Raw genomic sequence first — 56,641 nt, 5'->3', positions numbered from 1 at the left:
TTCTCGGCCAGCTCCTCCTTAGCGAGAGCCACTTCCTGCCGCACAAGCTGGGAGAGCTGCTCCGCGGCCTGTCCGACGAGCTCACCCACGGAGTGGTGCTCGTCGCGCACGACCCGACGTTCCATGGTTCCGGTCACAGTGTTCCGCCTCCTCTCGAAGTGGGAACCCCCGAGTACCCTCACCGCCCTCACACAACCTCGAAGTAAATCTAACCAACACCTGGTAGCAGATTTAAGTGGAGCTACACAATCATGCCGCCGACACTACTGACATGACGACGACGACAGCACCGTTCGGTCGCACCCTCTGCGCCATGATCACCCCGTTCACCGAGACGGGAACCCTGGACCTCGACGGCGCCCAGCACCTCGCCGCCCGCCTCGTCGCACAGGGCTGCGACGGCCTCGTACTCTCCGGCACGACCGGCGAATCCCCCACCACCACGGACGCCGAGAAGTCCGCCCTGATCACCGCCGTCCGCGAGGCCGTGCCCGACAGCGCGTCGATCGTCGCGGGCATCGGCACCGCCGACACCAGGCACACCACCGACCTCGCCCGGGAGGCCGAAAAGGCGGGCGCGGACGGCCTGTTGGTGATCCCGCCGTACTACAGCAGGCCCCCGCAGGACGCGATCGAGGCACACTTCCGCGAGATCGCGGACGCCACCGAACTCCCGCTCGTGCTCTACGACATCCCGATCCGCACCGGCATCCGCGTCGAACCCGAGACGATCCTCCGCCTCGCCGACCACCCCAGGATCGTCGCGGTCAAGGACTGCTCGCAGGACTTCCTGGCCGCCCAGAAGGTCCTGGCCCGCACGGACCTGGCGTACTACGCGGGCTGCGACGAGCACAATCTCGCGCTGTACGCCGTGGGCGGCACGGGCTACGTCAGCACGGTCGCGAACGTGATCTCGGGCCACCTGCGAGCGGTCCTGGACACCTTCGACGCCGGCGACACCGCACGGGCGGCCCACCTCCAGCAGCAGGCCACCCCCCTCATCGAGGCGATCATGTCGGCAGGCCTCCCGGGCACCACCACCACGAAGGCACTCCTCACCGCACTGAACCTCCCCGCAGGCCCGGTCCGCGCCCCCCTACGCCCCGCCGACCGCGCCACGACCGACGCACTGCTGAGGCTCCACGGGGCCCTGACCACCGCCTGACACCCGGCTCAGTTCCAGGCGTACCCGTCGCCGAACAGCAGCGTGTGCTCCAGCACGTCCTCCGCCGGGTCGTCGACCTGCCCGGTGCTGACGTTGACCAGACCGAACCGGTGGCCGTTGTGCGAGTTCGTATTGGTCTCGTCGGCATGCGCGGCCCCCGCCGAAAGCGAGCACACCGCCAGTACCGCGACCGCCCCGGCCAGACAACGCGCCACACCCCGCTCGCGCTCGTTCCTCATGCCCCGGTCGTTGCTCATGCCCGGTCCTCGTTTCATAGGTTCGGCGTCAGATCGGACCCTGCGTCCACCCGTTCATCTGCCTGGCCCGTCACGAGGTCACGCCCGATCATCCCGGGAACACACGAGCGCCCTCCCAGCCGTCCTAGGGCGTGGGAGGGCGCTCGGCGATGACCGACGCGGATCAGTTGTGGCTGTGCAGGATCTCGTTCAGACCGCCCCACACCGCGTTGTTCGGCCGGGCCTCGACCGTGCCGGTGACCGAGTTGCGGCGGAAGAGGATGTTGGAGGCGCCGGACAGCTCGCGGGCCTTGACGATCTGCCCGTCGGGCATGGTGACGCGGGTGCCGGCGGTGACGTAGAGGCCGGCCTCGACGACGCACTCGTCGCCGAGGGCGATGCCCACGCCCGCCTCGGCGCCGATCAGGCAGCGCTCGCCGATGGAGATGATGACGTTGCCGCCGCCGGACAGGGTGCCCATGGTGGAGGCGCCGCCGCCGATGTCCGAGCCGTCGCCGATCAGGACGCCCGCGGAGATACGGCCCTCGACCATCGACGTGCCGAGCGTGCCGGCGTTGAAGTTGACGAAGCCCTCGTGCATGACGGTGGTGCCCTCGGCGAGGTGCGCACCGAGACGGACCCGGTCGGCGTCGGCGATGCGGACGCCCTTGGGGGCCACGTAGTCCGTCATACGCGGGAACTTGTCGACGCTCGTCACCTGCAGGTGCAGGCCCTCGGCGCGCGCGTTCAGGCGGACCTTCTCCAGGTCGTCGACGGCGACCGGGCCCAGTGAGGTCCAGGCGACGTTGGCGAGGTGGCCGAAGATGCCGTCGAGGCTCTGGCCGTGCGGCTTCACCAGACGGTGGGAGAGCAGGTGCAGACGCAGGTAGACGTCGTGCGCGTCGACCGGCTTCTCGTCGATCGAGGCGATGACCGTGCGGACCGCGACCACCTCGACGCCCCGGCGGGCGTCGGGGCCGACCGCGGCGGTCGCGCCGTCGCCGAGCAGCTCCGCGGCACGCTCGGCGGACAGCCGCTCGGTGCCGGAGGGGCCGGGCTCGGTGGCCAGCTCGGGGGCGGGGAACCAGGTGTCGAGGACGGTGCCGTCGGCGGCGATCGTGGCGAGGCCGGCGGCCACGGCGCCGGTGGTGCGAGGAGCAGTCGTGTCGGTCATAAGGGCAACCTAACCGGCGGACGGCACTCGATGCGAACCGGTACGGGGCCGTCTCACGTGCCGGGCGGTACGTCTCCATGCTGGTCGGCGCCCTGCGGCGCCCACCGCCACCGGCCCCGAGCCCAGAGCCCCGGAAGCCCCGGAACGACCCCACCACCGGCTACTCACCCGCCCCGCCACAACCTCCCACAACCCGCCCCAGCACCTCCCGCGCATACGCCTCGTCGTACGCCACCCCCGTCAGCAGCACCTGCAGACAGATCCCGTCGACCACCGCCACCAGCGCCCGCGCCGTCACGGGATCCGTACGCCGGGACAGCAACTCGGCGACCCCCTCGGCCCACTCGGCGGCGACGGGCCGCAGGGCGGGCCGGCGCAGGGCGGCCAGATACAGCTCGTACTCCAGCTCGACGCCGGTCCGGTCGCCCGCGAGCCACTCTCCCACCCATGCGGCGAGTTCCGCCGCCAGATCGGTCCGGGGATCCTGGAGTCCGCCGCGCCCGGCGACCACCTTGGCGAACCCCTCGTTGGCCTGCCGCAGCGCGGCGACCAGCAGTTCGTCGAGGGTCTTGAAGTGATACGTCGTGGAGCCGAGCGGCACATCGGCCTCGGCGGCGGCACTGCGGTGGCTCAGCCCCGCGATGCCCTTCGCCCCGACGACCCGGATCGCCGCGTCGATGATCCGCTGCCGCCGCTCGGGGTCGTAGCGCCGGGGCATCAGTGACCGCCTCCCAGGTTCAGCACCACGACCCCGACGATGATCAGCGCGATTCCGGCGGCCTTGGCCGCGGTCACGCCCTCGCCGAGGAACAGGACACCGATGGTGGCGATGGCCGCGGTGCCGACCCCGGCCCAGATCGCGTAGGCCGTGCCCACGGAGACGGTCTTCAGCGTCTGCGCGAGCAGGGCGAAGGAGACGACGTAGCCGACGAGCGTGAGCAGCGAGGGTCCGAGCCTGCTGAAGCCGTCGCTGTACTTCATGGCAGTCGTGGCACCCACTTCGGCGGCTATGGCCGAGGCCAGCAGCAGATAACCCATGTGTACCAGCGTACACATCATCTGTACGACCGTACACATCACAGGACGGAAACCGCTCTCACATAACGCCCCCAGTGATCCCGGACGTCCACTACGGTGTCACCGATCACACACCGGGCCACCACAACTGCGCCGCCGTCAAGGGTGCCCCGATGGAGGAACCAGCGCATGACAGAAGACAAGTCCCGGCCGCCACAGGACCGTCCGTGGGAAAGCGGTTGGGCCCCGGACACCACCCGGGCACCGGGAACGCGAAGGCTCTGGCTGGCGGGCGCCCTCGCCCTGGCCACGGTCACCGCGTGCGTGACGGCGATAGCCGTGATGGACAGTCAGGCCGGCGAACCGGCAGCCGAGTCGGCGGAGCCGACGACCCTCAGCAGTTCTGCCCCGGGCGGCCTGATCTCCTTCGCGACGCCCTCAAAGAACGCCACGCAGACGCCCGGCAAGGACCGCGAACGCCCGTCGCCCACCCCCACGACGAGCGCGTCCACCAGCCCGAGCGCCTCGCCGAAGCCGCGCCCGAAGGCACCGAAGCCCTCCAAGTCCGATCGGACTTCACCGGCCCCGAAGCCCCCGAAGTCCAGCGGGACATCCATACGCTCGGTCAACCACCCCGACCGCTACTGGCGGGTGCGCGACGGCTATGTGCGCCTGGACTCGATCGGCTCCGGCCCCGAGCAGCGTGAGGACGCCACGTTCCGGCGCGTCGCCGGACTCGCCGACTCCTCCTGCTACTCCTTCATCACCGCGGACGGCGGCTATCTCCGCCACCGCAGCTTCGTCCTCGTCAAGAACAGCGACGACGGCTCGGCCCTGTTCCGCCAGGACGCCACCTTCTGCCCCCGCCCCGTGTACCCCTCCGGCGCGGTCATGCTGGAGTCGGTGAACTACCCGGGCCGCTTCCTGCGCCACCGCAACTTCCAGCTCCGCCTCGACCCGTACCAGCACTACGGCGACTTCCGCGCGGACGCGTCGTTCCGGCTGGTGGGCGGGCTGAACTGAGCCACCCTGAAACGAACATGACGAAGGGGCGGCACCGGAAAGGTGCCGCCCCTTCGTCATGTATGGATCCCGGGTGGATCTCAGACGTTGAACCCGAGCGCCCGGAGCTGCTCCCGGCCGTCGTCCGTGATCTTGTCGGGGCCCCACGGGGGCATCCAGACCCAGTTGATGCGCAGTTCGTTCACGATGCCGTCCGTGGCCGACTTCGCCTGGTCCTCGATGACGTCGGTGAGCGGACAGGCCGCCGACGTCAGGGTCATGTCGATCGTCGCGATGTTCGCGTCGTCGATGTGGATGCCGTAGATCAGCCCGAGGTTGACGACGTCGATGCCCAACTCGGGGTCGACGACGTCGTACAGCGCCTCACGGACCTCGTCCTCCGAGGCCGGCTTCATCTCGATGGTCTCGCTCATGCCGTCGTCTTCCTTTCGGCGTCGGGCTCGCCCAGGGCCTGGGCCGTAGCGTCCTTCCAGGCCATCCAGCTCAACAGGGCGCACTTGACCCGGGCCGGGTACTTGGACACCCCGGCGAACGCGACCGCGTCCTCCAGGATGTCCTCCATCGCGTCGTCGGGCTCGAGCTTCCCCTTGGACTGCATCAGCTCCAGGAAGGTCTCCTGGATCTTCCGTCCGTCGGAGAGGTCCTTGCCGACGAGGAGTTCGTTCAGTACGGACGCGCTCGCCTGGCTGATGGAACAGCCCTGGCCCTCGTACGAGACGTCCTTGATCGTGGTGCCCTCGTACTTCACACGGAGCGTGATCTCGTCGCCGCACGTCGGGTTCACGTGGTGCACCTCGGCGTCGCCATCCCTAAGACCACGCCCGTGCGGGTTCTTGTAGTGGTCCAGGATGACTTCCTGGTACATCGAATCCAGCTTCACGGTTTCCGCACGCCTCTCAGCCGAAGAAGTTCCGTACGTGCTCCAGGCCGTCGACCAGTGCGTCGATCTCGGCCGGCGTGGAGTACAGATAGAACGACGCTCGTGTGGTCGCGGGAATTCCGTAGCGCAGGCAGACCGGCCGCGCGCAGTGGTGGCCGACCCGGACCGCGATGCCCTGCTCGTCGAGGACCTGGCCCACGTCGTGCGGGTGGATGTCCCCGAGGGTGAAGGAGATCGCCGCGCCCCGCTCCTCGGCCGTGGTGGGGCCGATGATCCGGAGGTCGGGGACCTCCAGGAGCCGCTTCACCGCGTACTCGGTGAGCGCGTGCTCGTGGGCGAAGATCTTGTCCATGCCGATCGAGTTGAGATAGTCGATCGCCGCGCCGAGTCCGACCGCCTGGGCGATCGGGGGCGTGCCCGCCTCGAACTTGTGGGGCGCCGGGGCGTAGGTCGAGGAGTGCATCGACACCGTCTCGATCATCTCGCCGCCGCCGAGGAACGGGGGCAGGTCCTCCAGGAGTTCCTGCCGTCCCCACAGGACGCCGATGCCGGTCGGGCCGCACATCTTGTGGCCGGTGAAGGCCACGAAGTCGGCCTGCAGGGCCTGTACGTCCAGCGGCATGTGCGGCGCTGCCTGGGAGGCGTCGACGCACACCAGCGCACCGACCTCCTGGGCGCGGCGCACGATGGCCTCGACCGGGTTCTGGGTGCCCAGGATGTTGGAGACCAGCACGAAGGAGACGATCTTCGTCTTCTCGGTGATGACCTGGTCGATGTTGGACAGGTCCAGGCGGCCGTCGTCGGTGAGGCCGAACCACTTCAGCTTCGCGCCCGTGCGCTGCGCGAGCAGCTGCCACGGCACGATGTTGGAGTGGTGCTCCATCTCCGTGATGACGATCTCGGTCTCGGCGTCCACGCGGTAGGGCTCGTCGGCCCAGCCCAGCATGTTCGCCACGAGGTTGAGCGACTCCGAGGCGTTCTTGGTGAAGATCACCTCGTTGCGCGAGGGCGCGTTGATGAACTCCGCGACCTTGTCGCGCGCGCCCTCGTACAGCGCCGTGGCCTCCTCGGCGAGGACGTGCACGCCACGGTGGACGTTGGCGTTGTGCTGCTCGTAGTACTCGTCGAGCACGTCGATGACCTGGCGCGGGGTCTGCGAGGTCGCGGCGTTGTCGAGGTAGACGAGCTTCTTTCCGTCATGGACCTGGCGGTCCAGGATCGGGAAGTCCTTGCGGAGCGCCTCGCCAAGAAGATTGGACTCAGTGAGGAGGCCCGGCAGCTGTGTCACGCGGATGCGCCACCCTTCGTGTATGCCTCGTAGCCCTCGTTCTCCAGCTTGTCGGCGAGCTCGGCGCCGCCGGACTCGACGATGCGGCCGCCGGAGAAGACGTGCACGTGGTCGGGCTTGATGTAGCGGAGGATGCGCGTGTAGTGGGTGATCAGCAGGGTGCCGACCTCGCCCGTCTCACGGACACGGTTGACGCCCTCGGACACCACGCGCAGGGCGTCGACGTCCAGGCCGGAGTCGGTCTCGTCGAGAACCGCGACCTTCGGCTTGAGCAGCTCGAGCTGAAGGATCTCGTGGCGCTTCTTCTCACCGCCGGAGAAGCCCTCGTTGACGTTGCGCTCGGCGAAGGCGGGGTCGATGTTGAGGCGCTGCATGGCCTCCTTGACCTCCTTCACCCAGGTGCGCAGCTTGGGGGCCTCGCCGCGGATGGCGGTGGCGGAGGTGCGCAGGAAGTTGGAGACGGAGACGCCGGGGACCTCGACCGGGTACTGCATGGCGAGGAAGAGGCCGGCGCGGGCCCGCTCGTCGACGGACATCTCCAGGACGTCCTCGCCGTCGAGGGTGACGGTGCCGCCGGTGATCGTGTACTTCGGGTGACCCGCGAGGGAGTAGGCGAGGGTCGACTTGCCGGAGCCGTTCGGGCCCATGATGGCGTGCGTCTCGCCCTGCTTCACGGTGAGGTCGACGCCCTTGAGGATCTCCTTCGTGGCGTTGTCGGCCTCGACGGTGACGTGCAGGTCTCGGATTTCAAGCGTTGCCATGGGTGCCTCAGGACTCCTGGGTGAGGGAGACGAGCACGTCGTCCCCTTCGATCTTTACGGGGTATACGGGGACGGGGCGCGTCGCCGGAAGGGCGTCGGGCTTGCCGGAACGGAGGTCGAAGCGCGAGCCGTGCAGCCAGCACTCGATGTGACAGTCGTCGACCTCGCCCTCCGACAGGGAGACGTTCGCGTGCGAGCAGATGTCGTACACCGCGAACACCTCGCCCTCGGTCTGCACGATGGACATGGGCGTGCCGTCGAGTTCCACCCGCTTGGGGGTGTCGTCCTCCAGCTCGCTCAGTCCACAGACGCGTACGAATGCGAGGCTCATGCCACCGACGCCTCCAGCTCTTCCTCGATCTTGGCGATCAGGCGCTCCTCGATGTCGGGGAGGCCGATCTGCTGGACCAGCTCGGCGAAGAAGCCGCGGACCACGAGACGGCGGGCCTCGTGCTCCGGGATGCCGCGGGCCATGAGGTAGAAGAGCTGCTCGTCGTCGAAGCGGCCGGTCGCCGAGGCGTGGCCGGCGCCGACGATCTCGCCGGTCTCGATCTCGAGGTTGGGTACGGAGTCCACGCGCGCCCCGTCCGTGAGGACCAGGTTGCGGTTCATCTCGTACGTGTCGGTGCCCTCGGCCTTGGCCTCGATGAGCACGTCGCCGATCCACACCGCGTGGGCCTCTTCGCCCTGGAGCGCGCCCTTGTAGACGACGTTCGACTTGCAGTGCGGGACGTTGTGGTCGACCAGGAGGCGGTGCTCCTGGTGCTGGCCCTGGTCGGTGAAGTACAGACCGAACAGCTCGGCCTCGCCGCCGGGGCCGGCGTACGTGACGCGCGGGTGCAGCCGGACGACGTCGCCGCCGAAGGTGACGACGACCGACTTGAAGGAGGCGTCGCGGCCGACGAGCGCGTTGTGCTGGGCGACGTGGACCGTCTTCTCGTCCCAGTCCTGGACGGAGACGACGGTCAGCTTGGCGCCGTCGCCCAGGAGGTAGTCGACGTTGGCGGCGAGCACCGCGTCACCGGTGTGGTCGATGACCACGACGGCCTCGGCGAAGGCGCCCAGCTCGATCACCTGGTGGCCGAAGGCGGTCCCGCCCTCGCCGTGCACCGCGATGCGGATCGGCTCGGTGAGGACCGTCTCCTTGGGGACGCTCACGACCGAGGCCTTCTCGAAGGCGGAGTAGGCCTGGGCGGCGACGCGGTCCACCGGGATGCCCGCCTTGCCGAGCCGCGCGTCGTCGCGGCCGACGGCCTCGACGGTGACGCCCTCGGGGGCCTGGACGTCGACCTTCACGCCGTTGCCGTTCGCCACGGCGGTGCCGTCGTGCAGACCGCGCAGGCGCTCCAGCGGGGTGAACCGCCACTCCTCCTCCCGGCCGTGCGGGACGGGGAAGTCCGCCACGTCGAAGGAGGGGGGCGCGCTCATGCGGGTGGCGACGGTCGACTCGGCCGCCACCGCGATCGAGCCGGTGGTGGTGGCGCCCACCGGGATGTTCTGGGCCTCAGCCATGGCTGTCGTAGTGCTCGCTTTCCGTTACGTAAGGGCTTGATGGACTGCGGTGGGGTTAGCCGACCGCGCCTTCCATCTGCAGCTCGATCAGCCGGTTGAGCTCCAGCGCGTACTCCATGGGGAGCTCCTTGGCGATGGGCTCGACGAAGCCGCGCACGATCATCGCCATGGCCTCGTCCTCGGACAGACCGCGGCTCATCAGGTAGAAGAGCTGGTCCTCGGAGACCTTGGAGACGGTCGCCTCGTGGCCCATGGACACGTCGTCCTCGCGGACGTCCACGTAGGGGTAGGTGTCCGAGCGGGAGATCGTGTCGACGAGCAGCGCGTCACAGAGCACGTTGGACTTCGAGCCCGGGGCGCCCTCGCCGATCTCGATGAGGCCGCGGTAGGAGGTACGGCCACCGCCGCGCGCGACGGACTTCGAGACGATGTTGGACGACGTGTTCGGCGCCATGTGGACCATCTTGGCGCCCGCGTCCTGGTGCTGGCCCTCGCCGGCGAAGGCGATGGACAGGGTCTCGCCCTTGGCGTGCTCGCCCATCAGGTAGACGGCCGGGTACTTCATCGTCACCTTGGAGCCGATGTTGCCGTCGACCCACTCCATGGTCGCGCCCTCGTAGGCCACGGCACGCTTGGTGACCAGGTTGTAGACGTTGTTCGACCAGTTCTGGATGGTCGTGTAGCGGCAGCGGGCGTTCTTCTTGACGATGATCTCGACGACCGCGGAGTGCAGCGAGTCCGACTTGTAGATCGGGGCGGTGCAGCCCTCGACGTAGTGCACGTAGGCACCCTCGTCGACGATGATCAGGGTCCGCTCGAACTGGCCCATGTTCTCCGTGTTGATGCGGAAGTAGGCCTGGAGCGGGATCTCCACGTGGACGCCCGGCGGCACGTAGATGAAGGAGCCGCCCGACCACACGGCGGAGTTCAGCGACGCGAACTTGTTGTCACCGACGGGGATGACGGTCCCGAAGTACTCCTTGAAGAGCTCCGGGTGCTCCTTCAGGGCCGTGTCGGTGTCGAGGAAGATGACGCCCTGCTCCTCCAGGTCCTCGCGGATCTGGTGGTAGACGACCTCGGACTCGTACTGGGCGGCGACACCGGCGACGAGGCGCTGCTTCTCCGCCTCGGGGATGCCGAGCTTGTCGTACGTGGCCTTGATGTCCTCGGGCAGGTCCTCCCAGGACTCCGCCTGCTTCTCCGTGGAGCGCACGAAGTACTTGATGTTGTCGAAGTCGATCCCCGACAGGTCCGAGCCCCAGTTCGGCATGGGCTTCTTCTCGAACAGGCGCAGACCCTTGAGACGGAGCTTGGTCATCCACTCCGGCTCGCTCTTCTTGTCGGAGATGTCGCGGACGACGTCCTCGTTGATGCCGCGCTTGGCAGAGGCGCCGGCCGTGTCGGAGTCGGCCCAGCCGTATTCGTACTTGCCCAGGCCCTCGAGCTCAGGGTGGGCAGTCTCCGTGGGGAGAGTCATGCGGGGTTCCTCCCGGCCGTGCTTGCGGATGCGTTGTCAGTGGTGTGGGAAATCTTGGGGATGAACGTCGTGCAGACGCCGTCGCCGTGCGCGATGGTGGCGAGCCGCTGTACGTGCGTACCGAGCAGCTCGGCGAAAAATTCCGTCTCCGCCTCGCACAACTGGGGGAACTGCTCGGCGACGTGGGCGACCGGGCAGTGGTGCTGGCAGAGCTGCTCACCCTTCTGCGGGTGGGGGGCGCTGCGCGCCGTAGCAGCGTACCCGTCCGCGCTCAGGGCCTTGGCCAGCGCTTCGGTCCGCTTCTCGGGCGGGGCGGCCTCGACCGCCTCGCGGTACGCGCCTCCCTGGGCGGCGATCCTGGCGCGGGCGAAGGCGGCGATGGCCTCGCTGCCTCCCTCGCGGTCGGCGATCCAGCGCAGCGCGTCCGCCGCGAGCTTGTCGTAGGACTGGTCGAAGGCGTCCCGGCCGCAGTCCGTCAGGGCGAACGCCTTGGCGGGGCGGCCGCGGGTGCGCGCGCCGTAGACCCGCTGCTCGCGCGCTTCCACGACACCGTCGCCCGCGAGGGCGTCGAGGTGCCGGCGCACGGCCGCATGGGTGAGGCGCAGCCGCTCCGCGAGCTCGGCGACGGTCGACGGGCCGTGGTCCAGGATGGATCGCGCGACGCGGTTGCGGGTGGACCGCTCACCGGTCGCGAGCTCCTCCTGTGGGGCACCCATGGGAGCCTCCCGAGCCTCGCCGACGTTTTTCACAACGCCATTGTTGCGTAATTCTTCAGGACCGGGCAAGCCACGTCCGGCCCGCTCGACGGTGCCTTGCGTCACTTAGGTAAAGCTAACCTGACCTGCGGAAACGATCTTTGATCGATCAAACCGCTGGCATGCCGGAGCACCTTCGGGGACACTCCCGAACCATGGCCACACCCCCTCCGACCGGCCCTCTTGTCACCCGGGACACACTGCGGACGCAGTTGGGCGAACTGGGCGTACGGCCCGGCGAGACCCTCCTCGTGCACTCCTCGCTCAGCGCCCTCGGCTGGGTCAACGGCGGCGCCGTCACGGTGGTGCTGGGGCTGCTCGACGCACTGGGCCCGGAGGGAACCCTGGTCGTCCCCACCCAGACCGGGGACATCTCCGACCCGGCCCTGTGGCGGGGACCGCCCGTACCGCCGGAATGGTGGGCGGCCATCCGCGCCACCATGCCCGCCTACGACCCCCGGATCACGCCCGCACGCGGGGTCGGAGTCGTCCCGGAGACGGTACGGACCTGGCCCGGCGCGAAGCGCAGCGCCCATCCGCAGACCTCGTTCGCGGCGGTCGGGCCGCGCGCGGCGGAGCTGACCGAGGGACACGCGAGCGACTGCAGGCTCGGCGAGCGAAGCCCGCTCGCGAAGCTGGAGGCGACGGGCGCCCGGGTCCTGCTGCTCGGCGCCGGCTACGCCTCCTGCACCGGCTTCCACCTCGCCGAGTACCGCATACCGTCCCCGCGCGTCGCGGTGGGCCGGCCCGGTCCGAACGGCTGGGAGACCGTCACCGAGGTGTCGATCAGCTCGGACCGCTTCGACGAGTTGGGCTACGACTTCGAACGGGACCGTCCCGTCGTACGCGGGAAGGTGGGGGCGGCCGAGGCACGGCTGTTCCCGGTGGCGGACGCGGTGGCCTACGCCGAACGGTGGCTGGCGGTGCACCGGCCGCGTGAGGAGGAGTTCCCGCACCCCCCGGTCTGAGCCCCCGCGCGCCTACCTAGACTCTGGACCCATGCGAAGTGAGCCCGTGGTCCAGGTCCAGGCCCTGGTGAAGCGGTACGGCCCGAAGACCGCGGTGGACGGGCTCGACCTGGTGGCCCGGGAGGGTGTGACCGCCGTGCTCGGCCCCAACGGGGCGGGCAAGACGACGACGGTCGAGACCTGCGAGGGGTACCGGAAGCCGGACGCCGGCACGGTGCGAGTCCTGGGCCTCGACCCGGTCAGGGAGTCCGGGCGGCTGCGGCCCCGCATCGGCGTGATGCTCCAGTCCGGCGGCGTGTACTCGGGCTCCAGGGCCGACGAGATGCTCCGCCACGTGGCCAAGCTGCACGCTCATCCCCTGGACGTGGACGCGCTCATCGAACGCCTGGGGCTCGGCTCCTGCGGGCGTACGACCTACCGGCGCCTGTCGGGCGGGCAGCAGCAGCGGCTCGCGCTGGCGATGGCCGTGGTCGGGCGCCCCGAGCTGGTGTTCCTGGACGAGCCGACCGCCGGTCTCGACCCGCAGGCCCGCCGCGCCACCTGGGACCTGGTCCGGGACCTGCGCGCCGACGGCGTCTCGGTGATCCTCACCACCCACTACATGGACGAGGCCGAGCAGCTCGCCGACGACGTGGCGATCATCGACGCGGGCCGGGTCATCGCGCAGGGCTCCCCGGAGGAGCTGTGCAAGGGCGGCGCCGAGAACACGCTCCGCTTCACCGGCCGCCCCGGCCTGGACGTGGGCTCCCTGCTCAAGGCCCTGCCCGCCGACTCCTCGGCCGCCGAGCTGACGCCGGGTTCCTACCGGGTCATCGGCAAGATCGACCCGCAGCTCCTCGCCACGGTCACCTCCTGGTGCGCCCAGCACGGCGTGATGCCGGAGAAGATCTCGGTGGAGCGGCATTCCCTGGAGGACGTCTTCCTCGAACTGACGGGTAAGGAGCTGCGTTCGTGACCGCCACCGGCATCTATGCGCCGAAGCCGGGGGCCGCGCCCCTGCCCCGCATGATCGCGGCCCAGGCCGTGCTCGAGACGAAGATGCTGCTGCGCAACGGCGAGCAGCTGCTGCTGACGGTCGTGATCCCGACCCTGCTGCTCGTCCTGTTCAGCACCGTGGACATCGTCGACACGGGCGAGGGGAAGACCGTCGACTTCCTCGCCCCCGGCATTCTCGCGCTCGCGGTGATGTCGACGGCGTTCACCGGCCAGGCGATCGCGACCGGCTTCGAGCGCCGCTACGGCGTGCTGAAGCGGCTCGCCTCCTCGCCCCTGCCGCGCTGGGGCCTGATGACGGCGAAGACACTGTCCGTGCTGGTCACCGAGGTACTCCAGGTGGTCCTGCTGACGGTGATCGCCTTCGCGCTCGGCTGGTCGCCGCAGGGCAACCCGTTCGCCGTCCTGCTGCTCCTCGTCCTCGGTACGGCGGCCTTCTCGGGCCTCGGCCTGCTGATGGCCGGGACGCTGAAGGCCGAGGCGACGCTGGCCGCCGCCAACCTGGTGTTCCTGCTGCTGCTCGTCGGCGGCGGGGTCGTCGTCCCGCTGGACAAGTTCCCCGAGGGCGCGCAGGACGTACTCGGCCTGCTGCCCATCGCGGCGCTGTCCGACGGGCTGCGGGACGTGCTCCAGCACGGTGCCGGGACGCCCTGGGCCGACCTGGGGATCCTCGCGGTCTGGGCGGTGGCCGGGCTGGCCGCCGCCGGACGGTTCTTCCGCTGGGAGTAGGCCATGAGGGACCCTCGTGAAAGCGTGCACAAGCGGCGCCCTACGATGGGTCGCGTGCCAAAAGTGACCCGCGCCGACGCCAAGGCCGCCCTGCGCAACCCGCTCGCCTTCATCGCCGCCCGCTGGACCCCGGAACCCCGGACCGTCCAGCGGGCCGCCATGTCCGCCGTCGTGATGTCGGTGCTCATCGTGGTCACCGGCGGTGCCGTACGGCTGACCGGCTCGGGCCTGGGCTGCCCGACCTGGCCCAAGTGCACCGAGAACTCCCTCACCGCAACCAGCGAGATGGGCGTCCACGGCGTCATCGAGTTCGGCAACCGCATGCTGACGTACGTGCTGTGCGCGGCCGTCGGCTGGGCGATCATCGCCGCGCGCTCCCGGAAGCCGTACCGGCCCGGCCTGGTCCGGCTGGGCTGGGCGCAGTTCTGGATCGTGATGAGCAACGCGGTGCTCGGCGGCATCGTGGTGCTGGTGGGTCTGAACCCGTACACGGTCGCGGCCCACTTCGTGGCGACGTCCGCGCTCATCGCGGTGGCCACGGTGATGTGGCAGCGCACCCGTGAGGGCGACACCCCGCCGCGTCCGCTGGTCGGCAAGGCCGTGCGGCAGCTGGTGTGGTTCCTGACCGCGGCCGCCGTCCTGCTCATCCTGGTCGGCACGGTGGTCACCGGCGCGGGCCCGCACGCGGGCGACTCCAGCGAGGTCGAGCGGATGCCGGTCGACTGGGAGACGGTGAGCAAGCTGCACGCCGTGCTGGCGTGGATCGTGGTGACGCTGACCTTCGCCCTGTGGTTCGTCCTCAAGGCGGTCGACGCACCGAAGGGCCCGCTGAAGCGCACCCGGGAGCTGTTCCTGATCCTGCTCGCGCAGGGCGTCATCGGATACGTCCAGTACTTCACGGACCTCCCCGAGGTCCTGGTCGGCCTGCACATGTTCGGCTCGGCCGTGATGTGGATCTGGGTGCTGCTGGTGATGATGTCGCTGCGGGAGCGCACCGAGGCGCCCGTGGACCTGCCCGGCCCCGCCGCCGAGGCCTCCCTGACGAAGGCCTAGTCGAGCCCGTACACCCTGCGCGCGTTCCCCGACGCCAGCATCCCCGCCACCCGCTGCGCGTCGGTCAGGGACCACGCGTCCTCGGCGACCCAGGTGCCGAGCACCCGGCCGAGCGCCTCGCGGAACAGCCGGGCCGCCACCACGTGCAGTTCGGGCAGCCCCTGGGCGCCGCTGGAGAAGAGGATCTTGCCGAACGGGGCCAGCTCCAGCATCTCCGCGAGGACGGTCGCGGCCCGGGCGCCGGTACGCACCAGGGCGGCGCCGCAGTCGACGTAGACATGCGGGAAGACACCGGCGAGATGGGCGGCGTGCCGGTGGTACGGGTAGCCGTGCAGCAGGACGAGGTCCGTGCCGAGCCCGGCCGTGGCCCGTACGAAGTCCGTCAGCAGCACCGGGTCCGTACGGTCGATGCGCAGGCCCGGCGCCCCGAGCCCCGCGTGCAGCTGGAGCGGCAGCCCCGAGGCGACGGCGCTCCACAGCAGATGCCGCAGCAGCACGGGGTCGCTCAGCTCCCCGCCGACCCCGCGCCCCGCGAGCCAGCGGCCGGCGGCTCCCCGCACCTCTCCCGGTCCGGGCGGCTCGGGCGCGAGCGCGAGGCCGTGCCGGACGCCCGCGACCGAGGTGAACGCGACGGCGTGCGCGGCGGCGGCGTGCACGGACTCGGCGAGGTTCGCGAGAAAGGACTCGACGGTTCCGGAGGTGTCGGCGACCTGCTCGGCGAGCAGTTCCAGGCGCACGATCTCGTGGGCCTCGGCGGCGCCGGCGGAGGCCAGTTCGCGGGGCTCGGTGAGGTCGCCGGGGAGGCCGGTGTCGACGAGGTACGTCGTGATGCCGCTGCCGCGCAGGAGACGGCGGCCGGACTCCAGGACGCCCAGTTCACGGCGGCGGGCCAGGTAGTGGGCCGGGGTGCAGTGGGGTTCCAGGCCGAGCAGGGGCGGGCACCAGCGGCGTACGGCGAAGCCGGTCTGGGTGTCGAAGAGGGTGGTGCCGGGGGCGGGTGGGCCCTCGGTGCGGGAGAGGTGGGCCTCGAAGGTGCCGAGGCCCAGCTCTGTGCGGAGTACTCCGTGGCAGTACTGGTCCACTAGGGACGGCGTTTCGATCATCCGGGCTCCCCGGTGTGGACCCTGTTGTTCCAAGGGTCCTAACGGGTGAAGCGGGGTTCAGGTCGCGGTCCGTCGTGGGAGGTGGCGGATTGTTCGGCGGGTGCGGGTGATCTGTGGTTGTTCGCGCAGTTCCCCGCGCCCCTGAAGACAAGAGGCCAGTTGCTCAACCGTTGGACGGGCCGCCTACCTGGATGCCCGCCATGCGGGTCCACTCGTAGCGGCCCGTCGTCACCTTGGCGGCGAATTCGCCGTCGAAGGACTCGTGGCGGGTGATGCCCGACTTCTCCACCGCCTGCTCGGCGATCTCGTGCGAGGGGGCGACCAGGTCGCCCCAGTTGCCGTCCTCGCCGACGAGGACGATGCGGGCGCCGCGTTCGCCGAGGTAGGCGATCTGGCCCTCGGCGCCGCCGTGGTCCTTGGAGAAGGCGGTGATCTGCTTGGCGAGCCGGGCGACCTTGCGCTCGGCCTTCGGGTCAACCTGCTGCGTGTCTGCCATGGTCAGGATGCTACTCACGAGTAGATCGACTGGCGAGGGGAGGGCCCTGTGACGTACGTCAGCGCAGGAACGGGTCGACCGCGACGGCCACGAACAGGATCGACACGTAGGTGATCGACCAGTGGAAGAGGCGCATCTCCTTGAGCTTGGCGCCCGTCACCTCGGCCTTGGCGCGGTTCTGCAGGCCGTGTGCCTCCCACAGCCAGAAGCCGCCGGCCAGCAGGGCGACCGCCGTGTAGAACCAGCCCGTGTAGCCGAGCGGGGTCAGCAGGAGCGAGACGCCGACCATGACCCAGCTGTAGATCACGATCTGCTTGGCGACCACCTTGTTGGAGGCGACCACCGGCAGCATCGGCACGCCCACGCGCGCGTAGTCCTCTTTCACCTTCATCGACAGCGGCCAGTAGTGCGGCGGCGTCCAGAAGAACATGACGAGGAAGAGGATGATCGGCGCCCACGACATGGAGTTCGTGACCGAGGACCAGCCGATCAGCACGGGCAGACAGCCGGCGATGCCGCCCCAGACGATGTTCTGCGAGGTACGGCGCTTGAGGATCATCGTGTAGACGACGACGTAGAACAGGAGCGCGCCGAGGGAGAGCCAGGCCGAGAGCCAGTTGACCGCGAGGCCGAACAGCAGGGTCGAGACGACGGCCAGGGTGATGCCGAAGGCCAGGCACTCGCGCGGGCTGACCATGCCGGTGACCAGCGGGCGCTGCGAGGTGCGGTCCATCAGCGCGTCGATGTCGCGGTCGATGTACATGTTGAGCGCGTTGGCGCCGCCTGCCGACAGGTAACCGCCGACGCAGGTCAGCAGCACCAGCGTCAGGTCGGGCACACCCTGCTGCGCCAGGAACATCACGGGAACCGTGGTGATCAGCAGCAGCTCGATGATCCGCGGCTTGGTGAGAGCCACGAACGCCATGACACGGGCCCCGAGCGGCCGGTGGGCCGGGCTCTGGTCCGTCCCGGTCATCCCCGCTGGACGGGATTCAACGGCCGTCACGCACACCCCTACAGAGACATCCCAGCGAGCCTCAGCCGTGTGAAGTACCGGTAAAGGCTCGCGCGTACCACGCCACTTTAGACGTTGCCCAGACTCGGACATTCGCGGGGGTCGTCTCGTGTTGAGGGGAGGGTTCCGACGGGCGCGTCCAAGCTCGATTGAGCACCCGGATGAGCGGCTCCGTATTCACTTGCCGAATGCGGTACGGCCCAGTCAGGAGGCGGATCGGGATGAGCCCCGGCACTCTGGAGTGACTCGAAAAAACGCACGTCCCACGGGGGTAGGCTCGACTGCGGCCGGTGGGCGCCCCGATACACCGGCATCCGAAACATGTGGAGAGGAGCCCTGACCCAGGGTGAGCACCAAGCCGACCACCACAGACCTCGAGTGGACCGAGTTGGACCAGCGGTCCGTCGACACCGCGCGTGTCCTGGCCGCCGATGCCGTACAGAAGGTCGGCAACGGCCATCCGGGTACGGCGATGAGCCTGGCGCCTGCCGCCTACACCCTCTTCCAGAAGGTGATGCGGCACGACCCGGCGGACGCCGACTGGGTCGGACGGGACCGCTTCGTGCTGTCCGCCGGCCACTCGTCCCTGACCCTCTACACCCAGCTGTACCTGGCCGGTTTCGGCCTGGAGCTGGACGACCTGAAGTCCTTCCGCACCTGGGGTTCGAAGACCCCCGGTCACCCCGAGTACGGGCACACGACCGGTGTGGAGACCACGACCGGCCCGCTCGGACAGGGTGTCGCGAACGCGGTGGGCATGGCGATGGCCGCCCGCTACGAGCGCGGTCTGTTCGACCCGGAGGCCGCCGAGGGCGAGTCCCCCTTCGACCACTTCGTCTACTGCGTCGCCGGTGACGGCTGTCTGCAGGAGGGCATCTCCGCCGAGGCCTCGTCGATGGCGGGCCACCAGAAGCTGGGCAACCTGGTCCTGCTGTGGGACGACAACCACATCTCGATCGAGGGCGACACCGAGACGGCCGTGTCCGAGGACACGGTGAAGCGGTACGAGGCCTACGGCTGGCACGTGCAGCGCGTGGCCCCGAAGCCGGACGGCGACCTGGACCCGCACGCGCTCTACGACGCGATCGAGGCGGCCAAGGCCGTCACCGACCGGCCGTCGTTCATCGCGATGCGCTCGATCATCGCCTGGCCGGCCCCGAACGCGCAGAACACCGAGGCCGCGCACGGCTCGGCGCTGGGTGACGACGAGGTCGCCGCGACCAAGCGTGTCCTCGGCTTCGACCCGGAGCAGAGCTTCGAGGTCTCCGACGAGGTCATCACGCACACCCGCAAGGCGCTGGAGCGGGGCCAGGCGGCCCGCGCCGTGTGGGAGAAGGCGTACCAGCAGTGGCGGGACAACCACCCCGACCTCGCCGCCGAGTACGACCGCGTCGCCAAGGGCGAGCTGCCCAAGGGCTGGGAGGAGAAGATCCCGGTCTTCGAGGTCGGCAAGGGCGTGGCCACGCGTGCCGCCTCCGGCAAGGTCCTCCAGGCCCTCGGCGGGGTCATCCCGGAGCTGTGGGGCGGCTCGGCCGACCTGGCCGGTTCGAACAACACCACGATCGACAAGACGTCGTCGTTCCTCCCGGCGGACAACCCGCTTCAGGAGGCGAACCCGTACGGCCGCACGATCCACTTCGGTATCCGCGAGCACGCGATGGCCGCCGAGATGAACGGCATCGCGCTGCACGGCAACACCCGGATCTACGGCGGCACGTTCCTCGTCTTCTCCGACTACATGCGCAACGCGGTGCGGCTGTCGGCGCTGATGCACCTGCCGGTGACGTACGTGTGGACGCACGACTCCATCGGTCTGGGCGAGGACGGCCCGACGCACCAGCCGATCGAGCACCTGGCGTCGCTGCGGGCGATCCCGGGCCTGAACCTGGTGCGCCCGGCGGACGCCAACGAGACCGCGATCGCCTGGCGCGAGATCCTCAAGCGCTGGACGAAGGAGTTCGGCAAGGGGCAGCCGCACGGTCTGGCGCTGACGCGTCAGGGTGTGCCGACGTACGCGCCCAACGAGGACGCCGCCAAGGGCGGGTACGTCCTCTTCGAGGCCGACGGCGGCGAGCCCGAGGTCGTCCTCATCGCCACCGGCTCGGAGGTGCACGTCGCCGTCGAGGCGCGCGAGCAGCTCCAGGGCGCCGGCGTGCCCACGCGCGTGGTGTCCATGCCGTCGGTGGAGTGGTTCGAGCAGCAGGACCAGGGGTACCGGGACAGCGTCCTTCCGCCGGCCGTCAAGGCCCGCGTCGCGGTCGAGGCCGGTATCGGACTGACCTGGCACCGTTACGTCGGGGACGCCGGCCGCATCGTTTCCCTGGAGCACTTCGGTGCTTCGGCCGACGGCAAGGTCCTTTTCCGCGAGTTCGGCTTCACTGCCGAGAACGTGGCCGCCGCCGCCCGGGAATCGATCGCCGCAGCTCAGCGCTGACGCTCATATACGACACGTAGGAGATGGAATTTCCATGACAGACGCACTCAAGCGCCTCTCCGAGGAAGGCGTCGCGATCTGGCTGGACGACCTGTCGCGCAAGCGCATCACGTCCGGCAACCTCGCCGAGCTGATCGACCAGCAGCACGTCGTGGGCGTCACCACCAACCCGACGATCTTCCAGAAGGCGATCTCCGAGGGTGACGGCTACGACCAGCAGCTGTCGGACCTCGCCGCCCGCAAGGTCACCGTCGAAGAGGCCATCCGCATGATCACCACGGCGGACGTCCGCGACGCCGCCGACATCCTGCGCCCGGTCTTCGACGCCACCGACGGCCAGGACGGCCGGGTCTCGATCGAGGTCGACCCGCGCCTCGCCCACAACACCAAGGCGACGGTCGCCGAGGCCCGCCAGCTCGCCTGGCTGGTGGACCGCCCCAACACGCTCATCAAGATCCCGGCCACCAAGGCGGGTCTGCCGGCCATCGCCGAGACGATCGGCAACGGCATCAGCGTCAACGTCACGCTGATCTTCTCGCTGGAGCGCTACCGCGAGGTGATGGAGGCCTACCTGTCCGGTCTGGAGAAGGCCAAGGCCAAGGGCCTGGACCTGTCCAAGATCCACTCGGTGGCGTCCTTCTTCGTCTCGCGTGTCGACACCGAGATCGACAAGCGCATCGACGCCCTGGGCACCCCCGAGGCCAAGGCGCTGCGCGGCAAGTCCGCCATCGCCAACGCCCGGCTCGCCTACCAGGCGTACGAGGAGGTCTTCTCGGGCGACCGCTGGAGCGCGCTGGAGCGCGAGGGCGCCAACAAGCAGCGTCCGCTGTGGGCCTCCACCGGCGTCAAGGACAAGGCGTACAAGGACACCCTGTACGTCGACGAGCTGGTCGCGCCGAACACGGTGAACACCATGCCGGAGGCGACCCTGTACGCCACCGAGGAGCACGGCTCGATCACCGGCAACACCCTCGCCGGCACGTACGAGCAGGCCCGTGCCGACCTCGACGCGGTCGAGCAGCTCGGGATCAAGTACGACGACGTGGTCCAGCTGCTCGAGGACGAGGGCGTCGAGAAGTTCGAGGCGTCCTGGAACGATCTGCTGAAGTCGACCGAGGCCGAGCTCAAGCGCCTCGCCCCCTCGGAGGGCTGAACAGGTGTCGAGCAGCAACCCGCTGCGTGACCCCGCGGACCGACGGCTCCCGCGTATCGCGGGGCCGTCGGGCCTGGTCATCTTCGGCGTCACGGGCGACCTGTCACGCAAGAAGCTCATGCCCGCCGTCTACGACCTCGCCAACCGGGGTCTGCTGCCGCCGGGCTTCTCGCTGGTGGGTTTCGCGCGCCGTGAGTGGGCGCACGAGGACTTCGCACAGGAGGTCCACGACGCGGTCAAGGAGCATGCCCGCACGCCCTTCCGCGAGGAGGTCTGGCAGCAGCTCATCCAGGGCATGCGCTTCGTGCAGGGCACGTTCGACGACGACGACGCGTTCGAGCGGCTGCGCTCCACGATCGAGGAGCTGGACAAGGCCCAGGGCACGGGCGGCAACTTCGCCTTCTACCTCTCCGTGCCGCCGAAGTCCTTCCCGGTGGTCATCCAGCAGCTGAAGAAGCACCAGCTGGCCGACCAGCAGGGCGGCTCCTGGCGGCGCGCGGTCATCGAGAAGCCCTTCGGGCACGACCTGAAGTCGGCCGAGGAGCTCAACAAGGTCGTCCACGAGGTGTTCGCCCCGGAGCAGGTCTTCCGGATCGACCACTACCTCGGCAAGGAGACCGTCCAGAACATCCTGGCGCTGCGCTTCGCCAACACGATGTTCGAGCCGATCTGGAACCGGTCCCTCGTGGACCATGTGCAGATCACCATGGCCGAGGACATCGGCATCGGCGGCCGCGCCGGGTATTACGACGGCATCGGCGCCGCCCGTGACGTCATCCAGAACCACCTGCTCCAGCTCCTGGCCCTCACGGCCATGGAGGAGCCGGCCTCCTTCGACGCGGACGCGCTGGCCGCCGAGAAGACCAAGGTGCTCGGCGCCGTGCGGCTGCCGAAGGACATGGGCCGGGACACCGTGCGCGGCCAGTACGCGGCCGGCTGGCAGGGCGGCGAGAAGGTGACCGGCTATCTCGACGAGGACGGCATCAACGCCTCGTCGAAGACCGACACCTACGCCGCGATCAAGCTGGAGATCGACAACCGCCGCTGGGCGGGCGTCCCCTTCTATCTGCGCACCGGCAAGCGGCTCGGCCGCCGGGTGACGGAGATCGCGGTCGTCTTCCAGCGGGCCCCGCACTCCCCCTTCGACACGACGGCCACCGAGGAACTGGGCTCCAACGCGATCGTCATCCGCGTCCAGCCGGACGAGGGTGTGACGGTCCGCTTCGGTTCGAAGGTCCCCGGCACGTCGATGGAGATCCGGGACGTGTCCATGGACTTCGCCTACGGCGAGTCCTTCACGGAGTCCAGCCCGGAGGCGTACGAGCGTCTCATCCTGGACGTTCTCCTCGGTGACTCGAACCTCTTCCCGCGCACCGAGGAGGTCGAGCTGTCCTGGAAGATCCTCGACCCGATCGAGGAGTACTGGGACAAGAACGGCAAGCCCGCGCAGTACCCGGCCGGTACCTGGGGGCCCGTCGAGGCGGACGAAATGCTCGAGCGACACGGACGGAGCTGGCGCCGGCCATGAAGACAGACCTGACGGACACCACCGCCAGCAAGATCAACAAGGCGCTGGTGCAGGGGCGCCGGGCGATCGGCACCCCGGCGGTCGGCATGGTGCTCACGCTGGTCATCGTGACGGACGAGGAGAACGCCTACGACGCCCTGAAGGCGGCGAACGACGCCTCGCACGAGCATCCCTCGCGCACGCTCGTCGTCATCAAGCGCGTCTCCCGCTCGCCCCGCGACCGTACGCAGTCCCGCCTGGACGCGGAGGTCCGCCTCGGCGCGGACGCCGGTTCGGGCGAGACGGTGGTGCTCCGCCTGTACGGCGAGGTCGCCGAGCACGCCCAGTCGGTGGTGCTGCCGCTGCTGCTGCCGGACGCCCCGGTGGTGGTGTGGTGGCCGGTGAACGCGCCGCTCGACCCGGCGAAGGACCCCCTCGGGGCCCTCGGCCAGCGCCGTGTCACCGACACCTACGCCTCCGAGCAGCCGGTACGGGACCTGGCGACCCGGTCGGGGACCTACACCCCCGGCGACACGGACCTGTCCTGGACCCGCATCACGCCCTGGCGCTCCATGCTGGCGGCGGCCCTCGACCAGGTCACCTGCGAGGTCAGGGCCGTCGAGGTGGAGGGCGAGGAGTTCAACCCGAGCTGCGAGCTGCTGGCGATGTGGCTCGCGGACCGGCTGGACGTGCCCGTGAAGCGCTCGCTGTCCGGCGGACCCGGTCTGACGGCGGTCCGTATGGACACCAACTGCGGTCCGATCAAGCTGGACCGTGCGGACGGCTCCCTCGCCACGCTCTCCATCGACGGCCAGCCGGACCGCGGAGTGGCGCTCAAGCGCCGGGACACGGCCGAGCTGATAGCGGAGGAGCTGCGGCGGCTGGACCCGGACGACACCTACGCGTCGGCCCTGCGGTACGGGGTGGACCGGCTGAAGTCCTCCTGGTCGGCTCCGGCCCCTCGGGTCTCCGGGGAGCCGGTGGCCAAAGGAGAGAGCGGAGAGCCCAAAAGTGACGGGCGAGGCCGCCTCGCCCTCCCCGCTCCCGTCGAAAGGGCTGCGAAAGCACCCGCTGCGGAAGCGACGGCGCAGGAACCGCTGAAGCAGGAAGCTCCCGCGCTGGAACCGGTACGGAAGGCGACGACGAAGTGAGGGCTACGACGAAGTGAGTACGGCACCGCAGCTGGTCGTGCACCGCGACAAGGAGCTGATGGCGCAGGCCGCGGCGGCCCGGCTGATCACGAAGATCGTGGACGCCCAGGCCTCCCGGGGCTCGGCGTCCGTGGTCCTCACGGGCGGCCGCAACGGCAACGGCCTGCTGGCCGCCCTGGCCGCGGCGCCCGCCCGGGACGCCGTCGACTGGAGCCGGCTCGACCTCTGGTGGGGCGACGAGCGGTTCCTGCCCGAGGGCGACCCGGAGCGCAACATCACGCAGGCGAGGGAGGCGCTGCTGGACACGGTGCCGCTCGATCCGAAGCGGGTGCACGCGATGCCCGCGTCGGACGGCCCCGACGGCGCCGACGTGGACGCGGCGGCGGCCGCGTACGCGGAGGAACTTGCCCGAGCGGCCGGCCCGGAGAACCACGGCCCCGTGCCGACGTTCGACGTCCTGATGCTGGGCGTCGGTCCGGACACGCATGTCGCGTCCCTGTTCCCGGAGCTTCCCGCGGTCCGGGAGACGGACCGTACGGTCGTCGGCGTCCACGGCGCGCCCAAGCCGCCTCCGACCCGGGTGACGCTGACGTTGCCTGCGATCCGGGCGGCTCGTGAGGTGTGGCTCCTGGCGGCGGGCGAGGACAAGGCCCAGGCCGCGGCGATCGCGCTCTCGGGCGCGGGCGAGATCCAGGCCCCGGCGGCGGGGGCGTACGGCCGCAGCCGGACGCTGTGGCTGCTGGACGGGGCGGCGGCCTCCCAGCTCCCGCGCTCGCTGTATCCGCCGGCGTCGGCATAGGCATACCAGGGGGCTCCGCCCCCTGGATCCTCCGGGCCTTGGCCCACCCATCAAGGACAGTTTCGGGTGGTGGGTGGGCACAGGCGGGGGTCCAGGGGGCGGAGCCCCCTGGTACGCGAACAGGCAGCGGCTACTTGACCGACCCCGCCATCACGCCCTGCACAAAGTGCTTCTGGAACGCGAAGAACACGACCACAGGCACGACCAGGGACACGAACGCCCCCGGCGCCAGCACATCGATGTTGCTGCCGAACTGCCGGATCTGCGACTGGAGTTCCACCGTCAACGGCTGCGACGCACTGTCCGCGAACAGCAACGCCACCAGCATGTCGTTCCACACCCACAGGAACTGGAAGATGGCCAGGGAGGCGATCGCCGGCCGCCCCACGGGCAGCACGAGCCGCGTGAAGATACGCCACTCACTGCCCCCGTCCATGCGCGCGGCCTCCAGCATCTCCTTCGGTATCTCGGAGAAGTAGTTCCGCAGCAGGAACACCGCGAACGGCAGCCCGTAGGCGACATGGAAGAGCACGACACCCGGGATCGTCCCGAACAGCCCCAGCTGCCCGAAGAGTTTCGCGACCGGCAGCAGCCCGATCTGCACGGGCACCACCAGCAACGCGACCACGACCAGAAAGATCGTCTCCCGCCCGGGGAAGTCCAGCCACGCGAAGGCGTACCCCGCGAGCGCGGCGATGACGACGACCAGAACCGTGGTCGGCACCGAGATCAGCACCGTGTTCCAGAACGCCGTCGTGATCCCGGCGTTCCCCAGCAGCTCCGAGTAGTTGTCGAAGGACAGCTGCCCCGGGCTGGTGAACACCGTCCACCAGCCGCCCTTCGCGGTCTCCTCGGCGGACCGCATCGAGGACAGGAACAGCCCGGCCAGCGGCGTCATCCACACCAGGCCCACGATCACGAGGAAGGCCTGGACGACTCCGTTGCCCAACCCGCGCCGAACCGCGTTCATCGCTGACTCCTTCGGAAGCGGCGGACGTTGAACACCATGGCCGGGACCACCAGGAGCAGGAGCAGCACTCCGAGTGCGCTGCCGAGTCCCTGGTTGTTGCCGCCGCCGAACGACACCAGCCACATCTGCGTCGCGAGGACGGTCGCGTCTTCCTGTACCGGCCCGGGCGCGATGATGTAGACGAGGTCGAAGACCTTCATCACGTTGATGACCAGGGTGATGAAGACGACGGTCAGGACGGGTGCCAGCAGCGGCACGGTGATCCGCCGGAAGATCTGCCATTCGTTGGCGCCGTCCATCCGCGCCGCCTCCAGCGTGTCGCGCGGCAGCGTCGCCAGTCCGGCGCCGATGAGCACCATGGAGAAGCCGGTCCAGATCCACAGGTACGCGCCGATGATCGCCGGTGTGACCAGGGCCGGTCCGAGCCAGGAGACGCCCTCGTAGGGCGGGGCGAAGTTGGACGAGGGCAACTGCACCGCGTAGGAGCCGGGTTCGAGGCCCTGGAAGCGGAAGGAGCCGTCGGAGGCGGTGGTCGCCGTGGCGACCGTCTTGCCGTCGCGCACCGCCTCGACCTTCATCTCGGGCAGTCCGCTCTCGCTCCGGTCGACCTTGCCCTGCTCCCCTCCCCCGCCGGGCGTGAAGTCCAGGTAGACCACGCCGCGCACTTCGTCGGCGGCGGCCTTCTGTCCCGCCGCCGCGTACGCCGGCTTCGTCCCGCCCGGCAGGTCGTCGGGCAGTACGCCGACCAGCGGGAGCGTCACCGCGTTGCCCGGTGACACGCTCTGGCTCGTGCGGTACGACCCGTCCTTCTCCTTGGTCAGACCCTGCCCGTCACGTCCCCGGGCCGTCGGGTAGGACGAGGAGCCCTCGAACGCGTCGTGGACGGAGACGACCGCCGCGTTGAGGACGCCCTTGTCGGGGTCCTCGTCGTAGGCGAGGCGGAAGATGATGCCGGCGGCGAGGAAGGAGACCGCCATCGGCATGAAGAGGAGCAGTTTGAAGGCGGTGGCCCAGCGGACCTTCTCCACCAGGACGGCCAGGATCAGCCCGAGGCCGGTCAGCAGGGCCGGTGCGACGACGACCCAGATGGCCGTGTTGCGGACGGCGTTGAGGGTCGCCGGGTCGCTGAACATCTCGGCGTAGTTGTCGCCGCCGACGAACGTCGTCCCGGAGGCGTCGAAGAAGCTGCGGCCGATGCTGAACAGCACGGGGTAGACGACGAGCGCGCCGAGCAGCAGCAGCGCGGGCAGCACGAACAGCAGGGCGATGACCTTGCCGCGCCGGCGCAGTCGCCGCGTCCGGTCGGCGATCGTGCCGGGCGGCGGTGGACTCGTCTCTTTCACGAGGGTCGCTGTCATGGCGTATCAGTCCTGGTACGCCTTGGCCGCCGCGGCCTCCAGCTTCGCCGCGGTGCCCTTCGGGTCGGACGGGTCGCGCAGGAAGTCCTGGAGCAGCTTCCACTCGCCGGTGCCCTTGGTGCCGCCGAAGGCCGCGGGGGCCTGGTCGGACATGTCGAAGCGGACCGAGTCCCCGGCCTGGACGAGGGACTTGGCGGTGGCGCGGGTGACATCGTCGCCGTACTTGGCGAGGTCGAGTTCCTTGTTCGGGGAGAGGAAGCCGCCCGCCTCGGCCCACACCTCGGAGGCCTCCGGCGTGGCCAGGTACTCCGTGAGGGCCTGCGCGGCCTTCTGGTTCTTGCCGTCCTTCAGGACGGCGGCCGCGTCACCGCCGCTGACGACCGGAGCCTCACCGCCGCCGACCGCGGGGAACGGGAAGAAGTTCGCGTCCTTGCCGACGGTCTTGCCGAACTGGTCCTTGGCGACGCCGGCGACGAAGTCGCCCTCGTAGACCATGCCGGCCTCGGGCTCGGGTCCGAAGACCTTCTCCACGGAGCCGGGGAAGTCGGTGTTCAGCGCGCCCTTCTGGCCGCCGGCGATGAGCTGCTTGTCCTGGAAGAGCTTGCCGAGCGTGGTGAGGGCGTCGACGACCGACGCGTCGGTCCACTTCAGCTTGTGCGCGGCGAGGGCGTCGTACTTCTCGGGTCCGGCCTGCGACAGGTAGACGTTCTCAAACCAGTCGGTGAGGGTCCAGCCGTCCTGTCCGGCGACGGAGAACGCGGCGAGCCCGGAGTCGGACACGGTCTGCCCGGCCTTGAGCATCTCGTCGTACGACTTCGGCGGCTTCACGCCGGCCTGGGCGAGGGCGTCGGGGCTGTACCAGACGGTCGACTTGTGGGCGGCCTTGAAGTACAGGCCGTAGAGGGTGCCGTCGACGCTGCCGTACTTCTTCCACACGGGGGCGTAGCCCGCGTCGACGGCCTGCTCGGTCTTCTTCGACAGCGGCTTGAGCCAGCCCTTCTGCGCGAACTGCTTGAGCACGCCGACCTGCGGGACCATCACGACGTCGGGGGCGTTGCCACCCTCGATCTTGCTGCCGACGACGGTGGATACGTTGTCGCCGGTGGACGTGAACTGCGTCTTGGCGCCGGTCTTCTCGGTGAAGGCGTCGAGCACCTTCTGGAAGTTCTTCTGCTCGGTGCCGGACCAGACGCCGGCCACGGTGACGGTCTGGCCGCTGAGGGCCTTGTCGCCGCCTCCGGCCGCGACGGGGCCGCCGCCGCAGGCGGTCGCGCCGAGCGACAGGGCGAGGGCGGTGCAGCCGGCGAGCAGGGTGGTACGTCGTCGCATCATCGTTGATGTCCCTTCGGGGAGTTGACTTGCGGGGAGTTCAGGAACGGATCCACCAGGCGGCCGTGGAGCCGGGCAGTACCCCGGCGGGGCAGGGGCCGCTGGCGAGCAGAGGGGTGCCGGGGACCGGCGCGGGGGTGGGTGCCGTACCGAAGTTGACGGCGCACACCAGGTCGTCGCCGCGGGCGAAGGCGAGGACGCCGGGCGGGGCGTCCAGCCAGCGCAAAGTGCCCTCGCCCAGCTGAGGCAGGGTGCCGCGCAGTTGGAGGCCGTCGCGGTACAGGTGCCAGAAGGAGCGGGTGTCGGCGAGGGCGCGGTCGGTGGCGTACTCGGCGAAGTACTCCGGCTGCGGCAGCCACGGCTTGGCGCTCTCCTCGCCGGAGGTGAAGCCGAAGGGCGAGGCCTGCCCCGACCAGGGCAGCGGCACCCGGCAGCCGTCGCGGATGCGGGCCCGGCTGCCGGTGCGGTGGAAGATCGGGTCGGTGAGCACGTCGTCGGGCAGGTCGACGACCTCGGGCAGGCCGAGCTCCTCGCCCTGGTAGATGTAGGCGGCGCCGGGCAGTGCCAGCATCAGCAGCGCGGCGGCGCGGGCCCGGGCGGCGCCGAGGCCGCTGCCTTCGGTGGCGGGTTCGCCGTAGCGGGTGACGGTGCGGACCTGGTCGTGGTTGTTGAGGACCCAGGTGACCGTCGAGCCGGTCCCGGCGATGTCCTGCATGGCCTCGGAGATGACCTTCTGGAAGGCGTCCGGGTCCCAGGGGGCGCTGAGCAGGTCGAAGAAGAAGGCCTGGTGGAGTTCGTCCGGGCGGACGTACCGGGCGTGCTCGCGGGCGGTCGGGACGGAGACCTCGCCGACGAGGAGGCGTTCGCAGCCGTCGCGCTCGGTGTAGTCCTCGCATATGGAGCGCCAGCGGCGCCACACCTCGTGTACCTCGGGCTGGTTCCAGGCGAGCGGGTTGACCGAGTCGCGGGTGCGGGCGTCGGCCTCCGGGTCGTCGGAGTCGGGCAGCTCGGGGTGCTTGTAGAGGCCGGCGGCGACGTCGATGCGGAAGCCGTCGACGCCCCGGTCCAGCCAGAAGCGCAGGACCCGGTCGAACTCGGCGGCGACCTCCGGGTCACGCCAGTTCCAGTCGGGCTGCTCGGGCGTGAACATGTGCAGGTACCACTGGCCGGGCCGCCCGTCCGCCTCGGTCACCCGGCTCCACGCCGGCCCGCCGAACATGGCGTGCCAGTTGTTGGGCGGCTCGTCGCCGTCCGGGCCGCGGCCGTCGGCGAAGTGGAAGCGGGCGCGGGCCTCGCTGCCGGGAGCCGCGGCGAGGGCCTCGCGGAACCAGGGGTGCTCGCTGGAGCAGTGGTTCGGGACGATGTCGAGCAGCACCTTCACGCCGAGCCGCCGCGCGGCCCCGACCAGCTGGTCGAACTCGGCGAGGTCGCCGAAGAGCGGGTCGACGTCGCAGTAGTCGGCCACGTCGTAGCCGTGGTCGTGCTGCGGCGAGGGATAGAAGGGGCTCAGCCAGATCCCGTCGACGCCGAGCTTCTTCAGATACGGCAGTCCGGCCCGGACTCCGGCGAGATCGCCGATGCCGTCGCCGGTGCTGTCGAGGAAGCTGCGGACGTACACCTGATAGATCACTGCGTCACGCCACCAGTGGTGCCTGTTCAACCCATCGACCTGTCTCTGTGGAGGGGCAGCGGTTATGCATGCATGTTAAGTAGGCGTGTCGCGAGGGTGTCAATGAAAAGACAGAAGCTACCGGGGAGTTGAGGTAGTAAAATTGGGCATCAAACGGGCATATCTCAGCCAGATGAGACGTGCGCGTTACCTAACAAGTAACTAGAAGCGGGTCACTGGAAGCCGCTGGAAGCGCTACCCGCGCGAGATGACGTCGAGCTCCCGCGCCAGACGGCGCACCGCGGCCGTCGGCGTCTCGTGCCCGGCCATCGCGTCGTGCACGACGGCCTGGACGACCAGGCTGACCTGGTCGTAGCGCGGGCTCTTGGGGCGCGGCTCGGCCGCGAGCACGCTCTCGCGCAGGGTCGGCAGGTACGGGAACCTGCGGATGAGCTGCGGGTCCTTGTAGAGATCGGCCCGTACGGGCGGCAGCGCGCCACGGGTGAGGACCTGGCGCTGGACGCCCTCACTGGTGAGGTACGCGATCAGACGGGCGGCCGAGTCGGGATGCCGGGCGTGTGAGCTGACGGCCAGGTTGGAGCCGCCGAGGACACTCGTCCCCGGCCCGTCCCGTCCGGGCAGCGGCACGGCGCCGATCTTCCCGGCGACCCGGGACCCCGGGGCGGAGGCGCCGACGTACGCGTACGGCCAGTTCCGCAGGAAGAGCAGCCGGCCGTCCTGGAAGGCCTGCTTGGACTCCTCCTCCTTGTAGGTCAGCGCCTCTTTCGAGATCCAGCCCTCTCGCACTCCGCGGGTCAGGAAGCCGATGCCCTCGCGGGCCGCCGCCGAGTCGACGGTGACGCGCTCGCCCTCGTCGCCGAGGATCGAGCCGCCCGCCGAGTAGACGGCTTCCGCCGCGTTGACGGTGAGGCCCTCGTAGGGGAGGAACTGCCCGGCGTAGCCGTCGAGGCCGTGCTTCGGGGCGATGGTCTTCGCGTACCGCTCCAGCTCCGCCCAGGTGCGCGGCGGCTCGACGCCCTCCTTGTCCAGGATGTCCTTGCGATAGAGGAGCAGGCCGGCGTTGGTGACGTACGGGACGGCGTAGAGCTGTCCGTCGTAGGTCGCCGTGTCGACGACCGGCGGGAGGAAGGTCTTCAGCGGGAAGCGGTCACGGGGCAGGGGTCTGATCCAGCCCGCGGCGGCGAACTCCGAGGTCCAGTTGACGTCGATGTTGAGCACGTCGAACCTGCTGCGGTCGCCGTCGCGCAGGTCGGTGGACATCTGCGCCTGGGTCTCGTCGGCCGAGTCGGGCAGCTCGACGAGGGTCACCTTCTCGCCGGGGTGGGTGCGGTTCCAGCCCTCCAGCAGGGGGCCGAGATAGCCGGTGAGGTCTCCGGCGGTGGCCAGGGTGAGCGGTCCGCGGCCGCCGCCCGCCGGCTCGCCCGCCTGCGCTCCGGCGGCGACGTAGCCGGTCATGACCACGACGAGAACGAGAAGGCCCCTACCCGCGGCATGGATCCACCGCATAGGTTCCTCCCTGTACACCGGCGTCGGGCTCCCTTGCCCGGAATCAGAGGCCATGTATACCTGTTAGGTATGGGCGATACTAGGGTCTGGAGCACATTGACCGGACAGGAGGACTGCACGCGTGCGCCTGCACCTCCTGGCACTCCTCGCCCGCGGCCCCGCCCATGGCTACGAGCTCAAGCAGGACCTTGAGCAACTGCTGGGCTCCGCGTACCCTCAGCCGAATGTCGGCCAGATCTATGTGACCCTCGGCCGCCTCGAGAAGTCGGGACTGATCGAGGGCGAGGACGTGGCGCAGTCCAGCCGGCCCAATAAAAAGGTCTACCACCTCACCGACGCCGGGCGGGAGGCGCTGCGCGCCTGGTTCGAGGAGCCCGAGGACGAGCCGCGGGTACGGGACGACTTCTTCATGAAGCTGGCGCTCGCTCCGCAGACCGGTCTCGCCGACCAGATCTCCCTGATCAACCACCAGCGGCGCCAGTATCTGAACACCATGCGGCAGCTGTCGAAGCTGGCCGCCGCCGAGGACCGCGACAATCGCATCGCGCATCTGCTGATAGAGGGTGCGATGCTGCACTTGCAGGCCGATCTGGACTGGCTGGAGCGGTGCCAGGAAGAGCTGGAGGAGCTGGAGTGAGCGACGACCGTCCCGCTCCTGTGCTGCGCGCCGAGGGGCTGGTGAAGACGCACCACGGCGAGGGCGCGCCCGCCCATGCCGTGCGCGGGGTCGATCTGTGCGTGCGGCAGGGCGAGTTCGTGGCGATCACCGGCCCGTCCGGCGCCGGGAAGTCGACGCTGCTGCATCTGCTCGGCGGGCTCCAGCGGCCGGACGCGGGCCATCTCTGGCTCGACGGCGAGTCCACCGACACCTACGGCGAGGCCCGCTGGGCGGTGGAGCGCAGGAAGCGGATCGGGATCGTCTTCCAGTTCTTCAACCTGGTGTCCAGCCTGTCCGTCGCCGACAACGTGGAGCTGCCCGCCCTGCTCGCCGGAAGCTCGCCGAAGCGGGCGCGCACCGAGCGCGAGCAGCTGCTGGCCGAGCTGGGGCTGACGGGCAAGGAGCGCAGCATGCCGGGCGAGCTGTCCGGCGGTGAGCAGCAGCGGGTCGCCCTGGCCCGGGCCCTGGTCAACCATCCCCCGCTGCTCCTGGCCGACGAACCGGCCGGCAGCCTCGACAGCAAGGGCACCCGCGAGGTGATGCGGCTGCTGTCCCGCTTCCACCAGCGCGGCCAGACGATCCTGCTGGTCACCCATGACGCGCGGCTGGCGAGCGCGGCGGACCGGGTGATCAGCTTCTTCGACGGCCGGATCGCCGACGACGCGGAACTCGACGGCGGCACACCCCCGCGCCGGTCCGGCATCTCCGGTGTGCTGGAACTCAAGGACTGACATGCGGGTGAAGGACTGACATGCGGGTGTACGACGGCTGCCCGGCGTCCGGGCCGAGAGGCTGAGGCCCGTGCGAGCCACCCTGCGCTGGGCCCACTCCGATCTGCGCACGCACCGCGGCGAGGCGCTGTTCCTCGTCCTGGCCACCGCGGGCATCGTCGCCTCGCTGCTGCTGGCCACGGCCCTGTTCGGGTACGCGACCAACCCCTGGCAGCGCGTCTTCACACAGTCGCACGGCGCGCATGTGTGGCTGCACACCGACGCGGCCGCCGACACCGGGAAGCTGGCCGGTCTGGACGGCGTCGACTCCGTCGCCGGTCCCTATCCCACCGCCGATGTCACCGTCTCCTCACGAGGCAGCCGCGCCGCCGTGGAGTTGCGCGGCACTCAGGAACGGCCGTCCGTCGGCAACCCGCCGGTCGTCTCCGGCCGCTGGCTCGACCCTTCGACGCCGAACGGTGTGGTCCTGGAGAGCCGCCTCGCCCGCGCCCTGCTGGCCGAGCCCGGCGACACCATCGGCGTGCCCGGCACCGCCCGCGAGCTGACCGTCGTGGGGCTCGCCGACAGCGCCGAGCCCCGCTACCGGCCCGGTGAGCAGCCGGGCCTGGTGTGGGCCCTGCCGTCGGCCGTGCCCGACCCCGGCGGCCAGGTGATCGGGCTGCGCCTGACGGACCCCGGCGACACCTCCTACGTCGTGCAGCGTGCCGTGACCGTGCTGGGAGCCGGGGCGATCGGCGAGGTGTCCACCTGGCAGCAGGCCCGCGCCGAGGCCCAGGGCGACAACCGGCTCCTCGGCCAGGTGCTGGGCCTGTTCGGGCTGGGCGCGCTGGTCGCCGCCGGGCTCGCCGTGCATGGGGCGATCAGCACCCGTATCCGGGGCCACCTGCGGGATCTCTCCATCCTGAAGGCGATCGGCTTCACCCCGGGCCAGGTGGTCCGCGTCTTCCTGCTCCAGCATCTCGCCTACGCCCTGCTGGGCGCCGTTGCCGCCGCCGCGCTCGCCGAGGTACTGGGCAGCCGCATCCCCGGACGGCTCGGGGACGCGGTCGGGGTGTGGCAGGGCCTTCCCGGGCACACCGTGGCGCTGATCGTGATCCCGGTGGGTGCCGTGCTGTTCATCGGCGCGACCACCGGCCTTGCCGCATGGCGGGCGGGACGAGTCCCGCCGGTGCCGGTGCCGAGGCCCACGGCGGCGCTGGGCGGGCGATTGACCGGGGCGACGGGCCGAAGCCGCGGGCGCGCGCCCGGCGAAACGGAAGCCGGCCACGGAGTGCGGCCGGCGAGCGTCCTGCGCCGCGTCCTTCGACTCCCGCCCGCGGCGCCACGCACCGGACAGCTCTCCGGCATGGCCCGCCGGGCCCTCGGCCTGCGGATTCCGCCCGCGCTGGTGCTGGGCTGGCACAAGGCATTCACCCGCCGCCCCCGCTCCCTCGCCACCGTCGCCCGCCTCACGCTGCCGCTGCTGCTGATCGTCGTGGCGATGAGCGCGTGGACCACCATCGACCGCTTCCACAGCGAGCCGGAGCAGATCGGCCTGCCCACCACCCTCAGCGTCCGCGCCGACGCCGGCCTGAACGAACGGCAGACCCGCACCCTCCTGGAACGCGACCCGCAGGTCGCCGCCGCCTACCCCGGCGTCGAGACGGCCGCCCTGGTCCCGGGCCAGACGGCGACCATCGCCCTGCGCGGCCTCGGCACCCAGCAGGACCCCTACCCCTACACCCTCGCCGAGGGCCGCGCCGCCCGTGGCGCCGACGAGGCGGTGGCCGGGCAGGGCCTGCTCGACCTGCTGGACGTGCACGTCGGCGACTGGGTCCGCATGACCGTCGGCGACCAGCCGCAGATCCTGCACATCGTGGGCCGCAGCATCGAGCCGGAGAACGCCGGCCGGGTCATCTCCACGTCCCTCGACACCCTCCGCGCCAACGACCCCGGGCTCCGCCCGACCCTCTACGAGCTGCGCCTGGACCCCGGCGCCGACCCGGGGGAGGTCGCCGACCGGCTCGCCACGGCCGGGCGCGGCCATCTGGACGTGCACACCGTGGCCAACCCCGCCGACGGGCTCTCCCCACTGCGGGCCGTCGTCGCCGGGCTGATCGCCGTGCTCGCCCTCATCGGGCTCATCGAGCTGCTGACCGCGATCGGCGGCACCGTCCGCGAGGGCGAACGGGACCTGCTGGCGCTGAAGGCCATCGGTCTGTCCCCCCGCCAGATCACGGCGATCACGGTCACGGCCACCGGCTGCACGGCCCTGGCAGCCGTCCTCGCCGCCACCGCCCTGGGACTGCCGCTCGCCCACTGGCTCATCGACGCCCAGGGCAGGTCAAGCGGGATCGGTGCGGGCATCGCCCAGGGCCCGTCGGCCCTGCTCATGCTGCTGCTGGGTGCGGCGGCGGTGCTCTGCGCGGCCGCGCTGGCCGCCCTACCCGCGGCGCGCGCGGCACGCCGCCGCCTCGCGGACACGCTGAGCGCGGTCGCCTGACCCACCTGACCTCGTCGGCTTCGCCGCCCAGCCGCCGTAGAGGTGCTGCCGGTGAGGCGCGTACGGGCTGGCGCCTCCGGTGGGCCCGGGGGGACCGGTAGGCCCGGGAGAACCGGTAGGCCCGGGAGAACCGGTGGGCCCGGGGGGAAGCGGACGGCGCGCAACCGCCCGCGTTCCCGCCCGGCCCGTCTCCCCCGCCGGGCTCGTCGTCACTGCCGTCCGCGCAGCTCCCGGTACGTGGCGACCAGAGCCTCGGTGGAGGCGTCCAGGCCCTCGACCTCGGCGCCCTCGGTCAGCGCGGGCTCGACGCGCTTGGCGAGGACCTTGCCCAGCTCCACGCCCCACTGGTCGAAGGAATCGATGTTCCACACCGCGCCCTGCACGAACACCTTGTGCTCGTAGAGGGCGACCAATTGGCCGAGGACGGACGGCGTCAGCTCGGGCGCCAGGATCGTGGTCGTCGGGTGATTGCCCTGGAACGTCTTGTGCGGCACCAGCTCCTCCGGCACCCCCTCGGCCCGCACCTCCTGCGGCGTCTTGCCGAAGGCGAGCGCCTGCGTCTGCGCGAAGAAGTTGGCCATCAGCAGATCGTGCTGCGCCTTCAGCTCGTCGCTCAGCTCGGCGACGGGCCGCGCGAAGCCGATGAAGTCCGCCGGGATCAGCTTCGTGCCCTGGTGGATGAGCTGGTAGTAGGCGTGCTGCCCGTTGGTGCCCGGCGTGCCCCACACCACCGGCCCCGTCTGCCACTCGACCTCACGCCCGTCCCGGTCCACGTACTTGCCGTTGGACTCCATGTCGAGCTGCTGGAGATATGCGGTGAACTTCGACAGATAGTGGCTGTAGGGCAGCACCGCGTGCGACTGGGCGTCGTGGAAGTTGCCGTACCAGATGCCCAGCAGGCCCAGCAGCAGCGGCACATTGGACTCGGCGGGCGCGGTCCGGAAGTGCTCGTCGACGATCCAGAACCCGTCGAGCATCTCCCGGAAGCGGTCCGGGCCGATGGCGATCATCAGGGACAGGCCGATCGCGGAGTCGTACGAGTAGCGTCCGCCGACCCAGTCCCAGAACTCGAACATGTTGGCCGTGTCGATACCGAACCCGGCGACCTTCTCGGCGTTCGTCGACAGCGCCACGAAGTGCTTGGCGACAGCGGCCTCGTCACCGAGCGCGGCCAGCAGCCAGCTTCGGGCGGAGGTGGCGTTGGTGACCGTCTCGATGGTGGTGAAGGTCTTGGACGCGACGATGAACAGCGTCTCCGCCGGGTCCAGATCCCTGACCGCCTCGTGCAGGTCGGCACCGTCCACGTTCGACACGAAGCGGAACGTCATCGAGCGGTCCGTGTAGGCGCGCAGCACCTCGAACGCCATCGCCGGACCCAGGTCGGAACCGCCGATGCCGATGTTGACGACGTTGCGGATGCGCTTGCCGGTGTGGCCGGTCCACTCCCCGGAGCGGACGCGGTCGGCGAAGCCGGCCATCTTGTCCAGCACCGCGTGCACACCCGGCACCACGTTCTCACCGTCGACCTCGACCACCGCGTCCCGCGGCGCCCGCAGCGCGGTGTGCAGCACCGACCGGTCCTCGGTGGTGTTGATCTTCTCCCCGCGGAACATGGCGTCCCGGAGCCCGAAGACATCGGTGGCGGCGGCCAGTCCCCGCAGCAGTCGCAGGGTGTCGTCGGTGACGAGGTGCTTGGAGTAGTCGACGTACAGGTCGCCGACCCGGAGGGCGTACGCGGTGCCGCGGCCGGGCTCGGCGGCGAACAGCTCGCGCAGCCCCACCTCGCCCAGTTCCTCGCGATGCTTGGCCAGTGCCGTCCACTCGGGCGTCTGATTGAGCCTGGTACGGCCGTCTGCGTTCATCTGGGACTTCAGCCTTCTTTCCTGTCCTGCCTGCGCACCTTGCCCCGCTGCCGGTCCAACCTAATTGATCAGCGCGTGGCGTCGGTTGTCGTGGCACCGTCGGCCGGTTCAACAACAGATACGTTCGCGTGGAGCGTGGGTATCAGCGCGATGACGGCCAGGAGGAAGAACGCGGCGGTCAGCAGGGGCGGGGTGTTGGGGCCCCAGGCGGTGGCGACGGCTCCCCCGAGCAGGGCGCCGAGGGGCACTCCGGCGAAGGCCAGGGTGCGGAAGGCCGAGCTGACCCGGCCCAGGAGCCCGGCGGGGCTGCGCTCCTGCATCAGCGTCGTCGTGTTGACGTTCCACACCATGCTCATGAGCCCGAAGACGGCCAGCATCCCCACCAGCACGGTCAGGCTGCGCACGGTGCCCATGACGACGAGGGCCGCGGTCTGCACCGATCCGGCGAGCAGCACCGACCGCTGCCGGCCGAGCCGCGCCACCAGCCGGCTGTTCACCACTCCCCCGGCCAGACCGCCCAGAGTGAAGGCGGTGCCCGCCGCCGCGTAGCCCACGGAACCCGCCTCCAGCCAGTCGGTGACGAGGACGACCAGCAGGGCGAGCAGGGTGCCCATGCCGATGTTGCACAGGGCGGTGGCGGCGCACAGGCCGCGCAGGGCGCGGTCGCGCCACAGGGTGCGCAAGCCCTCCGCGATCTCACGGCGCAGGGTGCTGCCCGCCGGCCTCGGCTCACGGTCGGTCCCGGCGGCCGGCAGAGTGGCGATCAGCGCGGCGGCCACCAGGAAGGTCACGGCGTCGGCCGCGAAAGGCACGGCGGCACCGGCCGCCAGCAGCAGCGGCACGACCGGCCCGCCCAGCAGGCCGCCCGCGACACGCTGGCCGGTCATCAGCCGGGCGTTGGCGCTGCCGAGCGCGTCCCGGTCGACCAGGGCGGGGAGCAGCGCGGTCGCGGCGTTGTCGAAGAGGGTCTGGAGGGTGGTGAGGGCGACGGCCAGCACGATGAGCAGGCCGATCGAGGCGTGGCCGAGGGCGACGGCCACGGCGAAGGCGGCGATCAGCAGGCCGCGTAACGCGTCCGCCATCCACATGGCGCGCCGCTGGTCCACCCGGTCGGCGACGGCTCCGCCGAGCAGCCCGAAGACGATCCAGGGCAGATAGCCGCAGGCGGTGACGGAGGCGATGAGCAGCGGCTCGTCGGTCAGTGTGACCGCCAGCAGGGGCAGCGCGGCGTTGCGCAGCGCGTCACCGAAGCTGGACAGCACGGCCGCGCTCCACAGCCGTCCGAAGGCCCCGCGCCACGCGGGCGCGCGCACGCTCCCCACCTCGACCGTCGCCACTGTTCCCCCTCACGGTTCGCCCGATGCACAAACCGTAGAGGGCACCACTGACAATCGGTCCGCGAGCGGGCCGCGGCGGGCTCGGAAACCAGCTCCGGCCGGGCACCTACTGGTGTCCGGCCGGTCTCAATTCCTAGATCTCGCCTCGCAGTTTGGCGAGCGCCTCGGCGAGGATCGCCTCGCCGTCCGCGTCGCTGCGCCGCTCCCGCACATACGCCAGGTGCGTCTTGTAGGGCTCGGTGCGCGGCGGGTCCGGGGGGTTGTCCCGGTCCTGGCCGGCCGGGAATCCGCAGCGGGGACAGTCCCAGGTTTCGGGCACCTGCGCGTCGCTGGCGAAGCTCGGCTGGGTCTCGTGTCCGTTGGAGCACCAGAAGGAGATGCGCAGCCGCGGCGCGGACTCGCCGCGCTCGGCCTCGCCCATCGGCCCCGCCCCGACCCGGCTTCCCCGGATCGCGTTGCCACTTGCCACGGTCGTAACTCCCTGCGTGATGGTGCCGCGAAGCGAGTCGGCGTTCCGCTTCGCTGCGAGCGCCTCAGTCTACGTAAGGCCCAACGCGCGTCCAGTGATTGGAGTTACAACCCTCACACAAAGACGCAAGCCCCATGATAGGCCGCGCTCAGCGGCGCGTACCGAACATGGGGCCTTGCGTACGAGTTCCGTGCGGAGTGCGTCTCGGTCAGTTGTTCACCTTCATCAGGATGCCGAGCACGACAATGCACGCGAACCAGCCCAGACCGACCACGACGGTGATCCGGTCGAGGTTGCGCTCGGCGACCGAGGAGCCGCCGACGGAGGACTGCATGCCGCCACCGAACATGTCGGAGAGGCCGCCGCCCTTCCCCTTGTGCATCAGCACCAGCAGCATCAGCAGCAGGCTGAAGACGATCAGGGCGATCGAGAACCCCATAACCACGGCTGGACCAACTTCCTCGGATTCTGACGGACGACGCGGGGCCCAGCACAAGGCTGGACCCCGCAAGGGTACGACGTTACGCCGCTACCGCCTACTCACTGGTCGCGAAAGCGCACGATCTTGACGAACTCGTCGGCGTCCAGCGAGGCGCCGCCGACCAGGGCACCGTCGATGTCGGCCTGGGCCATGATCTCGGCCACGTTGCCCGCCTTGACCGAGCCGCCGTACTGGATGCGGACCTTGTCGGCCAGGTCCTGCGAGTACAGCTCGGCGATCTTGCCGCGGATCGCCGAGCAGACCTCCTGGGCGTCCCCGGCTCCGCAGACCTTGCCGGTTCCGATGGCCCAGACGGGCTCGTAGGCGATCACAACGGTCTCGGCCTGCTCGGCGGGGAGGTCCTTCAGACCGCCCTCGACCTGGGCGAGGGTGTGGGAGACGTGGTTGCCCGCCTCGCGGACCTCCAGCTCCTCGCCGACGCACAGGATGGGCGTCAGGCCGTGCTTGTAGGCGGCCTTGACCTTGGCGTTCACCAGCTCGTCGGTCTCGGCGTGGTACTGGCGCCGCTCGCTGTGGCCGATGGCGACGTACGAGCACTTCAGCTTGGCCAGCATCGGGCCGGAGATCTCGCCGGTGAAGGCACCGCCGTCGTGCGCCGAGATGTCCTGGGCACCGTACTTGATCTTGAGCTTGTCGCCGTCGACCAGGGTCTGCACGGAGCGCAGGTCGGTGAAGGGCGGCAGGACGGCGACCTCGACGGCCTCGTAGTCCTTGTCGGCCAGGGCGAAGGCGAGCTTCTGGACGTGGGCGATGGCCTCGAGGTGGTTGAGGTTCATCTTCCAGTTGCCCGCCATCAGCGGCGTGCGCGCGGTCATGTGGGTCAGTCCTCCAGTGCGGCGAGGCCGGGGAGCGTCTTGCCCTCGAGGTATTCGAGGGAGGCGCCGCCACCGGTCGAGATGTGGCCGAATGCCGTCTCGTCGAAGCCCAGGATGCGCACGGCGGCGGCGGAGTCGCCACCGCCGACCACGGTGAAGCCCTTGGATTCGACGAGTGCCTGGGCGACCGCCTTGGTGCCCTCGGCGTAGTCGGGGTGCTCGAAGACGCCCATGGGACCGTTCCAGAAGACGGTGGCGGCGTCGGCGAGCTTGGATGCGTACAGCTTGCAGGTCTCGGGCCCGTTGTCGAGGCCCTGTCGGTCGGCCGGGATGGCGTCCGCGGCGACGGTCGTGGGGTTGGCCGGGGCCTTGGTCTTCAGGTCCGGGAACTCGGTCCCGGCGAGGACGTCCACCGGCAGGACCAGCTCGACGCCGGTCTTCTCGGCGCGCTCGATGTACTCCTGGACGGCCGGGATCTGGTCCTCCTGGAGGAGGGACTTGCCGATCTCGTAGCCCTTGGCCTTGAGGAAGGTGTAGGCCATGCCGCCGCCGATGAGGATGCGGTCGGCCTTGCCGAGCAGCTGGTCGATCACGGCGAGCTTGTCGGAGACCTTGGCCCCGCCGAGCGCGACGACGTAGGGCCGCGCGACCTCGTCGGTGAGCTTCTTGAGGACGCCGACCTCGGTCGCGATGAGGTAGCCGGCGTAGTGCGGCAGCCGGGCCGGGAGGTCGTACACGGAGGCGTGCTTGCGGTGCACGGCTCCGAAGCCGTCGCCGACGTAGACGTCGGCGAGGGCGGCGAGCCGGTCGGCGAAGGCGCCGCGCTCGGCGTCGTCCTTGCTCGTCTCGCCGGCGTTGAAGCGCAGGTTCTCGACGACGGCGACCTGGCCGTCGCTCAGGCCCGCGACGGTGGCCTGGGCGGACTCGCCGACCGTGTCGGTCGCGAAGGCCACGTCGGCGCCGAGGAGTTCACCGAGGCGCGCGGCGGCGGGCTCGAGGGAGAAGGCCGGGTCCGGGGCGCCCTTGGGGCGGCCCAGGTGGGAGGCGACGACCACGCGGGCGCCCGCCTCGGCGAGGGCCTTGACCGTGGGCAGCACGGCGCGGATACGGCCGTCGTCGGTGATCGACGTGCCGTCCAGCGGCACGTTCAGGTCCGCGCGGACGAAAGCCCGCTTGCCCGCGACCCCTTCGGCGAGGAGTTCGTCGATCGTCTTCATGAAGGGACTCCTGAAAGAGCTCGTAAGCGCTCGTAAGCGCTCGTGATCGAACAGCTCTGATCTGTACGTGCGTCAGGGCTCGGGCAGCGCGTCCTCACGCTGCCCGAGCCCTGCTCTCACACTGTCGTGCCCGCTCGGTTGATCAGAGCTGGTTGCCGACGAAGACCGTAAGGTCCACGAGGCGGTTGGAGTAGCCCCACTCGTTGTCGTACCAGCCGAGGATCTTCACCGAGTTGCCCTCCTGGACCATGGTCAGGGAGGCGTCGAAGGTGCAGGAGGCCGGGTCGCTGACGATGTCCGAGGAGACGATCTGGTCCTCGGTGTAGGCCAGGTAGCCCTTGAGGTCGCCGTCGTCGGAGGCCTTCTTGAACGCGGCGTTGACCTCGTCCTTGGTGACCTCGCGCTGGAGCGTCACGACCAGGTCGGTGGCCGAGCCGGTCGGGACCGGGACGCGCATCGCGATGCCGTCGAGCTTGCCCTTGAGCTGCGGCAGGACCAGCGCGGTGGCCTTGGCGGCACCCGTGGTGGTCGGGATGATGTTCTCGGCGGCGGCGCGGGCGCGACGCAGGTCCGAGTGCGGGAAGTCCAGGATGCGCTGGTCGTTGGTGTACGCGTGGACCGTCGTCATCAGGCCCTTGACGATGCCGAAGTTCTCGTCGAGGACCTTGGCCATCGGCGCCACACAGTTGGTGGTGCAGGAGGCGTTGGAGATGACGTGGTGGTTCGCCGGGTCGTACTTGTCCTGGTTGACACCCATCACGATGGTGATGTCCTCCTCCTTGGCCGGAGCCGAGATGAGGACCTTCTTGGCGCCGCCGGTGAGGTGCTTGGCGGCGTCGGCCTTCTTCGTGAAGATGCCGGTGGACTCGATGACGATGTCGACGCCCAGCTCGCCCCACGGGATGTCGGCGGGGTTGCGCTCGGACAGCACCTTGATGGTGTGGCCGTCGACCGTGATCGTGTCTGCGGTGTGCGACACCTCTGCCTTGAGACGGCCCAGGATGGTGTCGTACTTGAGCAGATGAGCGGTGGTCGCGGTGTCACCCAGGTCGTTGACAGCCACGATGTCGATGTCCGCACCCTGCTCCAGCAGCGCACGGAAGTAGTTGCGGCCGATGCGGCCGAAGCCGTTGATGCCTACGCGGATCGTCACGAACCGATCTCCTCGTTGGTACGCCGGCCATGAAGAGCCGGCGAGCTCTGTTTGGGATGTCCCCGACCGCCTACGACCCTACCTCCCTGAGCCCCAGGTGGTGACATCCAGATGCCCCATACACGGCAGGGCGGTCCGTACCCGCCAGTAGGGGTACGGACCGCCCACCGCTGAGATCAAGATCACTCGATTTCGCTACACGGAGCGCATCCCTGTTGACCAGGGACGTCACCCTTTCGGGTAAGGGGGTGTCACCCGTCCAGGGAAGCGAGCGCCTTCTTCATCAGTGCCGTCCGGTCGGCCGCCGCGGCGACGTGTTCCAGGCCGAAGCCCAGCAGCACGGTGTCGTCCGTGGTGACCGCGCCGAATGTCCGGAACAGTGCCCCGGTGCGCGTCCAGTCCTTGAGGACGGCCGGGCTGCCCGCGGGCGGGCCGGCCGTCTTCCAGGCGCCGAGGGAGGTCTCGAAGCCCTCGGTCTCCTTCGCGGCGCCACCGACGACCAGCGAGGCGTCGTCGGCGAGGACGCCGCGCCCGCCGGTGCCCGGGTCGGTGACGTAGCTGATCGACAGCTCGACCGTCTTGCCGGCATAGGCGCTCAGGTCGAAGTTCACCTGCTGCCAGCCGTTGGAGGCGCCGGTGAGGCTGTGCCACTGGCCGGAGCCGCCCGACGCGGTGCAGCCGTCGTCCGTCACGGTGAGGTAGCGCTTCAGCCAGGGGTGCCCATTGACGTAGTAGCCGGCCGCGCACTCCTCCGGCACGGTGGCCTTGGTGGCGCCGCCCGACTCGGGCAGGGTCGTCCAGTCGTCGGCGCCGGCGGTGTGGGCCTCCAGCAGGACGTGGTCGTAGCCGGGCTCGGTGTCCCACAGCAACTGGGTGCGCAGCGTGGGCCTGTCCGCCGCCGTGGTGCCGGTGAGGTCCACGGTGCGGGTGAGGCGCTTGTAGCCGTCGTTGGTGTGGACGGCCGCCGCCATGTAGGAGCCCGCGTACGGGCCGTACGGGTTCACCGTGCCGGCGAACTGTCCCGCGCCCTCGCTCGCGAACTGCGGGTACGTGGCGGCGGGCAGTTCGCCGGAGGTGACCGCATAGGTGCCCGCCTTGTCCAGCGGGTTGCCGGGGGCGCCGGCGAGTGTGCCCGTGAAGCCGCCGAGCCCGCCGGCGCCGGTGAAGCCGGTCGCCCCGGGGGTCGAGGTGCGGCTGTAGGCACCGAGGTAGTACTGGCTGAAGTCGTTCGAGAGGGTGCCGCCGCCCAGGTCGACGCTGCCGCCGGCCTGCTCGCCCGCCTCGATCAGCCTGCCGCCCTCGTTGAGGAAGGCCCGGAGCTGGAGCTGGGTGGCGACGCCCGGGGTGCCCGCGCCCGTGTAGTGGACGACGGTGTCGTAGTGGCTCAGCACACCGAGCGCGTCGGGCGCGCCCTGCTTGGCGACGTCCCAGACGACCGCCTTGCGGCCGTTGGCCTTGAGGGCGTCGACGTAGGCCTGCGCCTGGGTGGCGGTGGCGCCTTCCTCGGCGACCACGAGGGTGTTCGCCCTGGGCAGCTCGGCCACGGTGTAGGTGAAGCGCTTGCTGGAGACCGGCTTGCCGTTCTTCGTCTCCCCGGTGAACCACACCTCGACCTTGTCGCCCGGGTCGCCGTCCTTGACCTTCGCCCGGTACTCGTCGAAGTAGAGGTTGTCCTCACCGCCGTACGTCTCGCCGCCCTTCCAGGCCTTGAGCGCCATGTCCTCGGTGCGGCCGCCGTTGACGCGGTACCTCAGCTCCTTGTCGCGTACGGACTTGCGTGCGACGACGGAGATCTCCTGGTCGGCGCCGCGCGAGTAAGAGGTGGAGAAGGCCGCCGGGGTGAAGTCGGCGGCGCTCATGCCGACCGAGGAGGAGGGCCGGTCGGGGCGGGCGGCCGACTCGGCGACGGAGAGCGCGAACGGGACGTTCTTGGCGAACTCCTGCTGGATCAGCTTCTCGTCGTCCGGGAAGGTGAAGACCGACCGGCAGTCGGACGCCTTCCACTCGTCGTTCGGGTCGACGTTCGAGGCCGTCGCGCAGGTCGACATCTCGGGGGTGAACATCGCCAGGCCGTTGACGTTCGCCGCGTGGCCGTCGGCCTCGCCGTTCGTCGTGTACAGCTCGGAGGAGACCTGCGGATGGTAGCCGGGAACCGCCGGGTTCTCGGGCGTACCGGCGAGCGCCTCGTACAGGACGTCGTCCGGGGTGGGGGTGGCCACCTGCCAGCCGACTCCGTAGAGGATGAGTTCGGCGGCGGAGTGGTAGTTGATGCCGTACGTGAAGCCGATCCGCTTCTGGAAGGCGTCCAGCGCCTTGGTCTCCGGCTCGGAGCCCGGGCTCGCGCCGCGGTAGGTCTCGCTGGTGGCGTTGGGGGACGAGCCCTCGTCGTCGTAGCCCCACTTGTAGGTGAAGTTGCGGTTGAGGTCGACGCCGTCGCCGGTGCCGATGACGCCGTCGCCGTTGTTGTCCCGCAGGTTCTTGCGCCACATGCGGTTGTCGTCGCTCTTGAAGGTGTGGTCGTAGCCGTCGGGGTTGGCCGACAGGAGGAACCACAGCTCGGTGGAGTCGACGATCTTCTTGACGCGCTTGTCCGTCTTGTACTTGTCCAAGTAATGGTGCATCAGGCGCCGGGTCATCTCCGGCGTGATCCACTCGCGCGCGTGCTGGTTGGACATGTAGAGGACGGAGGGCTTGGAGCCGTCCTTCGTCTTCTTCGCGTTCTTGGTCATCTTCAGCGCGAGGATGTCCTGGCCGTTCACCGACTTGCCGATGGAGACGACCTTGGTGAGCCCGGGGTGCTGCTGTGCGGCGCGGAGGATCTCCTCCTTCAGGCCGCCCCCTCCGCTGTACGGGCGGAACACGCCCTCGGCGGCGTTCTTGACGCGCTTCTCGGCACCTGCGGAGACTTTGTGCTCGTTGAGGCCGACGCCCTGCTTGCGAAGCTTCTTCGCCTGCTGGTCGGTGAGATAGACCTCGACGGTCCCGGTGCCCTTCTCGGGGACCTGCTCGCCGAGTTCATGGCCGTCCTGGCCGGCCGCGAGCAGCAGGGGTACCTGCTTCTGGGTGACCTCGGCCCGGAAGACCTTGACCTCGTCCGAGTCGGACGGGGCCGAACTTCCCGGTTGTGCCTGGGCAATGGGTGCGATGCTCGCTCCGCCGATCAGGAGCGCGCCGACAGCGAGGATCGATCTCGCTCTTCGTCTCATGAACCCCCCTTGCGTGGGTTCGCCACAGCAGCGAACAGATGCCAGGCTCATGACAGTCCATGATCGAGTCAAGAGTGCCTGAACGACACGCAAAAGCCGGTGCCGACCACCCAAGTGGGCGCCGGACACCGGCTGATTGACGGCCTGTGAGGTCAGCCGACGAGGTTGTCGGCGAGTTCGTCGGCGAGGTTGGACTCCGTGCCCGGGATGCCGAGGTCGGAGGCGCGCTTGTCGGCCATGGCCAGCAGGCGGCGGATCCGGCCGGCGACGGCGTCCTTGGTCAGCGGCGGGTCGGCGAGCGCGCCCAGCTCCTCCAGGGAGGCCTGCTTGTGCTCCATGCGCAGCCGGCCGGCGGCGGCGAGATGCTCGGGGACGTCGTCGGCGAGGATCTCCAGGGCGCGCTGCACCCGGGCACCGGCGGCGACGGCCGCACGGGCCGAGCGGCGCAGGTTGGCGTCGTCGAAGTTGGCGAGCCGGTTCGCCGTGGCCCGCACCTCGCGGCGCATCCGGCGCTCCTCCCAGGCCAGCACCGACTCATGGGCTCCGAGCCGGGTCAGCAGGGCGCCGATGGCGTCGCCGTCACGGACGACGACCCGGTCCACGCCGCGCACCTCACGGGCCTTGGCCCCGATCGACAGGCGGCGGGCGGCGCCGACCAGCGCGAGCGCGGCCTCGGGACCCGGGCAGGTCACCTCCAGGGAGGAGGAGCGGCCGGGCTCGGTGAGCGAGCCGTGCGCCAGGAACGCGCCACGCCAGGCGGCCTCGGCGTCGCAGGTGGCCCCCGAGACCACCTGCGGGGGCAGACCGCGGATCGGGCGGCCGCGCCCGTCGACCAGGCCGGTCTGGCGGGCCAGCTGGTCCCCGCCCGCGATGACGCGCACCACGTAGCGGGAACCGCGGCGCAGTCCGCCGGGTGCCATCACGATCAGTTCGGAGCTGTGGCCGAAGATCTCCAGGATGTCCCGCTTCAGCCGGCGGGCCGCCATCGCCGTGTCCAGCTCCGCCTCGATCACAATCCGACCGCTCACCAGGTGGAGGCCGCCGGCGAACCGCAGCATGGCGGAGACCTCCGCCTTTCTGCAGCAGGTCCGGGTGACGGGGAGCCGGGAGATCTCGTCCTTCACCGCTGCCGTCATCGCCATGGGCCGATCCTTCCATGCATCCGAAAAATACGGTCGTACGCGGCGGCCAACAGCTCCGGGTCGTGCCTCGGGGTCCCGTCGGGTCTGGCCACCGGCGCCAGCTCGACCGCGGCCCCGAAGCGCTTGGCGGCGTCGGTCAGGGAGTCACGGTCGGGCACGGCGGCCTCGTCGGCCAGCACCACGTCCAGGGCGAGTTTAGGGGCGTGTCGTCCCAAAACCTCCAAATGACGCTGCGGGGAGAAGCCCTCGGTTTCTCCGGGCTGCGGGGCGAGGTTCAGGGAGAGTACCCGGCGTGCCTTGGTCTGCGTGAGCGCGTCCAGCAGCTCCGGCACGAGCAGATGCGGGATGACCGAGGAGAACCAGGAGCCGGGGCCGAGCACCACCCAGTCCGCGTCCAGGACGGCCTCGACCGCCTCGGGCACGGCGGGCGGGTCGTGCGGCACGACGTGCACGGACTGCACCTCGCCGGGGGTGAGGGCGACGGTGGCCTGGCCGCGGACCGTGTCGACCTCCTCCGGGCGCTCCGGGTCGTGGCCCTTGACCAGGGCCTGGAGCTCCAGCGGGACGGCGGACATGGGCAGCACACGCCCCTGGGCTCCGAGCAGGCGTCCGACCAGGTCGAGGGCCTGCACATGGTCGCCGAGCTGCTCCCAGAGGGCGACGATCAGCAGGTTTCCGACCGCGTGCTCGTGCAGGTCGCCCTGGGACTGGAAGCGGTGCTGGATGACCCGGGCCCAGGTCTGGCCCCAGTCGTCGTCACCGCACAGCGCGGCCAGCGCCTTGCGCAGGTCGCCGGGCGGCAGCACGCCCAGCTCGTCGCGGAGCCGGCCGCTGGAGCCGCCGTCGTCGGCCACGGTGACGACGGCGGTGAGGTCACCGGTGATCCGGCGCAGCGCGGCCAGCGAGGCGGACAGGCCCATGCCGCCGCCGAGGGCGACGACCTTGGGCTGGGTGCCCCGGCGGCGCGGTCTGCCGCCCCGGGCCTCGGCGGGCCGGCCGGCCCGCGCGTCGGCGGAGCCGTCGGGCACCACCCGGCGCAGCCGGCTCAGCCGCGGAGTACGTCGTGTCATTCGCGTCCCATGTCCCGGTGTACGACCACTGTCTCCACGCCTTCGGAAGCGAGCCGGGCGGCGAGCTTCTCCGACATGGCGACCGAGCGGTGCTTGCCGCCCGTGCAGCCCACGGCGATGGTCACGTAGCGCTTGCCCTCCCGGCGGTAGCCGGTGGCGACGAGCTGGAGGAGCTCCGTGTACCGGTCGAGGAACTCCTTGGCTCCGGGCTGGTTGAAGACGTACCCGGAGACCTCCTCGTTGAGGCCGGTGTACGGGCGCAGCTCCGGGACCCAGTGCGGGTTCGGCAGGAAGCGGCAGTCGACGACGAGGTCGGCGTCGACCGGCAGGCCGTACTTGTAGCCGAAGGACATCACCGTGGCCCGCAGCTCCGGCTCCTCCTCGCCCGCGAACTGGGCGTCCATCTTGGCGCGCAGCTCGTGCACGTTCAGGCTGGAGGTGTCGATCACCAGGTCGGCGTCGCCGCGCAGCTCGCGCAGCAGTTCCCGCTCGGCGGCGATGCCGTCGACGATGCGGCCGTCGCCCTGGAGGGGGTGCGGGCGGCGGACCGACTCGAAGCGGCGCACCAGGGCCTCGTCGGAGGACTCCAGGAAGACGATCCTCCGGGTGACGTTCTTCGCCTCCAGGTCGGCGAGGGACTCGCGGAGGTTGTCGAAGAAGCGGCGGCCGCGGACGTCGACGACGACGGCGATCCGGGCCACGTTGCCCTGGGAGCGGGCGCCGAGTTCCACCATGGTGGGGATCAGCGCGGGCGGCAGGTTGTCGACGACGAACCAGCCGAGGTCCTCCAGACACTTCGCGGCCGTCGAGCGGCCCGCCCCGGACATGCCGGAGATGATCACCAGCTCGGGGATGGCCGCGTCCGGGGCCGGTGCCTTGTCGTTGGGCGTGCCCGTGCTCACCTGTGCTCCGTCTCCGGCTTGCTGTTCTTGCCCGTCGTGCTCGTTCACATTCATGTCTCCTGCCCCCGTCGTTCGTCCGGGGCGCCCATCGTCACGGGTTCCCCACTGGCACCCATGGTGCCGGGTTCCGCGCCGGTTTCCGTGCCGGGTTCCTCTTCCATGATCTCTCCGGTCGCCGTGTTGACGGCGGGCGCGGCCGGCGCCGCCCCGGCGAGGGCCGCCGCGATGGTCTCCGCGGTCTTGCGGCCTATGCCGGGAACCTCGCAGATCTGGTCGATGGTGGCGGATCGCAGTTTCTTCAACGAACCGAAGTGTTTCAGGAGTGCCTGCTTCCGCGTGTCCCCCAGACCGGGGACGTCGTCCAGGGGGCTGGAGCGGAAGCGCTTGGCCCGCTTCGCGCGCTGATAGGTGATCGCGAACCGGTGGGCCTCGTCACGGACCCGCTGGAGCAGATACAGGCCCTCGCTGGTGCGGGGCAGGACCACCGGATCGTCGTCACCGGGCACCCAGACCTCCTCCAGGCGCTTGGCGAGGCCGCACACGGCGATGTCGTCGATACCGAGATCGTCCAGGGCCCGCCGGGCGGCCGCGACCTGGGGGGCGCCGCCGTCGACGACCACGAGCTGGGGCGGGTAGGCGAACTTCTTGGGGCGGCCGTCGTCCTCGGTGAGGCCGGGCCCGACGATCTCGCCCTTGCCGTCGATCTCGGGAGTGTCGGCCTCGGGGATCTCGGTCTCGGGGGTGTCCGCGCCCTCGCCGTCGGTCCACTCCCCCGTCTTCTCCTTCTCGGCGAGGTAGCGCCGGAAGCGGCGGGTGATCACCTCGTGCATGGAGCGGACGTCGTCCTGCCCGGCGAAGCCCTTGATCTGGAAGCGCCGGTACTCGCTCTTGCGGGCGAGGCCGTCCTCGAAGACGACCATGGAGGCCACGACGTCGTCGCCCTGGAGGTGGGAGATGTCGTAGCACTCGATCCTGAGCGGGGCGCTGTCCAGGTCGAGGGCGTCGGCGATCTCCTCCAGGGCACGCGAGCGCGTGGTCAGGTCGGAGGCGCGCTTGGTCTTGTGCAGGACGAGGGCCTGCTGCGCGTTGCGCTGGACCGTCTCCATGAGGGACTTCTTGTCGCCGCGCTGCGGGACGCGCAGGGAGACGATCGAGCCGCGCCGCCCGGTGAGCCACTCCTGGACGGGCTCCACGGGGTCGGGCAGGGCCGGGACCAGGACCTCCTTGGGGACGGCGTCGCCGGTCTCCTCGCCGTAGAGCTGCTGCAGGGCGTGCTCCACGAGGGCGCCGGTGGTGATCTCCTCCACCTTGTCGGTGACCCAGCCGCGCTGGCCGCGCACGCGTCCGCCGCGTACGTGGAAGATCTGGACGGCCGCCTCCAGCTCGTCCTCGGCGACCGCGATCAGGTCGGCGTCGGTCGCGTCGGCGAGCACGACCGCGTTCTTCTCCATGGCCTTCTTCAGGGCCTCGATGTCGTCGCGCAGCCGGGCCGCCCGCTCGTACTCCATCTCGTCGGCCGCTTCCACCATCTGCTTCTCGAGCCGGCGGATATAGGTGTTCGTCCGGCCGGTCATGAAGTCGCAGAACTCGTCGGCCAGTTCGCGGTGCTCCTCGGCGGAGACGCGGTCCACGCAGGGGGCCGAGCACTTGCCGATGTAGCCGAGGAGGCAGGGGCGGCCGGTGCGGGCGGCGTTCTTGAAGACACCGGCCGAGCAGGTGCGCACGGGGAAGACGCGCAGCAGCAGGTCGACGGTGTCGCGGATCGCCCACGCGTGCCCGTACGGCCCGAAGTAGCGGACGCCCTTCTTCTTGTGACCGCGCATCACCTGCACGCGCGGGTACTCCTCGTTCATCGTCACCGCGAGGTACGGGTAGCTCTTGTCGTCGCGGTACTTGACGTTGAACCGGGGGTCGTACTCCTTGATCCAGGAGTACTCCAGCTGGAGCGCCTCGACCTCCGTGGACACCACCGTCCACTCCACGGACGCGGCCGTGGTGACCATGGTCCGGGTGCGCGGGTGCATTCCGGCCACGTCCTGGAAGTAGTTCGCCAGGCGCTGGCGCAGGCTTTTCGCCTTTCCGACGTAGATCACCCGGCGGTGCTCGTCGCGGAACCTGTAGACCCCCGGCGTATCGGGGATCTCACCCGGTTTGGGGCGGTAGCTGGAGGGGTCGGCCATGTCTCACACCCTACTGGCGAGCACCGACAGTCCGACGGGAGCGCGGGGCACGATCGCGGGCTTGGCGGGTGGCAGTTTCCAACGGCATGTCCCGCCGCGGGGATTACGGCAGCCCGGTAGCGGGAATGCAGGCTTCCCACGGGGACACGGCGGCGTCCGGCGGACGAGGGCCGTGTCGGTGCAGGCACAGGTTGTCAGTGCGGACCGGCCGCTTCCAAGCGGAGCGGGCGGGCCACGGGTCGGAGGGCTGCGCAGATGAAGCAGATGCGGATCGAGAAGACCCGGCGGACGGTCCGTTCCCGCCGGTACGCGGACGAGGCGTTCGCGCTGCGCGACGCCCTGGACCCGCGCGACCCCGACATAGTGCGGGCCAAGCGTCTCGCTCTCGAGGAGCAGGGCGGACGCGACCGCTCCTAGACACTCGCCGTCTGCCGCGAGCGCCCGGGGTGTACGCCGCCCCGGGCGTTCGTGTGTCCGGCCGGGCGTACATCACTGTCCGGCATCAGGTGTTGTCGGGACCAGGTCAACACGCTTCAATGCGGTGGAACTCGGGGCAGCCGTTGCCGACTCACAGAGAGGCCCCTGCATGCCGCACGCCACACAGCACGCGGACGTCGCCAGCGCGGACCTGGACTCGGCCCTGCGAGGCGGCCCCTTCCACGTCGCCCTGCGTGCGGCGATCGCGGCCCGCGGGCTGCCGCTGCAGCGCGTGCAGCACCATCTGTCCCGCCACGGCGTGAAGGTCGGTGTCACCAGCCTGAGTTACTGGCAGCAGGGGGCACGGCGTCCGCAGCGCCCCGAGTCGCTGCGCGCCGTCCGCGCGCTGGAGGAGATCCTCGAGCTTCCCGAGGAGTCGCTGATCCGGCTGCTCGCCGAGTCCGAGGCCGGCGCGTCCGGGCAGCGGTCAGCGGCCCGGTCCTATCGCTCCCTGGTGGAGGCCTCCGGGGCCCTGGACCAGTTGCTGGCCGAGCTGGACTGCCCGCCGGACGGGGGCCTGCACACCCTCGGGCACCACGAGCGGCTGCGGATCGGGGCGCGGCGCGAGCTGGCCGAGCGCGAGTCTCACCACATCGTGCGCGCCCACCGGGACGGAGTCGACCGCTTCGTCGCCGTCCACCACGGCGACCGGGGCGCCTCGCCGGAGCACATGCGGGTGCATGCCCTGGAGAACTGCCGTACGGGCCGGGTCCGTTGGCACCGCGACACCGGCATGCTCGCCGCCGAGCTGCTCTTCGACACCCGGCTGCGGGCCGGGGACACGTTCCTCTTCCGCTACGGCGTCGAGGACGGGACGGCGGACGAGGCGCGCGAGTACGTCCGCGGTTTCGACGTCCCCGGCGGCCAGTACGCGCTCCAGGTGTGCTTCGACGCGGCGGCCCTCCCGGTGCGCTGCCACCGGTTCGCGCAGCACTCGGCGGCGGCTCCGCGCAACGGGTGCCAGGAGCTGCCGCTGAGCGGCCGGCACCGGTCGGTGCACGTGGTGGAGCCGCGGGTGCGGGCCGGGTTTCTGGGGATCGGCTGGGACTGGGAGTAGTCAGTCGGGTCGGGGGACCCGGGCCTGATCGGACGTAAACGTTTGCGCAAGCGTTTACGTGCGCCGTCGGATGCGATACGTTCCCCGCCGGGCCACCGGCACGCGGAGGAGGGAACGGCATGGCGACCATGGCCGACGTCGCGCGGAGCGCCGGTGTCTCCGTGGCGACCGTCTCGCACGTCCTGAACGGCACGCGGCCGGTGCTGCCGCACACCCGCCAGGCGGTCCTGGACGCCGTGGAGGAGCTCGGCTACACCACGAACACGCTGGCCCGCTCCCTGGTGACGTCCCGGACCCGTTCCATCGGGCTGGCGGTGTCGGCGATCAGCAACCCGTACTTCACGGAGATCCTCCAGGGCGTCGAGGCCTGTGCCCTGGAGCACGGCTACAGCCTGCTGATCGCCGACCCGCACGACGACCCGGAGCATGAGCGCAAGGTCGTCCGGCTGCTGCACGAGCGCCGGGTGGACGGCATGATCGTCGCGCCCTCGGCGGCTCCGCGCGGGCTGCTCGCGTACCTGGAGCGGCACGACGTACCGGCGGTGTTCCTCGACCGGCTGGTGGAGGCCCCCGCGGCGGAGGGCGGTCCGCGTTTCGACCAGGTGTGCGCCGACAACGCCGAACCGACGTCCAGGCTGGTCACCCATCTCGCGGGCCTCGGCCACCGGCGGATCGGGCTGGTGGCCGGGCGGCCCGGGCTCAGCACCACGACAGAGCGGATCACCGGCTACCGGACCGGTCTCGCCTTCGCGGGGCTGTCGTACGACGAACGGCTCCTGGTGCACGGTGACTCGGAGGCGGCCGGTGGCGAACGGGCCACCGCGGACCTGCTGTCCCTGGGCGTGCCGCCCACCGCGCTCGTCACCGGCAACAACGCCATGACCATCGGGGCGCTGCGTGCCCTGCGCGCCCGCGGCCTGTCCGTGCCGGATGACATCGCGCTGTGCTGTTTCGACGACTTCGCCTGGGCGGATCTGTTCTCGCCCCGGCTCACCGCGATCGCGCAGCCCAGCAAGGACATCGGCGCCCGGGCCGTACGCGTGCTCCTGGAGCGTCTCGCCGAGCCGGACCGGCCGGCGCGGACGGTGCGCCTCCCTTCCGCCTTCGTCCATCGCACCTCGTGCGGCTGCCCCGAGGAGTCCGGGCAGCCGCGGCTCGAGCGGTCCGCACAGCCCGAGAAAGGAACCGTCGCATGATCGTCGTCGCCGGTGAGGCACTGATCGACCTGGTACCGCGGGGCGCGGGTGCCCTGGCGGCGCTGCAGCCGGCGCTCGGCGGCGGCCCGTACAACACGGCCGTGGCGCTGGGCCGCCTCGGCTCCCCCGCCGCCTTCTGCTCCCGGGTGTCGTGCGACGCCTTCGGGGAGGCGCTGCTGGACCGGTTGCGCGAGACCGGGGTCGACGTGTCGTCGGTGCAGCGCGGCGCCGAGCCGACGACCCTCGCCGTCGCCACGGTCGACGCGGCCGGCTCGGCGGCGTACTCCTTCTACGTGGACGGGACGGCGGACCGGCTGTTCGCGGCGCCCTCCGCGCTGCCGCCGGGCACTCGTGCGGTCTCCTTCGGCACCTGCTCGCTGGTGCTGGAGCCGGGGGCGAGCGCGTACGAGGAGCTGATGCGTTCGGCGGCCGCGCAGGGCGTGTTCACCGCGCTGGACCCGAACATCAGGGCCGGGCTGATCCCGGACGCGGACGCCTACCGGGCGCGGTTCAAGAGCTGGCTGCCGTCGGTGTCGCTGCTGAAGCTGTCCGCCGAGGACGCCGAGTGGCTCGGCGGCACGCCCCAGGAGTGGCTGGCGGCCGGCCCGGCAGCGGTCGTGATCACCCGGGGCGGCGACGGGTTGACTGTCTTCACCGCCGACGGGGACGAGTTCGCGGTGCCGGGCGAGCGGGTGGAGGTCGTGGACACCATCGGCGCGGGCGACACGGTCAACGCGGCGCTGCTGCACGGGCTCGCGGTACGTGACGCCCTGAGCGAGCGGGCGCTGTCCGCGCTGGGGGCCGACGGCTGGACGGAACTGCTGGGCTTCGCGGCCCGCGCCGCGGCTCTCACCTGCTCACGGGCCGGGGCGGAACCGCCGTACGCGCACGAGCTGGACGGCTGAGTCCGCTCAGCCGGCCTCTCCCACGGCCCGCAGCGCGCCCGGGCGGCGGCCGTCGAGGCGGTCCAGGGCCGCGGCCGTGGCGTCGTCGGCGGGCAGGTGGACGATGAGGCGCTGGCCTTCGTCGGGCAGCACGAGCGTCTCGTGCAGCAACCGCAGCGATCCGGCCTCCGGGTGCTCGATGTGCTGGGATCCCGTCCGCCGCGGTGCCAGGGCCAGGTCGGCGAACCGGTCGGCGAAGTCCGCCCCCGCCGTCACCGTCAGCTCGTCGGCCAGCTCGGCGACGTAAGGGTCCCGGAGCGGGGCCCCGTGCCGGAGCCGGGCGACGAGGTCGTCGGCCACCCGGTCCCAGTCGCGGTAGGCGTCACGTGCCCGCTCGTCGGTGAACAGGTACCGGAGCAGGTTGGGCCGCTCGTCGTCGAGCAGGCCCAGGGAGCCGGCCAGCCGCTCGTAGCCCGCGGTGTGGGCGAGGATGTCGCCGATCCAATTGACCACCAGCGCCGGGGTCGGCTCCAGGCGGTCGAGCACGGACCGGACGGTGGGGCGCGCCGTGCGGCCGAGCGAGGGGGCCGCCGCGCAGACCAGCGGATCGCCGCCGTCCGCCTCCTTGGTCAGGCGGCGCAGCAGCATCCGGTCGTTGAGGGACAGGTGCAGGGCGTCGGCGAGGGCGCCGAGCACCTGGGCGGAGGGGTTGCGGTCGCGGCCCTGTTCCAGCCGGGTGAGATATTCGACGCTGACGCCGGCGAGCGTGGCCAGTTCGGCGCGCCGCAGGCCCGGGGTGCGGCGCCGCTGCCCCGTGGGCAGCCCCACCTCGGCGGGGCTGACGGCTTCACGCCAGGTGCGCAGGAAGGTGCCCAACTCGTTGTCGCTCACCCGCCGAACGTACAGCGCGCGCGGGCGCGGATCGTGGCCCTGCCACTACCAGGCTCCGGACGGTCTCCCTCCCCGGCCGCCCGGCCCTCAGGGTGGAGCACATGACGAACGACATCGCTGACGCCGCTGCCGCCACCGCCCTGCCGCTGGCTCCGGGGACCTGGGCTCTGGACCCGTTCCACTCCTCCGTGAACTTCACCATCCGTCACCTGGGCATCGCCAAGGTGCAAGGGCGTTTCGAGCGGTTGGAGGCCGAACTGTTTATCGGGGAACGGATCGAGGACGTGCGGGTCTCCGCGACCGTCGACCTGGCCTCGATCAACACCGGCAACGCCGACCGGGACGCCCATGTACGCGCCTCCGACCTGCTCGATGTCGCGAAGCGCCCGACGATGACGTACCGCTCGACGCGGGTGTCGGGTGAGGGCGAGGACTGGACGATGGAGGGTGAGCTGACGATCGGCGGGGTGACCCGGCCGGTGACGCTCGACGTGGAGTTCGGCGGGCTGGTCGAGGTGCCCATGGACGGCAGCCGGCATGCCGGGTTCGAGGCGACGGGGGAGATCCGGCGCAGTGAGTTCGGGCTCGACTTCGCTCCGGGGCTGCTCGGGGAAGTGGTGAAGATCCAGCTCGATATGCAGTTCGTGGAGCCGAAGAACGACTGAACGACTGAACGACTTCAGGACAGCCGAGGCGCTGTGCCCCACGGGAGATCGTCACCGATGATCCCGTGGGCGCACAGCGCCTCGGCGCGGTCCTGAGCTCTGTCCTCAGCTCTTGCTGGTCCGCGTCGTCTTCTTCGCGGCGGCCTTGGTCGCGGTCTTCTTCGCCCTGGCCTGCGCCGGGACCGTCTTCTTCGCCGCCGTCTTCTTCGCCGCCGCCTTGCGCGGTGCCTTCACCGAGGAGGCGTCGCTGATGCGGTCGGCGC

The 56,641-nt window shown here is 70.4% G+C and carries 54 protein-coding genes (2 of these 54 cut by a window edge); 19 read left to right on the top strand and 35 right to left on the bottom strand.

Annotated elements, in window-relative coordinates; translation table 11 throughout:
- Positions 1–137: the start of a phage holin family protein gene (locus tag NNW99_RS29620; protein ID WP_215122225.1), read on the bottom strand. The gene continues 283 nt to the left of window position 1, outside the view; only the first 137 of its 420 coding nucleotides appear in the window; the start codon lies at positions 135–137; the stop codon falls past the left edge of the window.
- 134 nt (positions 138–271) lie between these two features.
- Here NNW99_RS29620 and dapA point away from each other — a divergent pair, with 134 nt between their 5' ends.
- Positions 272–1,165: a 4-hydroxy-tetrahydrodipicolinate synthase gene (gene dapA, locus NNW99_RS29615; RefSeq protein ID WP_215122224.1), complete on the top strand. Its 894-nt coding sequence runs from the start codon at positions 272–274 to the stop codon at positions 1,163–1,165.
- An 8-nt stretch (positions 1,166–1,173) separates the two neighbouring features.
- Here dapA and NNW99_RS29610 read toward each other — a convergent pair whose 3' ends face one another.
- The 4 genes from NNW99_RS29610 to NNW99_RS29595 form a co-directional block, all read right to left on the bottom strand.
- A complete protein-coding gene (locus NNW99_RS29610) occupies positions 1,174–1,404 on the bottom strand; it encodes a hypothetical protein (protein ID WP_215124506.1) in 231 nt (76 codons plus the stop codon).
- Between the two features lie 181 nt (positions 1,405–1,585).
- Complete coding sequence (gene dapD, locus NNW99_RS29605; protein ID WP_215122223.1) at positions 1,586–2,575, bottom strand: 2,3,4,5-tetrahydropyridine-2,6-dicarboxylate N-succinyltransferase; 990 nt, start codon at positions 2,573–2,575, stop codon at positions 1,586–1,588.
- Positions 2,576–2,735: 160 nt separating this feature from the next.
- Positions 2,736–3,293: a TetR/AcrR family transcriptional regulator gene (locus tag NNW99_RS29600; protein WP_215122222.1), complete on the bottom strand. Its 558-nt coding sequence runs from the start codon at positions 3,291–3,293 to the stop codon at positions 2,736–2,738.
- Positions 3,293–3,613: a multidrug efflux SMR transporter gene (locus tag NNW99_RS29595; RefSeq protein WP_215122221.1), complete on the bottom strand. Its 321-nt coding sequence runs from the start codon at positions 3,611–3,613 to the stop codon at positions 3,293–3,295. Before NNW99_RS29595 ends, NNW99_RS29600 begins: the two co-directional genes overlap by 1 nt.
- Positions 3,614–3,781: 168 nt before the next feature.
- Here NNW99_RS29595 and NNW99_RS29590 point away from each other — a divergent pair, with 168 nt between their 5' ends.
- Positions 3,782–4,615, top strand: a complete 834-nt coding sequence (locus tag NNW99_RS29590) for an AbfB domain-containing protein (RefSeq protein WP_215122220.1) — start codon at positions 3,782–3,784, stop codon at positions 4,613–4,615.
- Positions 4,616–4,695: 80 nt separating this feature from the next.
- Here NNW99_RS29590 and NNW99_RS29585 read toward each other — a convergent pair whose 3' ends face one another.
- The 8 genes from NNW99_RS29585 to NNW99_RS29550 are packed head-to-tail and all read right to left on the bottom strand — an operon-like array spanning position 4,696 to position 11,282.
- Positions 4,696–5,028 carry a metal-sulfur cluster assembly factor gene (locus tag NNW99_RS29585; RefSeq protein ID WP_184596910.1) on the bottom strand — a complete coding sequence of 111 codons (333 nt, stop codon included), beginning with the start codon at positions 5,026–5,028 and terminating at the stop codon, positions 4,696–4,698.
- Entirely contained in the window at positions 5,025–5,495 is a 471-nt protein-coding gene (gene sufU / locus NNW99_RS29580; protein WP_215122219.1) for a Fe-S cluster assembly sulfur transfer protein SufU, read from the bottom strand. Before sufU ends, NNW99_RS29585 begins: the two co-directional genes overlap by 4 nt.
- Positions 5,496–5,511: 16 nt before the next feature.
- A complete protein-coding gene (locus NNW99_RS29575; protein ID WP_215122218.1) occupies positions 5,512–6,783 on the bottom strand; it encodes a cysteine desulfurase in 1,272 nt (423 codons plus the stop codon).
- Positions 6,780–7,544, bottom strand: coding sequence for a Fe-S cluster assembly ATPase SufC (sufC, locus tag NNW99_RS29570; protein WP_215122217.1), 765 nt, complete (start codon positions 7,542–7,544; stop codon positions 6,780–6,782). The genes NNW99_RS29575 and sufC overlap by 4 nt, the downstream gene beginning before the upstream one ends.
- A 7-nt stretch (positions 7,545–7,551) precedes the next feature.
- Positions 7,552–7,875: a non-heme iron oxygenase ferredoxin subunit gene (locus NNW99_RS29565; protein WP_189731059.1), complete on the bottom strand. Its 324-nt coding sequence runs from the start codon at positions 7,873–7,875 to the stop codon at positions 7,552–7,554.
- Positions 7,872–9,056, bottom strand: a complete 1,185-nt coding sequence (gene sufD, locus NNW99_RS29560) for a Fe-S cluster assembly protein SufD (protein ID WP_215122216.1) — start codon at positions 9,054–9,056, stop codon at positions 7,872–7,874. The genes NNW99_RS29565 and sufD overlap by 4 nt, the downstream gene beginning before the upstream one ends.
- 55 nt (positions 9,057–9,111) lie before the next feature.
- Entirely contained in the window at positions 9,112–10,533 is a 1,422-nt protein-coding gene (gene sufB / locus NNW99_RS29555) for a Fe-S cluster assembly protein SufB (RefSeq protein ID WP_053670664.1), read from the bottom strand.
- A complete protein-coding gene (locus tag NNW99_RS29550) occupies positions 10,530–11,282 on the bottom strand; it encodes a metalloregulator ArsR/SmtB family transcription factor (RefSeq protein WP_215122215.1) in 753 nt (250 codons plus the stop codon). The genes sufB and NNW99_RS29550 overlap by 4 nt, the downstream gene beginning before the upstream one ends.
- Before the next feature lie 161 nt (positions 11,283–11,443).
- Here NNW99_RS29550 and NNW99_RS29545 point away from each other — a divergent pair, with 161 nt between their 5' ends.
- From NNW99_RS29545 to NNW99_RS29530, 4 genes are read left to right on the top strand one after another with little or no spacing between them, the layout of a single operon-like run.
- Positions 11,444–12,256 carry an aminoglycoside N(3)-acetyltransferase gene (locus NNW99_RS29545; RefSeq protein ID WP_215122214.1) on the top strand — a complete coding sequence of 271 codons (813 nt, stop codon included), beginning with the start codon at positions 11,444–11,446 and terminating at the stop codon, positions 12,254–12,256.
- Positions 12,257–12,287: 31 nt separating this feature from the next.
- Positions 12,288–13,211 (top strand): ABC transporter ATP-binding protein, encoded by a 924-nt coding sequence (locus NNW99_RS29540; protein ID WP_215122213.1) that lies wholly within the window; start codon positions 12,288–12,290, stop codon positions 13,209–13,211.
- Positions 13,208–13,978, top strand: coding sequence for an ABC transporter permease (locus NNW99_RS29535; RefSeq protein WP_215122212.1), 771 nt, complete (start codon positions 13,208–13,210; stop codon positions 13,976–13,978). Before NNW99_RS29540 ends, NNW99_RS29535 begins: the two co-directional genes overlap by 4 nt.
- A gap of 3 nt (positions 13,979–13,981) precedes the next feature.
- Entirely contained in the window at positions 13,982–15,031 is a 1,050-nt protein-coding gene (locus tag NNW99_RS29530; protein WP_215122211.1) for a heme A synthase, read from the top strand.
- Here NNW99_RS29530 and NNW99_RS29525 read toward each other — a convergent pair.
- From NNW99_RS29525 to NNW99_RS29515, 3 genes are all read right to left on the bottom strand, one after another.
- Complete coding sequence (locus tag NNW99_RS29525; RefSeq protein WP_215122210.1) at positions 15,028–16,134, bottom strand: amidohydrolase family protein; 1,107 nt, start codon at positions 16,132–16,134, stop codon at positions 15,028–15,030. The two genes, NNW99_RS29530 and NNW99_RS29525, sit on opposite strands and share 4 nt — an antisense overlap.
- 163 nt (positions 16,135–16,297) lie before the next feature.
- On the bottom strand, positions 16,298–16,630 hold the full coding sequence (locus tag NNW99_RS29520) for a hypothetical protein (protein ID WP_215122209.1): 333 nt from the start codon (positions 16,628–16,630) through the stop codon (positions 16,298–16,300).
- A gap of 58 nt (positions 16,631–16,688) precedes the next feature.
- A complete protein-coding gene (locus tag NNW99_RS29515) occupies positions 16,689–17,606 on the bottom strand; it encodes a heme o synthase (protein WP_215122208.1) in 918 nt (305 codons plus the stop codon).
- Between the two features lie 385 nt (positions 17,607–17,991).
- Here NNW99_RS29515 and tkt point away from each other — a divergent pair, with 385 nt between their 5' ends.
- From tkt to pgl, 5 genes are read left to right on the top strand one after another with little or no spacing between them, the layout of a single operon-like run.
- Positions 17,992–20,079, top strand: coding sequence for a transketolase (tkt, locus tag NNW99_RS29510; protein WP_215122207.1), 2,088 nt, complete (start codon positions 17,992–17,994; stop codon positions 20,077–20,079).
- Between the two features lie 34 nt (positions 20,080–20,113).
- Positions 20,114–21,232, top strand: coding sequence for a transaldolase (tal, locus tag NNW99_RS29505; protein ID WP_215122206.1), 1,119 nt, complete (start codon positions 20,114–20,116; stop codon positions 21,230–21,232).
- Positions 21,233–21,236: 4 nt separating this feature from the next.
- A complete protein-coding gene (gene zwf, locus NNW99_RS29500) occupies positions 21,237–22,760 on the top strand; it encodes a glucose-6-phosphate dehydrogenase (protein ID WP_215122205.1) in 1,524 nt (507 codons plus the stop codon).
- Positions 22,757–23,890, top strand: coding sequence for a glucose-6-phosphate dehydrogenase assembly protein OpcA (opcA, locus tag NNW99_RS29495; RefSeq protein ID WP_215122204.1), 1,134 nt, complete (start codon positions 22,757–22,759; stop codon positions 23,888–23,890). The genes zwf and opcA overlap by 4 nt, the downstream gene beginning before the upstream one ends.
- 13 nt (positions 23,891–23,903) lie before the next feature.
- On the top strand, positions 23,904–24,689 hold the full coding sequence (pgl, locus tag NNW99_RS29490) for a 6-phosphogluconolactonase (RefSeq protein ID WP_215122203.1): 786 nt from the start codon (positions 23,904–23,906) through the stop codon (positions 24,687–24,689).
- Positions 24,690–24,819: 130 nt separating this feature from the next.
- On the opposite strand, the gene NNW99_RS29485 is transcribed toward pgl, so the two are convergent.
- From NNW99_RS29485 to NNW99_RS29465, 5 genes are all read right to left on the bottom strand, one after another.
- Positions 24,820–25,659, bottom strand: coding sequence for a carbohydrate ABC transporter permease (locus NNW99_RS29485; RefSeq protein ID WP_215122202.1), 840 nt, complete (start codon positions 25,657–25,659; stop codon positions 24,820–24,822).
- A complete protein-coding gene (locus NNW99_RS29480; RefSeq protein ID WP_215122201.1) occupies positions 25,656–27,017 on the bottom strand; it encodes an ABC transporter permease subunit in 1,362 nt (453 codons plus the stop codon). Before NNW99_RS29480 ends, NNW99_RS29485 begins: the two co-directional genes overlap by 4 nt.
- Before the next feature lie 6 nt (positions 27,018–27,023).
- Positions 27,024–28,349 carry an ABC transporter substrate-binding protein gene (locus NNW99_RS29475; RefSeq protein ID WP_215122200.1) on the bottom strand — a complete coding sequence of 442 codons (1,326 nt, stop codon included), beginning with the start codon at positions 28,347–28,349 and terminating at the stop codon, positions 27,024–27,026.
- A 37-nt stretch (positions 28,350–28,386) separates the two neighbouring features.
- Entirely contained in the window at positions 28,387–30,006 is a 1,620-nt protein-coding gene (locus NNW99_RS29470) for a glycoside hydrolase family 13 protein (protein WP_215122199.1), read from the bottom strand.
- 204 nt (positions 30,007–30,210) lie between these two features.
- The gene (locus NNW99_RS29465; protein ID WP_215122198.1) at positions 30,211–31,482 is read right to left on the bottom strand and encodes an ABC transporter substrate-binding protein; all 1,272 of its coding nucleotides are present in this window, start codon (positions 31,480–31,482) and stop codon (positions 30,211–30,213) included.
- A 121-nt stretch (positions 31,483–31,603) separates the two neighbouring features.
- Here NNW99_RS29465 and NNW99_RS29460 point away from each other — a divergent pair, with 121 nt between their 5' ends.
- From NNW99_RS29460 to NNW99_RS29450, 3 genes are all read left to right on the top strand, one after another.
- Positions 31,604–32,119, top strand: a complete 516-nt coding sequence (locus tag NNW99_RS29460) for a PadR family transcriptional regulator (protein WP_184596865.1) — start codon at positions 31,604–31,606, stop codon at positions 32,117–32,119.
- The gene (locus NNW99_RS29455; RefSeq protein ID WP_215122197.1) at positions 32,116–32,871 is read left to right on the top strand and encodes an ABC transporter ATP-binding protein; all 756 of its coding nucleotides are present in this window, start codon (positions 32,116–32,118) and stop codon (positions 32,869–32,871) included. The genes NNW99_RS29460 and NNW99_RS29455 overlap by 4 nt, the downstream gene beginning before the upstream one ends.
- Before the next feature lie 70 nt (positions 32,872–32,941).
- Positions 32,942–35,353: an FtsX-like permease family protein gene (locus NNW99_RS29450; RefSeq protein WP_215122196.1), complete on the top strand. Its 2,412-nt coding sequence runs from the start codon at positions 32,942–32,944 to the stop codon at positions 35,351–35,353.
- A gap of 209 nt (positions 35,354–35,562) precedes the next feature.
- Here the strand turns inward: NNW99_RS29450 and pgi are convergent, their stop codons facing one another.
- The 12 genes from pgi to uvrC all read right to left on the bottom strand — a co-directional run bounded on the left by pgi (position 35,563) and on the right by uvrC (position 51,208).
- Complete coding sequence (gene pgi / locus NNW99_RS29445) at positions 35,563–37,215, bottom strand: glucose-6-phosphate isomerase (RefSeq protein ID WP_215122195.1); 1,653 nt, start codon at positions 37,213–37,215, stop codon at positions 35,563–35,565.
- 68 nt (positions 37,216–37,283) lie between these two features.
- Positions 37,284–38,552 carry an MFS transporter gene (locus NNW99_RS29440; RefSeq protein WP_215122194.1) on the bottom strand — a complete coding sequence of 423 codons (1,269 nt, stop codon included), beginning with the start codon at positions 38,550–38,552 and terminating at the stop codon, positions 37,284–37,286.
- Between the two features lie 133 nt (positions 38,553–38,685).
- Positions 38,686–39,021, bottom strand: coding sequence for an RNA polymerase-binding protein RbpA (locus NNW99_RS29435; RefSeq protein WP_003976875.1), 336 nt, complete (start codon positions 39,019–39,021; stop codon positions 38,686–38,688).
- Positions 39,022–39,229: 208 nt separating this feature from the next.
- Entirely contained in the window at positions 39,230–39,460 is a 231-nt protein-coding gene (gene secG / locus NNW99_RS29430; protein WP_184596855.1) for a preprotein translocase subunit SecG, read from the bottom strand.
- A gap of 101 nt (positions 39,461–39,561) precedes the next feature.
- Positions 39,562–40,338, bottom strand: coding sequence for a triose-phosphate isomerase (gene tpiA, locus NNW99_RS29425; RefSeq protein ID WP_215122193.1), 777 nt, complete (start codon positions 40,336–40,338; stop codon positions 39,562–39,564).
- A 5-nt stretch (positions 40,339–40,343) separates the two neighbouring features.
- Entirely contained in the window at positions 40,344–41,555 is a 1,212-nt protein-coding gene (gene pgk, locus NNW99_RS29420) for a phosphoglycerate kinase (RefSeq protein WP_215122192.1), read from the bottom strand.
- A gap of 142 nt (positions 41,556–41,697) precedes the next feature.
- Complete coding sequence (gene gap, locus NNW99_RS29415; protein WP_215122191.1) at positions 41,698–42,708, bottom strand: type I glyceraldehyde-3-phosphate dehydrogenase; 1,011 nt, start codon at positions 42,706–42,708, stop codon at positions 41,698–41,700.
- Positions 42,709–42,959: 251 nt separating this feature from the next.
- Positions 42,960–45,914, bottom strand: coding sequence for a M14 family metallopeptidase (locus NNW99_RS29410; protein WP_215122190.1), 2,955 nt, complete (start codon positions 45,912–45,914; stop codon positions 42,960–42,962).
- Between the two features lie 152 nt (positions 45,915–46,066).
- Positions 46,067–47,056, bottom strand: coding sequence for a DNA-binding protein WhiA (gene whiA, locus NNW99_RS29405; protein WP_189731004.1), 990 nt, complete (start codon positions 47,054–47,056; stop codon positions 46,067–46,069).
- A complete protein-coding gene (gene yvcK / locus NNW99_RS29400) occupies positions 47,047–48,126 on the bottom strand; it encodes a uridine diphosphate-N-acetylglucosamine-binding protein YvcK (RefSeq protein WP_215122189.1) in 1,080 nt (359 codons plus the stop codon). Before yvcK ends, whiA begins: the two co-directional genes overlap by 10 nt.
- Positions 48,123–49,082, bottom strand: a complete 960-nt coding sequence (rapZ, locus tag NNW99_RS29395) for an RNase adapter RapZ (RefSeq protein WP_215122188.1) — start codon at positions 49,080–49,082, stop codon at positions 48,123–48,125. The genes yvcK and rapZ overlap by 4 nt, the downstream gene beginning before the upstream one ends.
- Positions 49,079–51,208, bottom strand: coding sequence for an excinuclease ABC subunit UvrC (uvrC, locus tag NNW99_RS29390; protein ID WP_215122187.1), 2,130 nt, complete (start codon positions 51,206–51,208; stop codon positions 49,079–49,081). The genes rapZ and uvrC overlap by 4 nt, the downstream gene beginning before the upstream one ends.
- A gap of 255 nt (positions 51,209–51,463) precedes the next feature.
- Here uvrC and NNW99_RS29385 point away from each other — a divergent pair, with 255 nt between their 5' ends.
- From NNW99_RS29385 to NNW99_RS29370, 4 genes are all read left to right on the top strand, one after another.
- Positions 51,464–51,625, top strand: coding sequence for a hypothetical protein (locus NNW99_RS29385; protein WP_215122186.1), 162 nt, complete (start codon positions 51,464–51,466; stop codon positions 51,623–51,625).
- A gap of 169 nt (positions 51,626–51,794) precedes the next feature.
- Entirely contained in the window at positions 51,795–52,742 is a 948-nt protein-coding gene (locus NNW99_RS29380; protein WP_215122185.1) for a hypothetical protein, read from the top strand.
- A 119-nt stretch (positions 52,743–52,861) separates the two neighbouring features.
- Positions 52,862–53,938, top strand: coding sequence for a LacI family DNA-binding transcriptional regulator (locus NNW99_RS29375; RefSeq protein ID WP_215122184.1), 1,077 nt, complete (start codon positions 52,862–52,864; stop codon positions 53,936–53,938).
- Positions 53,935–54,843, top strand: coding sequence for a carbohydrate kinase (locus NNW99_RS29370; protein WP_215122183.1), 909 nt, complete (start codon positions 53,935–53,937; stop codon positions 54,841–54,843). The genes NNW99_RS29375 and NNW99_RS29370 overlap by 4 nt, the downstream gene beginning before the upstream one ends.
- 6 nt (positions 54,844–54,849) lie before the next feature.
- On the opposite strand, the gene NNW99_RS29365 is transcribed toward NNW99_RS29370, so the two are convergent.
- Positions 54,850–55,713, bottom strand: a complete 864-nt coding sequence (locus NNW99_RS29365; RefSeq protein WP_215122182.1) for a helix-turn-helix domain-containing protein — start codon at positions 55,711–55,713, stop codon at positions 54,850–54,852.
- Between the two features lie 101 nt (positions 55,714–55,814).
- On the opposite strand from NNW99_RS29365, the gene NNW99_RS29360 reads away from it, so the two are divergent.
- Positions 55,815–56,378, top strand: a complete 564-nt coding sequence (locus NNW99_RS29360) for a YceI family protein (RefSeq protein WP_215122181.1) — start codon at positions 55,815–55,817, stop codon at positions 56,376–56,378.
- 105 nt (positions 56,379–56,483) lie between these two features.
- Here the strand turns inward: NNW99_RS29360 and uvrA are convergent, their stop codons facing one another.
- Positions 56,484–56,641, bottom strand: the final stretch of a protein-coding gene (uvrA, locus tag NNW99_RS29355; protein WP_215122180.1) for an excinuclease ABC subunit UvrA. It continues 2,833 nt past the right edge of the window; the window shows 158 of its 2,991 coding nt (coding positions 2,834–2,991); its start codon lies off the right edge, out of view; its stop codon occupies positions 56,484–56,486.

The sequence above is a fragment of the Streptomyces sp. CRCS-T-1 genome (assembly GCF_024442335.1).
GTDB lineage: Bacteria > Actinomycetota > Actinomycetes > Streptomycetales > Streptomycetaceae > Streptomyces > Streptomyces koelreuteriae.
This window is presented reverse-complemented; position numbering and strand designations above follow the sequence as displayed.

Excerpts from the sequence above, each read along its gene's own strand:
- opcA (WP_215122204.1), top strand. The coding sequence starts at position 22,757 with ATGAAGACAGACCTGACGGACACCACCGCCAGCAAGATCAACAAGGCG.
- yvcK (WP_215122189.1), bottom strand. The coding sequence starts at position 48,126 with ATGACACGACGTACTCCGCGGCTGAGCCGGCTGCGCCGGGTGGTGCCC.
- dapA (WP_215122224.1), top strand. The coding sequence starts at position 272 with ATGACGACGACGACAGCACCGTTCGGTCGCACCCTCTGCGCCATGATC.
- sufC (WP_215122217.1), bottom strand. The coding sequence starts at position 7,544 with ATGGCAACGCTTGAAATCCGAGACCTGCACGTCACCGTCGAGGCCGAC.
- NNW99_RS29485 (WP_215122202.1), bottom strand. The coding sequence starts at position 25,659 with ATGAACGCGGTTCGGCGCGGGTTGGGCAACGGAGTCGTCCAGGCCTTC.
- NNW99_RS29540 (WP_215122213.1), top strand. The coding sequence starts at position 12,288 with ATGCGAAGTGAGCCCGTGGTCCAGGTCCAGGCCCTGGTGAAGCGGTAC.
- NNW99_RS29410 (WP_215122190.1), bottom strand. The coding sequence starts at position 45,914 with ATGAGACGAAGAGCGAGATCGATCCTCGCTGTCGGCGCGCTCCTGATC.
- NNW99_RS29480 (WP_215122201.1), bottom strand. The coding sequence starts at position 27,017 with ATGACAGCGACCCTCGTGAAAGAGACGAGTCCACCGCCGCCCGGCACG.
- secG (WP_184596855.1), bottom strand. The coding sequence starts at position 39,460 with ATGGGGTTCTCGATCGCCCTGATCGTCTTCAGCCTGCTGCTGATGCTG.
- uvrC (WP_215122187.1), bottom strand. The coding sequence starts at position 51,208 with ATGGCCGACCCCTCCAGCTACCGCCCCAAACCGGGTGAGATCCCCGAT.
- NNW99_RS29385 (WP_215122186.1), top strand. The coding sequence starts at position 51,464 with ATGAAGCAGATGCGGATCGAGAAGACCCGGCGGACGGTCCGTTCCCGC.
- NNW99_RS29545 (WP_215122214.1), top strand. The coding sequence starts at position 11,444 with ATGGCCACACCCCCTCCGACCGGCCCTCTTGTCACCCGGGACACACTG.
- NNW99_RS29465 (WP_215122198.1), bottom strand. The coding sequence starts at position 31,482 with ATGCGGTGGATCCATGCCGCGGGTAGGGGCCTTCTCGTTCTCGTCGTG.
- NNW99_RS29565 (WP_189731059.1), bottom strand. The coding sequence starts at position 7,875 with ATGAGCCTCGCATTCGTACGCGTCTGTGGACTGAGCGAGCTGGAGGAC.
- NNW99_RS29375 (WP_215122184.1), top strand. The coding sequence starts at position 52,862 with ATGGCGACCATGGCCGACGTCGCGCGGAGCGCCGGTGTCTCCGTGGCG.
- NNW99_RS29475 (WP_215122200.1), bottom strand. The coding sequence starts at position 28,349 with ATGATGCGACGACGTACCACCCTGCTCGCCGGCTGCACCGCCCTCGCC.
- NNW99_RS29530 (WP_215122211.1), top strand. The coding sequence starts at position 13,982 with ATGAGGGACCCTCGTGAAAGCGTGCACAAGCGGCGCCCTACGATGGGT.
- NNW99_RS29515 (WP_215122208.1), bottom strand. The coding sequence starts at position 17,606 with ATGACCGGGACGGACCAGAGCCCGGCCCACCGGCCGCTCGGGGCCCGT.
- dapD (WP_215122223.1), bottom strand. The coding sequence starts at position 2,575 with ATGACCGACACGACTGCTCCTCGCACCACCGGCGCCGTGGCCGCCGGC.
- pgi (WP_215122195.1), bottom strand. The coding sequence starts at position 37,215 with ATGAACGCAGACGGCCGTACCAGGCTCAATCAGACGCCCGAGTGGACG.
- pgk (WP_215122192.1), bottom strand. The coding sequence starts at position 41,555 with ATGAAGACGATCGACGAACTCCTCGCCGAAGGGGTCGCGGGCAAGCGG.
- NNW99_RS29595 (WP_215122221.1), bottom strand. The coding sequence starts at position 3,613 with ATGGGTTATCTGCTGCTGGCCTCGGCCATAGCCGCCGAAGTGGGTGCC.
- whiA (WP_189731004.1), bottom strand. The coding sequence starts at position 47,056 with ATGGCGATGACGGCAGCGGTGAAGGACGAGATCTCCCGGCTCCCCGTC.
- NNW99_RS29525 (WP_215122210.1), bottom strand. The coding sequence starts at position 16,134 with ATGATCGAAACGCCGTCCCTAGTGGACCAGTACTGCCACGGAGTACTC.
- sufD (WP_215122216.1), bottom strand. The coding sequence starts at position 9,056 with ATGGCTGAGGCCCAGAACATCCCGGTGGGCGCCACCACCACCGGCTCG.
- rapZ (WP_215122188.1), bottom strand. The coding sequence starts at position 49,082 with ATGAATGTGAACGAGCACGACGGGCAAGAACAGCAAGCCGGAGACGGA.
- tpiA (WP_215122193.1), bottom strand. The coding sequence starts at position 40,338 with ATGACCGCGCGCACGCCGCTGATGGCGGGCAACTGGAAGATGAACCTC.
- NNW99_RS29600 (WP_215122222.1), bottom strand. The coding sequence starts at position 3,293 with ATGCCCCGGCGCTACGACCCCGAGCGGCGGCAGCGGATCATCGACGCG.
- NNW99_RS29370 (WP_215122183.1), top strand. The coding sequence starts at position 53,935 with ATGATCGTCGTCGCCGGTGAGGCACTGATCGACCTGGTACCGCGGGGC.
- NNW99_RS29520 (WP_215122209.1), bottom strand. The coding sequence starts at position 16,630 with ATGGCAGACACGCAGCAGGTTGACCCGAAGGCCGAGCGCAAGGTCGCC.
- NNW99_RS29380 (WP_215122185.1), top strand. The coding sequence starts at position 51,795 with ATGCCGCACGCCACACAGCACGCGGACGTCGCCAGCGCGGACCTGGAC.
- tal (WP_215122206.1), top strand. The coding sequence starts at position 20,114 with ATGACAGACGCACTCAAGCGCCTCTCCGAGGAAGGCGTCGCGATCTGG.
- sufB (WP_053670664.1), bottom strand. The coding sequence starts at position 10,533 with ATGACTCTCCCCACGGAGACTGCCCACCCTGAGCTCGAGGGCCTGGGC.
- NNW99_RS29590 (WP_215122220.1), top strand. The coding sequence starts at position 3,782 with ATGACAGAAGACAAGTCCCGGCCGCCACAGGACCGTCCGTGGGAAAGC.
- NNW99_RS29585 (WP_184596910.1), bottom strand. The coding sequence starts at position 5,028 with ATGAGCGAGACCATCGAGATGAAGCCGGCCTCGGAGGACGAGGTCCGT.
- NNW99_RS29360 (WP_215122181.1), top strand. The coding sequence starts at position 55,815 with ATGACGAACGACATCGCTGACGCCGCTGCCGCCACCGCCCTGCCGCTG.
- NNW99_RS29610 (WP_215124506.1), bottom strand. The coding sequence starts at position 1,404 with ATGAGGAACGAGCGCGAGCGGGGTGTGGCGCGTTGTCTGGCCGGGGCG.